This is a genomic window from Streptomyces sp. NPDC111656 (assembly GCF_055656965.1).
Genome location: NZ_JBVKCA010000025.1, coordinates 57,672 through 115,342, shown reverse-complemented (window position 1 = coordinate 115,342; position 57,671 = coordinate 57,672). Strand labels below are relative to the sequence as shown.

The window sequence follows — 57,671 nt, the reverse complement described above, 5'->3', positions numbered from 1 at the left end:
GACGAGGTCGACAAGCTGCTGCGGGCGGGCGAGGGCTGGCTGCCGGACCACCCCGAGCAGAGGCTGATCGCCGACCGGTACCTCTCGCGCCGGTGGTCGCTGACGCGGGAGGCGATGGAGCGGCTGGAGCTCGTACGGCTCGCGGAGGCCGACGACAGCGAGGTCGAGGAGATCGACAACGCGGTCGACGAGGAGGCGGACACGGAGGAGAAGCCGATCCCGCTGGCTGTCCAGCGCCGGGACGCGATCCTCACCGCGCTGCACGCGTCGGGCGCGGCCCGCGTGCTCGACCTCGGCTGCGGTCAGGGCCAGCTGGTGCAGGCGCTGCTCAAGGACGTGCGGTTCACCGAGATCGTCGGTGTCGATGTGTCGATACGCGCGCTCACCGTCGCCTCGCGGCGGCTCAAGCTGGAGCGGATGGGCGAGCGGCAGGCAGCTCGCGTGCGGCTCTTCCAGGGCTCGCTCGCGTACACCGACAACCGCCTCAAGGGGTACGACGCCGCCGTGCTCAGCGAGGTCGTCGAGCACCTCGACCTGCCCCGGCTGCCCGCCCTGGAGTACGCCGTCTTCGGCTCGGCCCGCCCCCGTACGGTCCTGGTGACGACGCCGAACGTCGAGTACAACGTCCGCTGGGAGACCCTCCCGGCCGGACACTCCCGCCATGGCGACCACCGGTTCGAGTGGACCCGGGAGGAGTTCCGGACCTGGGCCCACCAGGTGGCCGGGCGGCACGGATACGACGTGGAGTTCACGCCCGTCGGCCCCGACGACCCGGAGGTCGGTCCGCCGACCCAGATGGCCGTCTTCACCCTCGCCACCACGGGCACCCCGACCACCACCGCCACCCCGACCATCACGAAGGAGGAGAAGGCCGCATGACCGGCAACGACACCACCCAGGGGCGCACCCTGCCCGTCACCGACCTCTCCCTCGTCGTCCTGATCGGCGCGTCCGGCTCCGGCAAGTCCACCTTCGCCCGCAGGCACTTCAAGCCGACCGAGGTCATCTCCAGCGACTTCTGCCGCGGCCTGGTCGCCGACGACGAGAACGACCAGAGCGCCAGCGGCGACGCCTTCGACGTCCTCCACTACATCGCGGGCAAGCGGCTCGCGGCCGGCCGCCGTACCGTCGTGGACGCCACGAACGTCCAGCAGGAGAGCCGCCGCCAGCTGATCGAACTCGCCAAGAAGCACGACGTGCTGCCCATCGCGATCGTGCTCGACGTGCCGGAGGAGGTGTGCGCCGAACGCAACGCCTCGCGCACCGACCGCGCCGACATGCCGCGCCGCGTCATCCAGCGCCACATCCGCGAACTGCGCCGTTCGCTGCGGCACTTGGAGCGCGAGGGCTTCCGCAAGGTGCACGTCCTGCGGGGCGTGGCGGAGATCGAGAGCGCCGAGGTGCGGACGGAGAAGCGGTTCAACGACCTGACCCACCTCACCGGCCCCTTCGACATCATCGGTGACATCCACGGCTGCGCCTCGGAGCTGGAGACCCTGCTCGTCAAGCTCGGTTACGTCGACGGCGCGCACCCCGAGGGTCGTACGGCCGTCTTCGTCGGCGACCTCGTCGACCGCGGCCCGGACACGCCCCGAGTTCTGCGCCGCGTGATGTCCATGGTCACGGCCGGTGACGCGCTGTGCGTGCCGGGCAACCACGAGAACAAGCTCGGCCGCTACCTCAAGGGCCGCAAGGTCCAGCACTCCCACGGACTGGCCGAGACCATCGAGCAGCTGGACGGCGAGAGCGAGGAATTCCACGCGCGGGTGCGGGAGTTCGTCGACGGGCTGGTCAGCCACTACGTCCTGGACGGCGGGCGGCTCGTCGTCTGCCACGCCGGACTGCCCGAGAAGTACCACGGCCGTACGTCGGGCCGGGTGCGCTCGCACGCGCTGTACGGCGACACGACCGGAGAGACGGACGAGTTCGGCCTGCCGGTGCGCTATCCGTGGGCGGAGGACTACCGGGGCCGGGCGGCCGTCGTCTACGGTCACACCCCGGTCCCCACGGCCACCTGGCTGAACAACACCATCTGCCTCGACACCGGTGCCGTGTTCGGCGGCAAGCTCACCGCGCTGCGCTGGCCGGAGCGCGAGCTCGTCGACGTACCGGCCGAACGGGTCTGGTACGAGCCGACGAAGCCGCTGGCCTCCGAGGCTCCCGGCGGGCACGAAGGCCGTCCGCTGGACCTCGCCGACGTGCACGGACGGCGGGCCGTCGAGACGCGGTACGCCGGGCGGGTGGCGGTGCGCGAGGAGAACGCGGCGGCGGCCCTCGAGGTCATGAGCCGGTTCGCGGTCGACCCGCGCCTGCTGCCCTACCTCCCGCCGACGATGGCGCCCACGGCGACCTCCCAGGTGGAGGGCTACCTCGAACACCCCGCCGAGGCCTTCGCCCAGTACAAGGAGGACGGCGTCGCCCGCGTCGTGTGCGAGGAGAAGCACATGGGGTCGCGGGCGGTGGCGCTGGTCTGCCGGGACGCGGGGGTGGCGCGGGAGCGGTTCGGTGTCGCGGAGGGGCCCACGGGGGCGCTGTACACCCGTACCGGCCGGCCCTTCTTCGACGACTCCGCCGTCACCGAGGAGATCCTCGGGCGAGTGCGGGAAGCGGTGACGGCGGCCGGTCTGTGGGAGGAACTGGGTACGGACTGGCTGCTGCTCGACGCCGAGCTGATGCCGTGGTCGCTCAAGGCGTCCGGGTTGCTGCGCAGCCAGTACGCGGCGGTCGGCGCCGCGGCCGGGGCGGCGTTCCCGGGGGTGCTGGCCGCGCTCGAAGGGGCCGCGGAGCGTGGGGTCGACGTCCGGGAGCTGCTCGGCAAGCAGCGGGAGCGGGCCGCCGACGCGGCGGCGTTCACCGAGGCGTACCGGCGGTACTGCTGGCCGACGGAGGGGCTGGAGGGGGTGCGGCTCGCTCCCTTCCAGATCCTCGCGGTCCAGGGCCGCAGTCTCGCCGCGATGCCGCACGACGAGCAGCTCGTGCTCATCGACCGGCTGGTCGAGCACGACGGGAGTGGGCTGCTGCAGACGACTCGGCGGTTGTTCGTGGACACCGGGGACGCGGAGTCCGTGCGGGGCGGGGTGGACTGGTGGCTGGAGATGACCGGGCGTGGGGGTGAGGGCATGGTCGTCAAGCCGGTCGGGGCGGTGGTGCGGAGCGGGCAGGGGCGTCTTGTCCAGCCCGGCATCAAGTGCCGGGGCCGTGAGTATCTGCGGATCATCTACGGCCCGGAGTACACGCGTCCTGAGAACCTCTCCCGGCTGCGGGGGCGTTTCCTGAACCACAAGCGGTCGCTCGCGCTTCGGGAGTACGCGCTCGGGCTGGAGGCGTTGGATCGGCTGGCGGAGGGGGAGCCGTTGTGGCGGGTGCATGAGGCGGTGTTCGGGGTGCTGGCGCTGGAGTCGGAGCCGGTGGACCCACGTCTGTAGCCGTTCTTCGGCTGCGGGGCGGCGGGGGCTGCGCGGCAGTTCCCCGCGCCCCAGGGGCGCGGGCTTCGCCCCGCGCCCCTAAGGGATTCAGCTCACCAGGCGCAGCCTCACCCCCGCCACCCCCACCCGTACCGTCTGCCCCCACACCAGCTCCACCGCGTCGCTCTCCATGCCGTCGCCGAACGCGATGAGGCGGTCGGACTCGACGGTGAGGGAGAGGTGGGCGGAGGCGGTGAGGGAGCCGGCGACGAGGGACGTGCCGGTGGCCGGTGACGGCCAGGCCTCGCGGACGAACCAGAGAAGGCGTTCCTCCGCGGGCCCGGGCAGCGGCAGCTCACCGCCCCGCTCCTGCCACACCGAGCGGAGCCACCCGCTGGCGCCCGTCCCGGTACCCACCAGGACCCCGGAGGAGGCCTGGGGCTCGACGGCACCCCCGTACTCGTCGAGCCCCAGCCGATAGCGGGCCGTCTGATGGCTCGCGGTTCCGAGATAGATCTCGTTGAGTGCGAGGAGCCGCTGCGTGTCGTCCGCGACCGCCTCGACCATGGTCAGTTCGTCGACCCGGCCCCCGCGCGCCGAGGCGAGCAGCGCGCCCGCGTCGCGCGGCCGATGCCGCACGAGCACCCCCGGGTTCCGTCCGGGGTCGGTGTCGATCCCCACCACCGGCTGTCCGGTCAGGTACTTGGCCACGTTCGCCACCAGCCCGTCCTGCCCGACCACGACCACCACATCCTCCGGAGCGAACAGGAAGCGGTCGAGGTCGCCCCGCTCGACGCGCGCCTGACGCCAGGTCAGCGGCACCGCCGAGACCACCTCCGCCAGCGCCTCCCGCGCCCGCCGGTGCCGCTCGGCCACCTCCGCGATGTCCCGCCCCCGGGAGGACAGGAAGAACGCCGCCTGCCCGTGCGTCCCGTGCCGGGCCACCAACTCCTCGTACTCCGTGGTGCGATGGACGAGGACGACCCGGGGCGCGAGACTCACTGCTCCGGCCCCCCGGCGGCCCCGTGGCCCAGCCGTGCGAGCAGGCCCGTCAGGACGTCCGGCGACACCGTGACACTGTCGATGCGCGGCAGGTTCTCCGCGAGTCGTGTGCCCGTCAGGGCGTGCAGCGTGGCGACGTCCACGTCTCCGTGGACCCGCAGCCAGGCGGCCTGCGCCGCGGCCCGCGCCTCGCCGACCTCGCGCGCGGCCGTGGCCTCGGCCTTGGCGAGCTGTACCACCCGGCTGCCCTCCGCCTCCGCGAGCCGCACGGTCCGCGCCGCCTCCGCCCCGGCCCGCACCGCGTCCGCCGCCGCGTGCTCCTCCGCCTCACGCCGCGCGTTGGTACCGCGCTGGTCGACCAACTGCTCCTCGCGCCGGGCGAGTTCGATCTGGCTGGCGAGCTCGTTCTCGGCGATCGCGCGCTCCCGCTCGACGGCGACGGCCCGGCGTTCGTACGTCGCCTTGTCCGCCTCCTGCTGGATCAGCTCGCGGGCGGGGGTGCGCAGCGCCCGCTCCACCTCGGGTTCCGGGCGCAGCGCGACGACCCGTACGGCCACCACCTCGATCCCCGTCGCGGGCAGCCGGGGTTCGGCGGCGAGCCCGCCGGCGATCCGCTCGCGTACCGACGCGACGCCGTCCACCAGGGCCGCCGCCAGCGTCGTGCGCGCCAGTACGTCCAGTGCGTGCTGCTGGGCCGTCTCGGTCAGCAGCGAGCCCAGCTGTTCGAGGGGCGCGCCGCGCCAGGAGCCGGTGTCGGGGTCGATGGAGAAGTCGAGCCGCGTGGCCGCGACCCCGGGATCGACGATCCGGTAGGTGACGGTCGCCTGCACCGCGACGTCCTGGAAGTCGGACGTGCGGGCGTGGAAGGTCATCGCCAACTCGCGGTCGTCGACCGGGACTTCGGAGAGCGTGGCGGTCAGGGAGCGGTACCAGAAACTGAGTCCGGGGCCGTCGTGCGCCAGTCGGCCCGACCGGTGGTGCCGGACATGGGCGGTCGGCGCCCCGCGCAGATGGCGCCAGCCGAGACGCCGGGTGATGTCGGCCATGGGTACCCCCTCGCCGCCGGGCGATCCCGGCGGCCCGCTGTGATGCGCTTTTGTCGTCGCAGTGACGATAACGAAGGGGCGCCCTTATCGTCAAGGGGACGAAATCAACTCGCCCGTCTCCCGTCGATCCACGGGTGAACAGGCGTCCGGATGGTCAGGATGGAGGCATGGGATTCCACGTCGACTCCGAGGCCGGGCGGCTGCGCCGCGTCATCCTGCACAGACCCGACCTCGAGCTCAAGAGGCTCACCCCCAGCAACAAGGACGCCCTGCTCTTCGACGACGTGCTGTGGGTGCGCCGGGCCCGGGCGGAGCACGACGGGTTCGCGGACGTGTTGCGCGACCGCGGGGTCACTGTCCATCTCTTCGGCGACCTGCTCACCGAGGCCCTGGAGATCCCGGTGGCCAGATCGCTCGTCCTGGACCGGGTCTTCGACGAGAAGGAGTACGGGCCGCTCGCCACCGACCACCTCCGGGCGGCCTTCGAGAACCTGCCCGCCCCGGAACTGGCGGCCGCGCTGGTCGGCGGGATGACCAAACGGGAGTTCCTGGACGCGCACATGGAGCCGACCTCCGTGCGCTTCCATGTCATGGACCTCGACGACTTCCTCCTCGGCCCGCTCCCCAATCACCTCTTCACTCGGGACACCTCCGCCTGGATCTACGACGGGGTCTCCATCAACGCCATGCGCTGGCCCGCGCGGCAGCGGGAGACCGTGCACTTCGAGGCGATCTACCGCCACCATCCGCTCTTCCGTGACGAGCACTTCAATCTCTGGTCGCAGGGGCAGGCGGACTACCCGTCCACGATCGAGGGTGGTGACGTGCTCGTCATCGGCAACGGCGCGGTGCTCATCGGCATGAGCGAGCGGACGACCCCGCAGGCCGTCGAGATGCTCGCGCACAAGCTGTTCGCCGCCGGGTCGGCCCGTACGATCGTGGCGCTCGACATGCCCAAGCGGCGGGCCCTCATGCACCTCGACACCGTGATGACGATGGTCGACGGCGACACCTTCACCCAGTACGCGGGGCTCGGCATGCTCCGCTCGTACACCATCGAACCGGGCTCGGGGGACAAGGAGCTGAAGGTCACCGACCATCCGCCGGAGCACATGCACCGGGCGATCGCGGCGGCGCTGGGGTTGAGCGAGATCCGGGTGCTGACCGCGACGCAGGATGTGCACGCGGCGGAGCGGGAGCAGTGGGACGACGGGTGCAACGTCCTCGCGGTGGAGCCCGGGGTGGTCGTCGCCTATGAGCGGAATGTGACCACCAATACGCATCTGCGGAAGCAGGGTATTGAGGTGATCGAGATTCCGGGGAGTGAGCTGGGTCGGGGGCGGGGAGGGCCTCGGTGTATGAGCTGTCCGGTGGAGAGGGATGGGGTGGGGGTTTGATGCGGGGTGCGGGTGGAGTGTGGCTGGGCGCGCAGTTCCCCGCGCCCCTGAAGGGGCGCCGATCGCAAGGCCGCCCAGGAAGTCACGTATAGAAATGTCGACGATCGTATAGACTTGCATTCGTTCCCTTGTTCGCCCCCGTCCCCGTATCTCTGGAGCGCCCCCATGGCGACAGTCCCGACCGCCCTCGCCGGACGCCACTTCCTCAAGGAGCTGGACTTCACCGAGGAGGAGTTTCGCGGTCTGATCGAGCTGGCCGCCGAGCTCAAGGCGGCCAAGAAGGCCGGGGCCGAGACGCAGTACCTGCGGGGCAGGAACATCGCGCTGATCTTCGAGAAGACCTCGACCCGTACGCGCTGCGCGTTCGAGGTGGCCGCCGCGGACCAGGGCGCGTCGACGACGTATCTGGACCCGTCCGGTTCGCAGATAGGTCACAAGGAGTCCGTGAAGGACACCGCGCGTGTGCTCGGCCGGATGTTCGACGCGATCGAGTACCGGGGTGACAGCCAGGCCTCCGTCGAGGAGCTGGCCGCGTACGCCGGAGTGCCCGTCTACAACGGTCTGACCGACGACTGGCACCCCACCCAGATGCTCGCCGACGTGCTCACCATGACCGAGCACTGCGACAAGCCGCTCGGCGAGATCGCCTTCGCCTACCTGGGTGACGCCCGTTTCAACATGGGCAACTCCTACCTGATCACCGGTGCGCTCCTCGGCATGGACGTCCGGATCGTCGCCCCGGAGGCCTACTGGCCCGCCGAGGAGATCGTCGCCGAGGCCCGCAAGCTCGCCGAGAGCAACGGCGGGCGCGTCACCCTCACCGAGCACCTCGGCGAGGGCGTCCGCGGCGCCGACTTCGTCGCCACCGACGTCTGGGTCTCGATGGGCGAGCCCAAGGAGGTGTGGGACGAGCGCATCGCCGCGCTGTCCCCGTACGCCGTGACCATGGACGTGCTGCGCGCCACCGGCAACCCGGACACGAAGTTCCTGCACTGCCTGCCGGCCTTCCACGACCTGGGCACCAAGGTCGGCCGCGAGATCCACGAGACCCACGGCCTCGACTCGCTGGAGGTCACCGACGAGGTGTTCGAGTCGGCGCACTCGGTCGTCTTCGACGAGGCCGAGAACCGGCTGCACACCATCAAGGCGATCATGGTCGCCACCCTGGGCCGAGCGGGAATCCCCGAGGTCCTGGCCTGACGGAGGTCCCCGCAGGCCTTATCCTGACCGGCGGTCCGGAGCCACCCCTTCCGCGACCGCCGTGCGACCGACCCCGTCGCACCCCGCACCACCGGAAATGAGCACCACCCGCATGTCCGCTCCACGCATCAAGTCCCCCCAGCTGCTGATGGCCGAATCAGGCGCCGACCGCGAAGGCCATGGCCTCAAGCGGACCATGGGTCTCTTCCAGCTCATCTGCTTCGGCGTCGGCGCGATCGTCGGCACCGGAATCTTCGTCGGACTCTCCGACTCGGTCGCCCAGGCCGGACCCGCCGTGGTCGTGTCGTTCATCCTCGCGGCGATCACCTGCGTCTTCACCGCGTTCTCCTTCGCCGAGCTCGGCGGCGCGATCCCGGTCTCCGGATCCTCGTACTCCTTCGCCTACGCGGGACTGGGCGAGGGCACGGCCTTCCTCGTCGGCTGGTGTCTGCTCCTGGAGTACGGCGTCTCCGTGTCGGCCGTGGCGGTCGGCTGGAGCCAGTACGTCAACGAGCTGCTGCACAGCCTCACGGGCGTGCAGCTGCCCGCCGCGCTCTCGGCCGGCCCGTCCGACGGCGGGATCGTCAACCTTCCCGCGGTCATCGTGATCGCGCTGGCCTCGGTCCTGCTGATCCGCGGAGTGCGCGAGAGCGCCCGGGCGACCGCGGCCATGGCCGTGCTGAAGCTGGTCGTGCTCGTCGCCTTCTGCGCGATCGGGTTCAGCGCCTTCAAGCACGGCAACCTCACGCCGTTCTCCCCGGCCGGCCTTGGCGGTATCGGCGCGGGCACCACGGCGGCCTTCTTCTCGTACATCGGCTTCGACGCGATCACCACGGCCGGCGAGGAGGCCAAGGACCCCCGCCGCAACATCCCGATCGCCATCCTGGTCTGCATCGGTCTGGTCACCCTGCTGTACTGCGCGGTGGCCCTCGCGGCGATCGGCGCCGTCGGCGGCGACGCGGTCGCCGGGCGGCCCGCCGCGCTGTCGTACGTCGTCAACGTGGTCACCGGCTCCACGGTCGGCGCCGGGGTCGTCGCGTTCGGAGCGGTCGTCGCCATCGCCTCCGTCGTGCTCGCGGTGATGTACGGACAGACCCGCATCCTCATGTCCATGTCCCGCGACGGGCTCGTGCCGCGGGTCTTCGAGAAGATCTCGCCGAAGACCTCGACACCGGTCGCGGGGACCCTGATCGTCGCCATCGTCTTCGCCGTCCCGGCGGCCTTCGCCCCGCTCGACGCCGTCGTCAACCTGACGACGATCGGCACGCTCGCCACCATGGCCGCCGTGAACGTCGCGGTGATCGCGCTGCGGCGCCGCCAACCGGGTCTCGCCAGGACGTTCCGGGTGCCGCTCTACCCCGTGGTGCCGCTGCTCGGCATCGGCTTCTGTCTGTACCTGATGTACGAGACGGGCTGGACGACCTGGATCCAGTTCGTGTGCTTCCTGGCGGCCGGCTTCCTCGTGTACGTGCTCTACGGGCGCCGCAACTCCCGGCTGGCCGCGGCCGCGGCCGTTCCCGGAGCCGTTCCCGGCGCCGGGGTCACGCCGGACGCCGCTGAGCGGGCACCACAGGCAGTCTGAACCAGACCGCCTTGCCGGAGCCGGTGGGGCGGTGGCCGCAGGAGGAGCTGAGGGTGCGGATCAGGAGGAGGCCGCGCCCGTGCTCCTGCCAGGGGTCGGGCTCACCGGGCGGTTCCGGGACCGTGAGGTTGACGGGCGGCTCCGGGTCCGGGTCGTGCACCTCGACCTGACAGCCGGTCGGCATGAGCTCCACGACCAGCTCTATGGGACCGTCCCCCGCGGTGTGCTCCACGGCGTTGGCGACCAGCTCCGCGGTGAGCAGTTCCGCGGTGTCGCTGTCGGCCGCGTGCTTCAGCTCGGCCAGCGCGGTGCGGACCAGGGCGCGGGCGACCGGCACGGCCGCGGCGGTGTGCGGCAGCGCGATGCGCCAGGAGGCGGGGGCGGGGGTGTCGTGCAAGGCGGGTCCGTTCATGGAGCAGGCTGTCCTGCTTTCAACGTGAGGAATGGTACGGCGCGGCCGGACGGAGGCGTCGGGCGGGCGCTTTCCAGGACATTCGGTGGGCGCCCTCCCAGGACGTTCGGCTCGGCATGAGGCCCCGTACCCAGCTCGACACCCGGTCTCCCGCGAGGTGCTCCCGCCGTTACGGGGCTATCGAGAACCCGTGACTCGGTGACGGGAAACGGTCACTCCACGGTCGGGTTATTGCGTGGTCGTGACGACAGTCACAGACTGGTGATAACTTCGTGGAGTAACGACGACCGCTGTCCGGCGCCCTGGGGCGCGGACCGCCGCCCCCGTCCGAGGAGGCCGCCCGTCATGAGTCCCTTCACCGGCTCCGCCGCCCGTACCTCCGACTGGCAGCACCTGAGGTGCGCGGTCGCCGACGGGGTCGCCACGGTCACCCTGGCCCGCCCCGAGAAACTCAACGCCCTCACCTTCGGCGCCTACGCGGACCTGCGCGATCTGCTCGCCGAGCTCTCCCGTGAGCGGTCGGTGCGGGCGCTGGTGCTGGCGGGGGAGGGGCGCGGCTTCTGCTCCGGCGGCGACGTCGACGAGATCATCGGCGCGACCCTGTCCATGGACACCGCCCAGCTCCTCGACTTCAACCGGATGACCGGGCAGGTCGTGCGGGCCGTACGGGAGTGCCCGTTCCCGGTGATCGCGGCGGTGCACGGGGTCGCGGCGGGTGCCGGAGCCGTCCTCGCCCTGGCCGCCGACTTCCGGGTGGCCGACCCGAGCGCCCGGTTCGCCTTCCTCTTCACCCGCGTCGGACTGTCCGGCGGCGACATGGGCGCCGCCTATCTGCTGCCCCGGGTCGTCGGGCTCGGTCACGCGACCCGCCTGCTGATGCTCGGCGAACCGGTGCGCGCACCCGAGGCCGAGCGGATCGGCCTGATCAGCGAGCTGGCCGACGAGGGCGGTGCGGACGAGGCCGCCCAGCGGCTGGCCCGCCGCCTGGCCGAGGGCCCGGCTCTCGCGTACGCCCAGACCAAGGCCCTGCTCACCGCCGAACTGGACATGCCCCTCGCCGCCTCCGTCGAGCTCGACGCCTCGACCCAGGCCCTTTTGATGACCGGCGAGGACTACGCCGAGTTCCATGCGGCGTTCACGGAGAAGCGCGCGCCGAAGTGGCGGGGGCGATAACCGTGGCGACGCGGACGGGCGCGTCTGTGCGTGTCGCCGTCATCGGCGGCGGTCCCGGCGGGCTGTACGCCGCCGCGCTCCTCAAACGTCTCGACCCCGGCCGCGAGGTCACCGTCTGGGAGCGCAACGCCCCCGACGACACCTTCGGCTTCGGTGTCGTGCTCTCCGACGAGACGCTCGGCGGGATCGAGCACGCCGACCCGGTCGTGTACGCGGCGCTCCAGGACGAGTTCGTGCGCTGGGACGACATCGACATCGTGCACCGGGGCGTGCGCAACACCTCCGGAGGCCATGGCTTCGCGGCGCTCGGCCGGCGCCGACTCCTGGAGATCCTGCACGAGCGCTGCCGCTCGCTCGGCGTCGAGCTGCGCTTCCGGGCCGAGGCCCCGCCGGTCGCCGAGCTGATGACGGCGTACGACCTGGTCGTCGCCGCCGACGGGGTGCACAGCCCGACCCGGGCGGCGTACGCGGAGGTCTTCGGACCGTCGGTCGAGGAGCACCAGTGCCGTTACATCTGGCTCGCCGCCGACTTCGCCTTCGACTCCTTCCGCTTCGAGATCGCCGAGACCGAGCACGGCGTTATGCAGCTGCACGGCTATCCCTACGCGGCCGATGCCTCCACCGTCATCGTCGAGATGCGCGAAGAGGTGTGGCGGGCCGCCGGTTTCGCGGACCTCGACGAACAGGGGTCCGTCGAGCTCTGCGGCAAGATCTTCACGGACGCGCTCGGCGGGCGGCAGCTGCGGTCCAACAAGTCGACGTGGACCACCTTCCGCACGGTGGTCAACGACCGCTGGTCCCACGGCAATCTGGTCCTCCTCGGCGACGCCGCGCACACCGCGCACTTCTCCATCGGCTCCGGCACCAAGCTCGCCGTCGAGGACGCACTCACGCTGGCCGCCTGCCTGGAGGAGCGGCCCACCCTCGACGAGGCACTCGCCGCGTACGAGGAGGAGCGGCGCCCTGTCGTCGCGTCCACCCAGCGGGCGGCGCGGGCCAGCCTGGAGTGGTTCGAGAACCTGGGGCTGTATCTCCACCAGCCCGCCCGGCAGTTCGCCTTCAACCTCCTCACGCGCAGCCGCCGCGTCACGCACGACAACCTGCGGCTGCGGGACGCGCACTTCACGGCGGCGGTCGAGCGCGAGTTCGGCTGCCCGCCCGGCACACCGCCGATGTTCACCCCGTTCCGGCTGCGCGGTCTGACCCTGCGCAACCGGGTCGTGGTCTCACCTATGGACATGTACTCGGCCGTGGACGGCGTCCCCGGCGACTTCCACCTCGTCCACCTGGGCGCACGGGCGCTCGGCGGCGCGGGACTGGTGATGACCGAGATGGTGTGCGTGAGCGCCGAGGGCCGCATCACGCCCGGCTGCGCGGGCCTCTACACACACCGGCAGGCCGACTCCTGGCGGCGGATCATCCGCTTCGTGCACACCCAGTCACCCGGCACCGCGATCGGCGTCCAGCTCGGACACTCCGGCCGCAAGGGCTCCACGAAGCTGATGTGGGAGGGCATGGACGAGCCGCTCGAGGAAGGCAACTGGCCGCTCGTGGCCGCCTCCCCGATCCCGTACGGACCGCGCAGCCAGACCCCCCGGCAGCTGTGCCGCGCCCAACTCACGGACATCCGTGAGCAGTTCGCGGCAGCCGCCTGGCGTGCCGCCCGCTGCGGCTTCGACCTCCTCGAACTGCACTGCGCCCACGGCTACCTGCTGTCCGGCTTCCTCTCACCGCTCACCAACCGGCGCACCGACGTCTACGGCGGCTCGCTGGAACGCAGACTGCGCTTCCCGCTGGAGGTCTTCGACGCCGTACGGGCCGTGTGGCCGGAGGAGCGGCCCATGACCGTCCGCATCTCCGCCACCGACTGGGCCGAGGGCGGCAACACCGGGGACGAGGGCGTGGCGATCGCCCGGGCCTTCGCGGCGCACGGCGCCGACGCGGTCGACGTGTCGACCGGGCAGGTGGTCGCCGACGAACAGCCCGAGTACGGCCGCTCGTACCAGACCCCGTTCGCCGACCGGATCCGCCACGAGACCGGCCTCCCCGTGATCGCCGTCGGCGCGATCTCCTCCTGGGACGACGTCAACTCCCTGCTCCTGGCCGGGCGCACGGACCTGTGCGCACTCGCCCGGCCGCATCTCTACGACCCGCACTGGACGCTGCACGCGGCGGCCGAGCAGGGGTACGAGGGTCCGGGCGTCGCCTGGCCCAAGCCCTACCGCGCGGGCAGCCGCCGCCCGCAGACCGGACGCATCGACGCCCCCAAGCCCCGGCTCTCACTGGGGACTTGAGGACGCGGGGAGAGCGGTCCTAACGGGAGAGGTCGGCCATGCCCGCCGTCAGTGTCGAGCCGTCCGCCGGGTCGACGAGGAGGAACGCGCCGGTGCGGCGTACGTCCGCGTAGTCGTCGAGCGCGAGCGGCTCGGCGGTGCGCAGGGTGATGCGCCCGAGGTCACTCGCGGTCAGCTCGCCCGCCCCGCCCAGGTCCTTGACGATCGCCTTCACGGTCCGCGTGGTGTGCTTGACCAGTACCCGGTCGCCGACCCTGAGCGCCCGATCGGCCAGATGACAGACGGCCGCCCGGACGTCCTGCGGGAGCGCGGGCGCGTCCGCTCCGGCGGTGATCATGTCGCCGCGTGAGACATCGTGCCGGTCGGCCAGGCGCAGGGTCATCGACTGCGGCGCGTACGCGAGGCCGGCGTCCCTGCCGAGCACGTCGATGCCGGCGATCTCGGAGGTCTCACCGGAGGGGTGGACGGTGACCCGGTCCCCGACCCGCAGCGTTCCGGACACCAACTGCCCCGCGTAGCGGCGGACCTCGCCGTGCCGGATCACGTACTGGACCGGGAAACGCGCCGGAGCGGACGTGGGCTCGGAGCCCACCGGCACGGTCTCCAGGAACTCCAGGAGCGCCGGACCCTCGTACCAGTCCATGCGCGCCGAACGCTCCACCACGTTGTCCCCGCACAGCGCCGAGACCGGGATCGGTGTGAAGCCGGGCAGGTCCAGCTCGGCGGCGTGGCCCGCGAAGCCCTCGACGATCCGCTCGAAGTCCTTCTGCTCGTAGCCGACGAGGTCCATCTTGTTGACGGCGAGGACCACGTGCGGGACGCGCAGCAGTGCGGCGACGGCGGCGTGGCGGTGGGTCTGCTCGACCACCCCGTGCCGCGCGTCGACCAGGATGATCGCCAGTTCGGCCGTGGAGGCGCCGGTGACCATGTTGCGGGTGTACTGCACATGCCCGGGGGTGTCGGCGAGGATGAACCGGCGCCGGGGCGTGGCGAAGTAGCGGTAGGCGACGTCGATGGTGATGCCCTGCTCGCGCTCGGCGCGCAGGCCGTCGGTGAGGAGGGCGAGGTCGGGGGCGTCCTGGCCGCGGCTCGCCGAGACGCGCTCCGCGGCCTCCAGCTGGTCCGTCAGGACCGACTTGGAGTCGTGCAGCAGTCGTCCGACCAGCGTGGACTTGCCGTCGTCGACGGAACCGGCGGTCGCGAAGCGCAGTGTGTCGATGGTCGTCATGTCTAGAAGTACCCCTCGCGCTTGCGGTCTTCCATCGCGGCCTCGGACATCTTGTCGTCGGCGCGGGTGGCGCCCCGCTCGGTGAGCCGGGAGGCGGCGATCTCTGCGATGACCTGGTCGAGGGTCACCGCGTCGGAGTCGACGGCGCCCGTGCAGGACATGTCGCCGACGGTCCGGTAGCGGACGAGCCGCTTGTCCACGACCTCGTTCTCGCGAGCCCCGCCCCACTCGCCGCCGGTCAGCCACATCCCGCCGCGCCGGAACACCTCACGGCGATGCGCGAAGTACATCTCGGGCAGTTCGATGCCTTCGCGGGCGATGTACTGCCAGACGTCCAGTTCGGTCCAGTTGGACAGGGGGAAGACGCGGACGTGCTCGCCGGGGCGTGGCGGCCGTTGTAGAGCTGCCACAGTTCGGGGCGCTGGCGTCGGGGGTCCCACTGGGAGAACTCGTCGCGCAGTGAGAACACGCGTTCCTCGGCTCGTAGGGGTCGTCGACGCCGGTGAGCCCGGTGAGCCGGCCCGCGGCCTGCCGGGCGTACAGCCCCTTCACGTCGCGCTCGCTGCACACCTCGACGGGGGTGGCGACATGCACCTCGATGTACGGCGTCCCGCTCGCCTCGTGCCGCTCCCGGACGGCGTCGCGGCTGTCGGCGTACGGCGCGATGACGGGCACCACGGCGAGGACGCCGTTGCGTGCGAGCACCTCGGCGACCAGGCCGATGCGCTGCACGTTGGTGTTGCGGTCCTCGCGCGAGAAGCCGAGACCCGCGGAGAGGAACCGGCGGACCTCGTCGCCGTCGAGGACCTCCACCCGGTGCCCCTCCGCCTTCAGGCGGGTCCCGAGTATCCGGGCGATGGTCGTCTTGCCCGCGCTCGGCAGGCCCGTGAGCCAGACGGTGGCTCCCTGAGCCCTTGCCGTGGTGGTCATACGTGCGGTCCTCTTCCTGTCCTGGCGTGCGGCTCACGACGCTAGGTAAGAAGCATGAGAAGAGGGACGGAAGGGGCTGAGGGTTCCCTTAGCGCCTCATGATGTAACTGAGGTCACACATCGGTGGGTTCGGTGAAGCTCGCGCCCGTGTCCCGCAGCCGCTCGTGCAGCGCCCGGAACACGGCGGCCGAGCGGGCGCCCGGCCAGTCCTCGGGCAGCAGCGCGGCGGGCAGCCCCGGGTCGGCGTACGGGAGGTGGCGCCAGGTGTCCAGGGCGAGCAGATAGTCGCGGTACGCCTCCTCGGGCGGGGTGTCCGCGCGCCGCCGCCAGTCGCGCAGCACGGTCGCGTGCTGGTCGAGGAAGGCCTCGTGCTGCTTGGCGATCGCCGCCAGGTCCCACCAGCGGGCGACCGCGTCCGCCGTCGCCGCGAAACCCAGGTGCTCCCCGCGGAACAGCTCCACGTAAGGGTCGAGCCGCAGCCGCGCCAGGGTGTGCCGGGTCTCCTCGTAGAGCCGCGCGGGGGCGAGCCAGACGCCGGGGGCCGCCGTCCCGAAGCCGAGACCGGCGAGGCGCGAGCGCAGTACGTGCCGCTTCTGCCGCTCGGACTCCGGCACGGAGAAGACGGCGAGCACCCAGCCCTCGTCCTCGGGGGGCGCCGTCGCGTACACCCGCCGGTCGCCGTCCTCCAGCAGTTGGCGGGCGTCCGGCGACAGCGCGTACCCCGCGCCGCCCGCCGCCGTGCGGGCCGGTTCGAGCAGTCCGCGGCGCTTGAGCCGGGACACCGACGAGCGTACGGAGGGTGCGTCGACGCCGACCGCGGCGAGGAGCCGGATCAACTCGGCCACCGGCACGGGGCCGGGCATGAAACGGCCGTACGCGCCGTAGAACGTGACGATGAGGGACCGGGGGGCGTGCTGCTCTGACACGTTGATCACTCTAGTGCGCGAAGATCACTTGGGACCGCCGCCGGTGGACAACTCACCCTCCGGCGCGGGCGGCGACGGGTTCTCCCCGCTCGCCGGCGGAGCGTCCGCGCGCAGCCGGAAGCGTTGCAGCTTTCCGGTCGCCGTGCGCGGCAGCGAGTCCAGGAAGACGAACTCGCGAGGGCATTTGTACGGCGCCAGCTCGGACTTGAGGAAGGCGCGCAGCGCCGCGGTGTCCTTGCGTGCCCCCTCTCTGAGGACCGTGTACGCCACCACCACCTGCCCGCGTGCCTCGTCGGGCCGCCCCACGACCGCCGTCTCGACCACGTCCGGGTGGCGCAGCAGGGCGTCCTCGACCTCGGGCCCGGCGATGTTGTACCCCGCCGAGACGATCATGTCGTCGGCGCGGGCGACATAGCGGAAGTAGCCGTCGGGGTCGCGCACATAGGTGTCGCCGGTGATGTTCCAGCCGCCGCGCACGTACTCCCGCTGCCGTGGGTCGGCGAGATAGCGGCAGCCGACCGGGCCGCGCACCGCGAGCAGTCCGGGCTCGCCGTCCGGCACCGGCGTCCCCTCGGCGTCGACCACCCGCGCCTGCCAGCCCGGTACGGGGACGCCCGTCGTCCCGGGGCGGATGTGCTCGTCGGCCGCGGAGATGAAGATGTGCAGCAGCTCGGTGGCGCCGATGCCGTTGATGATGCGCAGTCCAGTGCGGTGGTGCCAGGCCTGCCAGGTCGCGGCGGGCAGGTTCTCGCCCGCGGACACACAGCGCCGCAGCGAGGTCGTGTCGTGCTCGTCCAGCTCCGCCAGCATCGCCCGGTAGGCGGTGGGTGCGGTGAACAGCACCGAGACGCGGTGCTCGGTGATCGCGGGCAACAGCTGCTTGGGGCCCGCCTGTTCGAGCAGCAGGGAGCAGGCGCCGGCGCGCATCGGGAAGACGACGAGGCCGCCGAGCCCGAACGTGAAGCCCAGCGGGGGACTGCCGGTGAAGACGTCGTCCTCGTGCGGCCGCAGCACGTGCTTCGAGAAGGTGTCCGCTATGGCCAGCACATCGCGGTGGAAGTGCACACAGCCCTTGGGACGGCCGGTGGTGCCGGAGGTGAACGCGATCAGCGCGACGTCGTCGGCGGCCGTGTCGACCGCCGTGAACGGCTCGTCCGGGGCGCCCGTGATGCGCAGCAGCAGGTCGTCGGGGGCGTCCCCGCCGTACGTCGTGATCCGCAGCCCCGGGATCTCCGCCTTCGCCAGGTCGTCGACCGACCGTACGTCGCACAGCGCGTGGGTGACGTGGGCGATGGCGCACACGGTGGTCAGCTCGTGCGGGCGCTGCTGGGCGAGCACCGTGACGGCGACCCCGCCCGCCTTCAGGACCGCCAGCCAGCACGCGGCGAGCCAGGGTGTGGTGGGCCCGCGCAGCAGCACCCGGTTGCCGGGCACGACGCCCAGTTCGGTGGTCAGGACATGGGCGATCCGGTCCACCCGGGCGAGGAGGTGCCCGTACGTCCACAGGTCGCCGGACGGCGTGCGGAAGGCGGGGCGCTGCGGTGGCTTGCCGCCGAGGAGTTCGGCGGCGCAGTTCAGCCGTTCGGGGTAGTGCAGCTCGGGCAGGTCGAAGGGGAGTTCGGGCCACTGCTCGGGGGGCGGGAGGTGGTCGCGGGCGAAGGTGTCGACGTGGGCCGAGGTCGTCGGCTCCAGGGTGTCGCCGTCCATGGAGGTTCGCCCCCTTGTCGTGGTGGGCTCGCAGCGCTCGGCTCGTGACTCTCGGTGCTCAGCTCTCGGTGCTCTGGGCTCGCGTCTCGCACAAGGAGCGTATCGTGTTGGTGACGACAGTCAACGTCTCGCGATAGCCTGGGGTCCCGCAGTCCGACGGCGGAGAGGGAACCGGCAATGACCGCATTCTCGCTCGATCCGGCACAGACCGCCTGGTGTGCCGAGCTGCGCGCGCTGGCCGAGGAGCGGTTGCGCCCGCTGGCGGAGAAGGGCGAGCCGGGTCACGTCAACCGTGCCCTTGTCGCCGAGTTGGGCCGGCTCGGGCTGCTCGCCCGCCTGTTCACCTCGGGCGCGCTCGATCTGTGCCTGATGCGGGAGTCCTTGGCGCACGGTTGCACCGAGGCCGAGACGGCGCTCGCCCTGCAGGGCCTCGGTGCGCATCCGGTGCACGCGTACGGCACCCGGGCGCAGCGCGAGCGCTGGCTGCCCCGGGTCGCGGACGGCAGTGCGGTGGCCGCGTTCGCGCTGAGCGAGCCGGGCGCGGGCTCGGACGCGGCAGCGCTGGCGCTCCGCGCGGACCGGGACGCCTCACGGGCGCCCACTTCCGCACCGACGCCCGGCGAAGCCGCACCCGCGGCCCGCGGGGCCTCATCTGCGGCCTCTGGAGTCGTGCCTGCGGCCCTCGGAGGCTTGCCCGCGGAGCCCGGGCCGTCCGTCGCCGAGGGGCAGGGGCCGCCCGTTGCCGAGCGTGACGGCTGGGGGAGCTGGCGGCTCAGTGGGGAGAAGTGCTGGATCTCGAACGCGCCCGAGGCCGACTTCTACACCGTCTTCGCGCGGACCACCCCGGGCGCCGGAGCCCGGGGTGTCACCGCCTTCCTGGTGCCCGCCGACCGTCCGGGCCTCACCGGCACCCCGCTCGACATGCTCTCCCCGCACCCCATCGGCGCCCTCGCCTTCGACGCCGTACCGGTGACCGCGGACGACGTGCTCGGCGAGCCCGACCGCGGTTTCCGGGTCGCGATGCACACCCTCAACCTCTTCCGCCCGAGCGTGGGCGCCTTCGCGGTCGGCATGGCGGAGGCGGCCCTCGCGGCGACGCTCACGCACACGGCCGGGCGTGAGGCGTTCGGCGGCAGGCTGAAGGACCTGCAGACGGTGGCGCACCAGGTCGCCGAGATGGCGCTGCGTACGGAGGCGGCCCGCCTGATGGTCTACGCGGCGGCGGCGGCGTACGACGAAGGGGCCCCGGACGTGCCCCGGCGCGCGGCGATGGCGAAGCTGCTGGCGACCGAGACGGCCCAGTACGTGGTCGACGCGGCCGTCCAACTGCACGGCGCCCGTGCCCTGCGCCGCGGCCATCTCCTCGAACACCTCTACCGGGAGGTCCGCGCGCCCCGTATCTACGAAGGCGCCAGCGAGGTCCAGCGGGCGGTCATCGCCAAGGAGCTGTACGCGTCGGTGGAGGCCCCGTGAGCGTCGAGAGCCTGGAGGTTCCGTGAGCACCGAGCGCGTCAACCCGCCCGAGCTCTCCCCGCCCACCGGCTTCTCGCACGCCGTCGTCGCCACCGGCACCCGCGTGGTCTTCCTGGCTGGCCAGACCGCGCTGGACACGGACGGGAAGGTGGTCGGCGCGACCCTCCCGGAGCAATTCGAGAAGGCGCTGACCAATCTGCTGACGGCGTTGCGGGCCGCGGGCGGCACCCCGGCCGACCTCGCGCGGGTCACGGTCTACGCCACCGATGTCGCGGACTACCGTGCGCGAGCCCCCGAACTCGGCCGCGTCTGGCGGCGGTTGGCGGGACGGGACTATCCCGCGATGGCCGTCGTCGGCGCCGCCCGCCTCTGGGACGAACAGGCCCTGGTCGAACTCGACGGTTTCGCGGTACTGCCGTAGCACCCCGCCCCCGGAACTTCCGGAATTCCCGGAGGGACTAGGCGGCGACGGCCAGCCGTTCGGCGAACACCCGGTGCGGAGCGACCACGCTGCCGTCGGGGAGCAGTTCACCGCTGTCGTCGAAGACGATCGCGCCGTTGCACAGCAGGCTCCAGCCCTGCTCGGGGTGGGCCGACACGATGTGCGGAGCGTTGGAGTCCGCGGACGGGCACAGAGTTTGGTGGGAACACATGACGCACCTCCACGTCGGATGCGATGAGTGTCGACGACGCCGTCGCCGCCTCGCATACGTAAGACCATGCTCCCGCGGCGAACTCATCGGAACCGCCGGTCGAGAAGCGTGACAACACGCGGACAACTCTCGAACGTTCCCATGACGCACGGACTCGACCCCCGACGGACCGGACCCGCCATGTACCGGACCCGCCGTGCACCGGACTCGCCACCAAAGGGGTGAGGGTCACCGCCGCGGGCCCGTGCGCCCGGTACCTGTGGAGCCCCCCACGTTCCAGGAGGTACCTCATGCCCTTGCGCCAGGTCTTCGGCGCGGCCACCGGCGCCGTGCTCCTGCTGCTGTTCGCCCCGTCCGCCGTCGCCGTGTCCGTCGGCGCCCTGTCGGCCCCGTCCGAGACGGTCACCGTCGACCCGACCGGTCACCTCGCCGCCGACGGAACCGTCACCCTCTCCGGCACCTACCGCTGTCTGAGCGGCACGGGGCCGGTGCTCGTCTCCTCGTCGGTGTCGCAGGGCGACCCCCGGATCCGCCACGGCATCGGCGGCAGCGCGGCGGTCTGCGACGGCGCGGAGCACCGCTGGACCAACTCGGAGAAGCGCACACCCGACACCCTCGCACCGGGCGCCGCCCATGTCGAGGCCACCCTGATGGAACTGAGCCCGGCCCTGGGCGGTCTGCCGCTGCCGCTGTTCCACGCGCTGCAGCAGCAGGACATCACCCTCATGGAGGGCTGAGCCGGCGCACGGGCGGGACGGGACGGCACACGGCGGGCTCGCCGGAGGACGACGCGAAGTCGTCCCCCCGGCGAGCCCCACCACCTTCCGGTCGCCCTAGATGTCCCGGAACGTATCGATCTGTGCCCCGATCGAGTTGAGCCGCTCGGCCAAGTCCTCGTAGCCGCGGTTGATGACGTACACATTGCGCAGCACGGACGTGCCGTCGGCCGCCATCATCGCCAGCAGCACGACCACGGCCGGGCGCAGCGCGGGCGGGCACATCATCTCGGCGGCGCGCCAGCGGGTCGGGCCCTCGACCAGCACGCGGTGCGGGTCGAGGAGCTGCAGTCGGCCGCCGAGCCGGTTGAGGTCGGTCAGGTAGATGGCCCGGTTGTCGTAGACCCAGTCGTGGATGAGGGTCTTGCCCTGGGCGGAGGCCGCGATGGCCGCGAAGAACGGCACGTTGTCGATGTTCAGGCCCGGGAACGGCATCGGGTGGATCTTGTCGATCGGCGCCTCGAGCTTGGAGGGCCGTACGGTCAGGTCCACCAGCCGCGTACGGCCGTTGTCGGCGAAGTACTCCGGCGTGCGGTCGTGGTCGAGGCCCATCTCCTCCAGTACCGCGAGCTCGATCTCCAGGAACTCGATCGGCACCCGGCGCACGGTCAGCTCCGACTCGGTGACCACAGCGGCGGCGAGCAGGCTCATCGCCTCGACCGGGTCCTCGGAGGGCGAGTAGTCCACGTCCACGTCGATGTTCGGCACGCCGTGGACGGTGAGCGTGGTCGTGCCGATGCCCTCCACCCGTACCCCGAGTGCCTCCAGGAAGAAGCACAGGTCCTGGACCATGTAGTTGGAGGAGGCGTTGCGGATGACGGTCGTGCCGTCGTGGCGGGCGGCGGCGAGCAGCGCGTTCTCGGTGACGGTGTCCCCGCGCTCGGTCAGCACGATGGGCCGGCTGGGGGAGACGGCCCGGTCGACCTGGGCGTGGTAGAGCCCCTCGGTGGCGGCGATGTCGAGCCCGAACCGCCGCAGCGCGATCATGTGCGGCTCGATGGTCCTGGTGCCGAGGTCGCAACCGCCCGCGTACGGCAGCTTGAAGGTGTCCATACGGTGCAGCAGCGGGCCGAGGAACATGATGATCGACCGCGTCCGGCGGGCGGCCTCGGCGTCGATCGCCTCCATGTCCAGCTCACTCGGGGGCGCGATCTCGAGGTCGACCCCGTCGTTGATCCAGCGGGTGCGGACGCCGATCGAGCCGAGCACCTCCAGAAGGCGGTAGACCTCTTCGATCCGGGCCACCCGGCGCAGCACCGTGCGCCCCTTGTTCAGGAGCGTCGCGCACAGCAGCGCGACACACGCGTTCTTACTGGTCTTGACATCGATCGAGCCGGACAGACGACGTCCGCCGACCACGCGCAGATGCATCGGACCCGCGTAGCCCAGAGAGACGATTTCGCTGTCCAGGGCTTCACCGATTCGAGCGATCATCTCAAGGCTGATGTTTTGGTTGCCGCGCTCGATGCGATTGACGGCGCTCTGACTTGTGCCGAGTGCCTCGGCGAGCTGCGACTGTGTCCAGCCCCGGTGTTGCCGGGCGTCACGGATGAGCTTGCCGATGCGTACGAGGTAGTCGTCTGCCATGGCGCGACCGTATATCTGATGTGAGATAAAGAGAAACGGAGCGCACCCGTCCGAGTAGTGGGCTACGGCACACCGCACCCACAGGGGAGTTCGGGTGCGGCGCCGTGGCGGCACGGCGACTTCGGTCAGCGCTCCCGCCGACGCGTCGTGCGCCGCCAGCCGAAGGGACCCGGCAGATCCTCCCCCACTCTCGACTTCGCTCGAGCGGGGGCACCCCCATCGTGGTGCGGCGCCCGTTGCTGCTGCGGGTGTGGTGCGGTCCGTGCCGGCCGCCCGTGGTGATCGACCACGAGCGCCGGTTGATGTTCAGCCGCACCCCGGGAAGGATGCGGAAGCTCTTGCGGAACGTGAGAGGCATGGTCGGTCCCCCTTGGGGCAGTTCGCGGCATTCCTGTCGTTTCGCGGCGCCGACTGTGGCGCGTCCCGTTCCGAGTACCCCGAAGCGGGCGATGGTTGCCTGTGAACTCCCGGCGCGTTCAGCCTCGTTCGGCCGCCCCGTGCTCCACGAGTGTCTGGGTGCCGATGACCCGGAGGAGGGCGACCTTTTCGGCGTCCCGCGTTCCCGGCTCGGCCGTGTAGACCATGATGCGCAGATCGCTGCCCCCGACGTTGAGTACGTCGCAGTCGAGTGTCAGGGGACCCAGCTGCGGATGGTCGATGGTCTTGCGCGAGGCCTCGTGGTGGCCCACGGCCTCGGACTCCCACAACTCGGCGAACCGGTCGCTGTGCGCGCGCAACTCCTCGACCAGGCGCCGCAGTCGCTGGTCCGCCGGGTACCGGCGAGCGGTCGCGCGCAGGTCGGCGACGACGGTGGTCTCGAACTCGCGTCGGGCCTCGGGGGTGTGGCGGACGTGGGTGCCCGGGCCCACGAGGTTGCGCCACACCGCGTTGCGCTCGTTGCCGCGCCATCCGGACGGGTCACCCATCAGGGCCGCGTACAGCGGGTTGGCCAGCAGCAGGTTCCACGCCGCGTCGAAGACCGCGACGGGCGTTCCGGTCAGCCGGTCCAGCATCCGGTGCACGCCGGGGGTGATGTGGGCGGGCACGGTGCCGCGTCCCGGCGGGACCAGTCCGGCGAGATGGAAGAGATGTTCGCGCTCGGTGCCGGACAGGCGCAGCGCCCGGCCGAGCGCCTCGACGATCTGCTCCGAGGGGTTGCTCGCCCGCCCCTGTTCGAGACGGGTCACATAGTCGACCGAGATCCCGGCCAGCAGGGCCAACTCCTCGCGGCGCAGTCCGGCCGCGCGCCGGTGCCCACCGACGGGGAGCCCGGCCGCCTCGGGGGAGACCCGGTCCCGCCAGCGCCGGACCGTCCGCCCGAACTCCGTACTCGCCATCCCCCCACTGTGCACCGGTCCGCCCGTCTGTGCCTGGCACTGCCAGTACCAGGCACAGACGGGCGGACCCGTGACCGCCCGCCCCGCCCCGAGTGCTGTGTTCCCCGCTCCGGGCGCCGTCGACAGGGTGTCGCCGTGCCCGCGTATCCGCCGATGCCGTCACGCCTCGAGACCGCCCGGCTGACGCTGCGGCCGTGGTCCGACTCCGATGCCGGGAGTCACAGCGCGCTCTTCGCGGAACGGGGCGACGGGCCGCTCCCGGTCGAACGGAGCCGCGAGATCATCGCGACCCAGCTCGCCGCGGCGGCGTCGACCGGCATCGCTCTGCTGCCCGTCGACCGCCGCGACACGGGCGCCTTCATCGGCCACTGCGGGCTCCTCGTCGGCCGGGCCTCCCTCGACGAACCCGAGATCGCGTACGAGTTGTTCCGCGGCGCGCACGGGCACGGCTGTGCGACCGAGGCGGCCTCCGCGGTGCTCGCCGCCGCGAGCACGACCGGGCGCGGGCGGGTCTGGGCGACCGTGCGCACCTGGAACGCTCCGTCGTTCCGTGTCCTCGAAAAGCTCGGGTTCGAGCGCGACCACGTCTCGGCCGACGACCGCGGCGAGCTGGTGTGGCTCACGCGCGCGCTGCCCCGGGCACGCCGGAGTGACTGACGGCAGCTCGACAGCATGCCGGGCATGACCCGGGGGCGCCCATGTACTAGAGTTATCTCGACATCGAGATATCTGCCGAGGTGCACCGCAGCCGCACGTTGTCATCAGGTCTGGCGGTAAGGCTTACCTAACTTAGCCTTACCTTAGCGGATCGGCCAAGACGTCGTGGCGGCAGGATGCGGTGGGAACGCGCACATCAATGAAGGAGACTGTCGTGTCGGCGAACAGCTTCGACGCCCGCAGCACGCTGCAGGTGGGCGACGAGTCGTACGAGATCTTCCGGCTGGACAAGGTGGAAGGCTCGGCTCGCCTTCCGTACAGCCTGAAGGTGCTGCTGGAGAACCTGCTCCGCACCGAGGACGGCGCGAACATCACCGCCGACCACATCCGGTCCATCGGAAACTGGGACTCCCAGGCGCAGCCCAGCCAGGAGATCCAGTTCACGCCCGCCCGCGTGATCATGCAGGACTTCACCGGCGTGCCCTGTGTCGTCGACCTCGCCACCATGCGTGAGGCCGTCAAGGAGCTCGGCGGCGACCCGGCGAAGATCAACCCGCTGGCTCCGGCCGAGCTGGTCATCGACCACTCCGTCATCGCCGACAAGTTCGGCACCAACGACGCGTTCGCGCAGAACGTCGAGCTGGAGTACGGCCGCAACAAGGAGCGCTACCAGTTCCTGCGCTGGGGCCAGACCGCCTTCGACGAGTTCAAGGTCGTCCCGCCGGGCACCGGCATCGTCCACCAGGTGAACATCGAGCACCTGGCGCGCACGGTCATGATCCGTAACGGCCAGGCCTACCCCGACACGCTCGTCGGCACCGACTCGCACACCACCATGGTCAACGGCCTCGGTGTGCTCGGCTGGGGCGTCGGCGGCATCGAGGCCGAGGCCGCGATGCTCGGCCAGCCGGTCTCCATGCTCATCCCGCGCGTCGTCGGCTTCAAGCTGACCGGTGAGCTCACCCCGGGCACCACCGCCACCGACCTCGTGCTCACGATCACCGAGATGCTCCGCAAGCACGGTGTCGTCGGCAAGTTCGTCGAGTTCTACGGTGAGGGCGTCGCCGCCACCTCCCTCGCGAACCGCGCCACCATCGGCAACATGTCGCCGGAGTTCGGCTCGACGGCCGCGATCTTCCCGATCGACGCAGAAACGATCAAGTACCTCAAGCTGACCGGCCGCAGCGAGCAGCAGCTCGCGCTCGTCGAGGCGTACGCCAAGGAGCAGGGCCTCTGGCTCGACCCGGCCGCCGAGCCCGACTTCTCCGAGAAGCTGGAGCTGGACCTCTCGACGGTCGTCCCGTCGATCGCCGGCCCGAAGCGCCCGCAGGACCGCATCGTCCTGGCAGGCGCCGCGCAGCAGTTCGCGCAGGACGTGCGCAACTACGTGGACGAGGACGACGAGGCGGGCAAGGAGTCCTTCCCGGCCTCCGACTCCCCGGCCGCCACCAACGGCGTACCGACCCGTCCGACCACGGTCACCGCCCCCGACGGCTCGACCTACGAGATCGACCACGGCGCGGTGACGGTCGCGGCCATCACCTCCTGCACCAACACCTCGAACCCGTACGTCATGGTCGCCGCCGCGCTCGTCGCGAAGAAGGCCGTGGAGAAGGGCCTGACCCGCAAGCCGTGGGTCAAGACCACCCTCGCCCCGGGCTCCAAGGTCGTCACCGACTACTTCGACAAGGCGGGGCTCACCCCCTACCTCGACAAGGTCGGCTTCAACCTCGTCGGCTACGGCTGCACCACCTGCATCGGCAACTCCGGCCCGCTGCCGGAGGAGGTCTCCAAGGCCGTCAACGACCACGACCTCGCCGTCACCTCGGTCCTCTCCGGCAACCGGAACTTCGAGGGCCGCATCAACCCCGACGTCAAGATGAACTACCTGGCCTCCCCGCCGCTGGTCGTCGCGTACGCGCTCGCGGGCTCCATGAAGGTGGACATCACCAAGGACGCGCTGGGCATCGACCAGGACGGCAAGCCCGTCTACCTGGCCGACATCTGGCCCTCCGAGGCCGAGGTCAACGACGTCGTGGCGAACGCCATCGGCGAGGACATGTTCAACAAGTCCTACCAGGACGTCTTCGCGGGCGATGCCCAGTGGCAGGCGCTGCCGATCCCGACCGGCAACACCTTCGAGTGGGACCCGCAGTCCACCTACGTCCGCAAGCCCCCGTACTTCGAGGGCATGGCGCACGAGCCGTCCCCGGTCACCGACATCGCCGGTGCCCGTGTACTCGCCAAGCTCGGCGACTCGGTCACCACCGACCACATCTCCCCGGCCGGCGCCATCAAGGCCGACACCCCGGCCGGCAAGTACCTCACCGAGCACGGTGTGGAGCGTCGTGACTTCAACTCCTACGGCTCGCGCCGAGGCAACCACGAGGTCATGATCCGCGGCACGTTCGCCAACATCCGCCTGCGCAACCAGATCGCGCCGGGCACGGAGGGCGGCTACACCCGCGACTTCACCGTCGAGGGCGCGCCCGTCGCGTTCATCTACGACGCCTCGCGCAACTACATCGAGCAGGGCACCCCGCTGGTCATCCTGGCCGGCAAGGAGTACGGCTCCGGCTCGTCCCGCGACTGGGCCGCCAAGGGCACCGCGCTCCTCGGCGTCAAGGCCGTCATCGCCGAGTCGTACGAGCGCATCCACCGCTCGAACCTCATCGGCATGGGCGTCCTGCCGCTCCAGTTCCCGGAGGGCGCCACCGCCGAGACCCTCGGCCTCACCGGCGAGGAGACCTTCTCCTTCACCGGCGTCGAGGAGCTCAACAACGGCACCACCCCGCGCACGGTGAAGGTCACCACCGACACCGGCGTCGAGTTCGACGCGGTCGTCCGCATCGACACCCCCGGCGAGGCGGACTACTACCGCAACGGTGGCATCATGCAGTACGTGCTGCGCAACCTGATCCGCAAGTAGGCGATCCGGTACGGCGGCCGGGCCGCACTCCTCCTCGAAAGGGGTGCGGCCCTTCGCATGCGACGGCACGTCCGCGTGCCTACACCCAGCCGCGCTGAGCCGCCCGCATCCCCAGCTGGAAACGGCTCGCCGCGCCCAGCCGCTCCTGCAGATCGCTCACCCGGCGACGCAGTGTCCGCAGGCTCACCCCCAGGTGACGGGCGACCGCCTCGTCCTTCATCCCGGCGGCCAGCAGCCGGGTCAACGTCCGCTCCCCCTCGGTGAGTTCACCGTCGGCGACCGGCTGGCCGAGCGGCGTCGCCTGCTGCCAGGCCAGCTCGAAGAGCTTCTGCAAGGCCTCGGTGACCGCCGAGTGCCACACCACGACGGCACAGTAGCCACCGGCCACGGAGGCGGTCAGCGGCAGCAGCGCCCGGCATCCGTCGACCACCAGCAGCTTGAGCGGCACGGTCGGCAACACCCGGGCCTGCTCGCCGAGTTCGACCATGCTCAGGGCGCGGGACAGGACCTTCGGATCCTCCAGGCCGGTCGCCGCGTATATCCCCCGAGAGACGATTCCGCGGCTGAGCAGATCGGCCTGGAGATCCACCTGCGGAGCGGGCGGGGCGAGATACGGCGGTGTGTCGAAAAGGCACACCTCGTGCTCGGCGCGCGCGTACATCTCCTCCAGGCGTGCCGCGATGGCGCCCTCGCCGGAGGCCACCTCGACCAGCCGGGACGGCTCCTCGCGAAGCAGCCCCGCCTCGTACGCGGTCGCCATCTCCTCGGCGGTGGCGGCCAGCAGTTCGGACTCCGTCTCGCGTCGCCGGATCAGCGCGCGGATCGCCACCCGGGGGTCGACCGCCCGTAACCCGCCCATGGAGTCCGGTGGTTGCAGCAGCCCGAGCGTGAGCAGCCGGTTGCAGGCCTCGCGGACCCGGGCCGGGGAGACACCGGTCAGCAGCGCCCAGCCGGCCGCGCCGGCGTCGGGCTGGTTGAGGATTGCCTGGTACAACAGCTCGTCGAACGCGGAGACCCCCACCGCGGCCCAGGGGCTCGCGGCAGGGGTCTCCCTTGCCGTGTCGTATGCCGTGTTCACCATGGCCCGGCACGGTAGACGATCTTTGTTAAGAATCTTCGCAACGTTTGGCTGCGGTCGTCTACTTCAGGCCGAACGCCCGTACGACCGTCTGGTCGACGATGTTGCCGTCCCGGTCGCCGGCCCGTACGCGCAGCGACACGAACCGGGCGTCCTTCTTCGGGTGCTTCAGCTCCGCCCTGCCGTGCTTGACCTGCACTTCCTTCCACGAGGTGCCGTCGTCGTACGAGACCCAGGCCTTCAGGGAACTGGCGGTGACGTCGCCCGACTGGTTCCGGACGGAGAGGCCGAGCTTCGACGTGTGTCCGGCCTCAGCACTGTTGAGAAGGTTGAGCCCGGCCACGTCGTAGTCGATCGAGAGCAGCCCGAGCGCCGTCTGCTGGTCCGTGTGTGCCGAGGCGAAGGACCATTCGGTGTGGGTGGCGGTGGAGTACGCCGCCCAGTCGGCCGTGCGCTGCGTGTCGACCACGAGGCGGTACGAGGACTTCGCCGCCGGCGCGGTGAACGTGCCGTAGCCGCCGAGTGCGGTGTCGCCGACCAGTTGCCCGTCCGCGTACAGCTTGCCCTTCGCGGTGTCCAGAACGTTGTCCGCGTATCCGTAGTGGCCCGGTGTGGCATCGCTCAACTCCGGGATACGGAAGGTGAGTTTGTCACCGGTGCGTTGGGAGAGGCCGGACCGCTGAGCGGTCGCCGGGCGGACGACCTGGCCCAGCCAGTCCTCGGTGGGCTGCTTGCCCGCCTTGTCGAAGGTCCGCACGGGACCCCACTGAGGCTGGTTCGCCTCCCAGTTGGGATAGACGGCGTGCCAGATCCGGTTGTCGGAGACGTTGTAGTACTCGGTGCGCTCCGTGCCGAGTCGCACGTTGGTGGTGGTCGCGATGTCGGCACTCTGCCAGGGGCGGTACCGGTACACGGCGTCCTTGCCGACATCCCCGGCGCCAGCCCCGCGGTAACGAACCGTCTGCTTCACCGTGTTGGAGCTGTTCAGGTTGTACGTCTGGTTCGCCGAGACGGCTCCCACCTGCGGGAACATCACGTTGTACACATACGGACTGACCGGAGTGCCGACCAGCTTCAGCTTGACCTTCTTCCCGCTCTTCAGCAGGGCGCCGAGCTTCGCGCCGTCCTCGCCGGTGGCGAGCATCAGCGGGACAGTCATGCTCTGCACGGAGCCGAGCCAGTATCCGGGCGTCTCGCGGTAGGCGAGGACGTAACCGGCCCCGGCCGCGGTCGCGTTGGCCAGCGCCTCGTCCGCCGTCGCACCGGCGCCCACCCGGACGACCGCCACCTTGCCCTTGACGTCGAGTCCCTTGAAGTCGGCCGCGGTTCCGGCGCCCGCGTCCACCGCCCGCACCGTGTGATCACCGCTGACCTTCACGGGGAGGCCGCTGTACGTCTGCGCGTAGTCGAGGGGCAGCGCGTACTTCTCCGGGCCGGTGACGCTCGCCGTCAGCTCCTTGGCGTACAGCCGGAACTTCGAGGAGAACTCGAACATGCCCTGGGTGACCTTCTCGGTGGGCGCCACATAGATGTGGTCGGTCCACCAGCCCTGGCTGTAGGTCACCCCGAAGGCGGTGCCCGGGCCTTCCCGGTGCCAGTTCGTGCTGAAGCCCTGGAACTCGGAGTCCTCCTTGGTCTTCGGCTTGATCTCGACCGCCTTGCGGGCGTCGAGGACGACCTCGGTGTCACGGTCGACCTTGATCTCCGGATCGCCGACGACCGAGGTGTTGACCTCCAGTCCGGCCGCGTCCCGCTGCGAGATCCAGGACGCCGTGGAGTACGTACCGGCCGGCACCTTGAAGGTGTAGCCGCTGCCGATGAACCCGTAGGTGTCGGGATACGCGCCGTTCAGCTCCTGCAGCATGAAGATCGACGAAGACTTGGTCGGCTTGCCGTCACGGCCCAGCAGCGACACCTTCAGGTCGTAGGTCTTCGGCAGTTTCTCGAAGCCGATGGCCGTGGTGACGAGGACACCGTCGGCGCTCGCGGTGATGTGGCCCGTGTACCGGCCCGTCGCCTCCTTCGCCGGGTCGACCGTGACCGCGACGGTGGCGGTGCCCTTCGCCGGGACGGTCACCGTGTCCGCGTTCGGTGTGGCGTCGCGAAGTGACGAGGACACCTTCAACTCCACCGCTTTGTCCGTGGTGTTGGTGTACGTGATGTCCTTGTAGGCGGCCTCGGTGTCGGTCTCCTCGTACTTGCCGAAGCTCAGCGTCGGCGTCGCGAAGACGCCCTGGTTGACGGCCCGTACGGCGTCGACCCGGCCGTCGCCCTGCTCGAAGACGTCGGCGTCCGGCATGGTCTTCGCCGTGGCCGCCAGCGCCTGCTTGATCTGCCGGCCCGTCCAGTCGGGGTGGGCCTGGGCGACCAGCGCCGCGGCGCCCGCGACATGCGGGGTGGCCATCGACGTACCGCTCGCCGTCGTGTAGTAGTCGTCGACCGGCGTACCACCAGGCATGCTGGTGCCCGCGGCGCGGGCCGCGGTGATGGCCACGCCGGGCGCGGTGATCTCCGGCTTGACCGCGTAGTCACCGGCGCGCGGACCGCGGCTGGAGAACGAGGCCAGCTTGTCGGACTTGTCCACGGCGCCCACTGTCAGCGCGGAGTCGGCGATGCCCGGGGTGCCGACGGTCTGCTCGGACGGGCCGGAGTTGCCCGCCGCGATCACGAAGAGGGTGCCGGTGGACTCGGACAGCTTGTCGACGGTCTCGCTCAGGATGTCGGAGGGGCCGGTGGCGTCACCGCCCAGCGACATCGACACGATCTTCGCGCCGGATTTGGCCGCCCACTCCATGCCCGCGATGATCCAGGAGTCCTGGCCGTGGCCGGTGTTGTCGAGCACCTTGCCGACGCGCAGTTCCGCGCCCGGTGCCACGCCCTTGCGCTTGCCGTCCGAGGCCGCGCCCGAGCCGACGATCGTGGACGCCACATGGGTGCCGTGACCGTGACCGTCCTGCACCGTCTCGCCCGGTACGAAGCTCTGCGTCTCGGCGATCTTCCCCGCTAAGTCCGGGTGCCCGGTGTCCACGCCGGTGTCCAGGACCGCGACGTCGACGCCCTTGCCGTCGTAGCCCGACTTCCACACCTCGGGTGCGCCGATCTGCGGCACGCTGACGTCGAGGGACGCCTGCACCTTGCCGTCGAGCCAGATCTTGTCGATGCCCTCGCCGAGTTGCTTGGCGGCCTTGGTGGTCGGTTCGGTGCCGAGAGCGGGGGCGATGTCGGCCCAGAAGGAGGTCGACTTCCTCGCGCTCAGCGCGGCCCCGTCGATCGCGGGCAGCTTGAGCGTCCGGCGTGCGCCGTCGGGGGTCGCGCTGCCGCTCTTGTACGTCGCGATCACCGGGGTGGTGCCGGTGTTCGCGTCCGCGTATCCCTGCTTCACCAGCTGGGTGACGTTGAACAGGGCCGGGTCGACACGGCCCGCCTTCACCAGCGGGATCGCGTCCGCCGGCAGGACACTGATCTCGCCGTCGCGCTCGCTCGACAGGAAAGTGGCGGCCTCGCGGCCCTTGCCGCGCTGGACGTCGACGGCGTACTTCCCGTCCGGTCCGGCGGTGAGCGACACGATGTCGCCGGTGATGAGGGTGACGGTCCGGGTGCTGCCCTGCGCCGTGCCCGGTGGGGCGTCGGGCGAGGGCGTCGGGGCCGCTGCCGAGGGGGCGATCGCACCCGCGAGCAGAGCGGCGGCGCCTGCCATGGCCCAGAGGGCGTGGAGTCTTCGCATCTGTGGGCTTTTCCTTCCCTTGAAAGACCTGTTGAGGTCTGGACCACTGTGCGGGCCGAGCACGAAGGGGCTCAAGGGATTCCTGTGGCCGGGCCGTGCCAATGCCCCCTTCGGTCACCGGGGTTGACGACCGCCGGGTCCTCCCGCGAGGCCCTTCGCACGGCTGCGGCAAAGTCGGAACACAGGGTTCTCCCAGCGAACCGGGACAGGATCGTCATATGTCTGGCACCCGAAGCGAACGTCTCCACGCCACGCGCGCCCCCGGCGACCCCGCCGGTGGCCACCGCGTCCCCGGCGAGCGCGCCTTCGGCGACGACGCCCGCGTGCGCGGCGAGCGTGATGGCGGCGACCGCCCCCGTGTCGGACATGACGGCGGCGACCGCCCCCGTGTCGGACATGACGGCGGCGAGTACCTCCGTGGCGACCGCCTCCGCGGCGAGCGCCCCCGTGTCCGCGTGCTGATCGTCGACGACGAACCCGCACTCACCGAACTGCTGTCCGTGGCCGTCACCGAGGCGGGCTGGCGGCCCTACCCGGTCGCCGACGGGCACAGCGCCCTGCGCGCCGCCCGCGGCTGCGCCCCGCACGCGGTCGTGCTCGACGGGATGCTGCCCGACCTCGACGGAATCCAGGTGCTGCGCAGGCTGCGGTACGAGAACCCGAGACTGCCCGTCCTCATGCTGACCGCGCGCGACGCGCTGGAGCACCGCATCGACGGCCTGTCCTCGGGCGCCGACGACTACGTGACCAAGCCCTTCTCCCTGGAGGAGGTCGTCCTGCGACTGCGCGGACTGCTGCGCAGGGCCGGCGCCGAACCGCTCCGGGCCGACGACTCCGTCCTGGTGCTCGGTGATCTCGTCCTGAGCGAGGAGACCCGCGAAGTGCGCCGCGACGGTACGCCGATCCAGCTCACCGCCAAGGAGTTCGACCTGCTCGGCCTGCTGCTCGGCCACCCGCGGCAGGTGCTGAGCAAGGCTCAGATCCTCGACCACGTGTGGAGCAGCTCCTTCGACGGCGGCGGCAACCTCGTCGAGGTCTACATTTCCAGCCTGCGCCGGAAGATCGACAAGGGGCGGGCGCCGATGATCCACACCGTGCGCGGGGTGGGGTACGCGATCCGCCCGGTGGAGGACGGGAGATGAACCTCCGACGGACCCGGCTCCCCGGACGCTCCCGAACCACGGCGCGGGCCGGACGTTCGCTGCGCACGCGGCTGCTGCTCTTCATCAGCGCCACCCTCGTCGCCGTCTGCGCCGCGATGGCCATCACCACCGTCTTCGCTCAACGCTCCTATCTGCTCGGCAACCTGGACCAGCGCGTCACCGACGCCGCCGAGCGCAGCCAGGGCGGCCTCCAGCGCCGCAGCGGCGACGACACGGACCTGGGGTTCCTCAACGAACGGGGACAGGCCGTCGGCACGCTCGCCGCCCGGTTCGACGAGCACGGGGACATCCTCGCCGCCGAGGTCGTCACCCACGACGGCGGCCGGCAGACCCTCACCGCCGTCCAGCGCGCCGCCCTCGACGGCATCACCACCGACGGTTCCCTGCACACCCGTACCGTCCCGGGCCTCGGCGGCTACCGTGTGACCGCCCTCGGCGGCGACGGCGTCCCCGTGCTCACCGGGCTCCCCATGGGCGACGTACAGGACATGATCGGCCGACTGGTCGCGGTCGAGGGCGTGGTGGCCGCCGTCGGCCTCACCGCCGCGGGCTGCGTCTGCGCGGTCGTCATCCGGCGCCAACTGCGTCCCCTGGGACGGGTCGCCGCCACCGCCGTCGAGGTCTCCCGCTCCCCGCTGGGCCACGGCGAGGTCACCGCCCTGACCCGCGTCCCCGAACGCGACACCGACCCCGGCAGCGAGGCCGGCCAGGTCGGTGCCGCCCTCAACCGCATGATCGACCACGTGGAGTCCTCGCTCGCCGAACGCCAGCGCGGCGAGGAGGAGATGCGCCGCAGCGAGGAACGCATGCGCCGCTTCCTCGCCGACGCCAGCCATGAACTCCGTACACCTCTCGCCTCCATCGCCGGATACGCGGAACTGATGAACCGCGGCACCGAGCGGATCGAACCGACCCTGGCCTGGCGCCGGGTCTCCGCCGAGTCGGCCCGGATGACCGGCCTCGTAGAGGACCTGCTGCTGCTCGCCCGGCTGGACGAGGGCCGGCCGCTGCACGCGGCCGAGGTGGACCTCGCGGCACTGGTCGCCGAGGCGGTGTGGGACGCGCGGGCCGCCGGGGACACCCACAACTGGCAGCTGGCGCTGCTGCTGGACACCCCGGCCCTGGTCGTCGGCGACGAGGCACGGCTGCACCAGGTGGTGGCCAACCTGTTGGCCAACGCCCGTGTGCACACACCCGTCGGCACGACCGTGATCGCCTCGGTGGAGGCCACGGAAGCGGCCTGCGTGATCCGTGTCCGCGACGACGGCCCAGGCATCCCGCAGCACCTGCTCCCGTCGGTCTTCGAACGCTTCACACGCGGCGATGTCTCGCGCGCCCGCGGCGGCCCCACGGAGGGCGGCTCCGGCCTCGGACTCGCCATCGTCGAGGCGGTCACCGTCGCCCACGGCGGTCGCATCCGCGTGGAGAGCGCCCCGGGCCGTACGGAGTTCACACTCGAACTGCCCCCGCCCGAAGGCGCCAGGACCCCGGGCCCGGCAGCCACTCCGGCACCCGCGTCGGCCTGATCCCCAGCACCTTCTTCAGCGCCTTCTTCCCCGCCCCTGTGTGCCCACCATGAAGGTCAACGGAATTGTTGACACTTTCTTCGGCGGCGACATACGTTCACGGGCGTCAGATCGAGGTGCGCGCCATGCGCGGGTGACGCGACAGCGGCCCGCCCCGGCGCCCGGAAGGGAGCGGTTCGTTGTCCTCGCGCCGGCCCTTTCCCCGCCGCACTTGCCGGACCCTTCCCCGCCCCACTTCAGGTTGGCCTCAGGTTGCTCCCCCAGAGTCGTGCGCGCCCGGCCGTCCGCCACGGACGTGCCCACGACGAAGGGATCCAGCGACGATGACCGAGCTCGACACCGGAGAGCACGCGGCGCAGTCCGGGACGCCTCCGCAGTCCGGGACGGACTCCCGCGCCCACTCGGACCGGCGCAACTTCATGCGGAGGGTCTTCTTCGCGAGCGGCGCCGCGGCCGTCGCCACGATGGGCGGCGCCGGAGCCTGGACCGCGCTCGCCGACGACACCGCCACCCCCACCGCCGACGCCTCCGCCGCACCGAGCGCCACACCGAGCGGCGCGCCCAGTGGCGGCCCCGGCGGCGGTCCCGGTGGCGGCGCGGGCGGCCCCGGCAACCAGACCATCACGGAGGACTTCTTCGGCCTCACGACCGACGGCAAGCGGATCGACGACCTCTACGCGATCCACTCCACGGGAGTCGCCACCGCTCCCGTGATCGCCGCCGCGAACGCCTTCCTCGCCGGGCTCACCGACACCCAGAAGACGGCGACGCAGTTCACGGTCCACTCCACCGAGTGGCGCCTGTGGAGCAACGTCGACTCGTACGCACGTCAGGGCGTCACCCTCGCCGACCTGACGGACGCTCAGAAGGCGCTGGGTACGTCTCTGCTGAAGTCGGCGCTCAGCGCGGACGGCCTGGAGACCACCGAGAAGATCCGCAGGATCAACCAGGCGGCCGGCGAGGCGATCGGCAACACCGCCTCCTTCAACGAGGACGCGTACTACTGGACCCTGATGGGCACCCCGTCGGCCGCCGAGCCCTGGGGCTTCCAGTTCGACGGCCACCACCTGGTGATCAACTACTTCGTGCTCGGCGACCAGGTCGTCATGAGCCCCTGTTTCTGGGGCTCCGAGCCGACCTCGATGGAGATCGACGGCGAGACCGTGACGGTCTGCCACGAGGAGGTCGTGGCGAGCCTCGCCTTCGTCAACTCCCTCACGCAGGCGCAGCAGGCGGTCGCCATCGAGTCCTCGACCAAGTCGAACGAGTCGATGAAGGCGGGCGCCTTCTCCGACAACGCCGTGCAGACGTACACCGGCCTGCGTGCCGACGTCCTGAACGGGGCGCAGAAGAAGAAGCTTCTCGGCATCGTCGAGGCCTTCGTCGGCCGTGGGAAGGCCGATGCCGCGAAGGTGCGGATGGCCGAGGTCCGGAGGCACCTCGACCACACGTATGTGACCTGGGCGGGCGGCACGGCCGACGACTCCGCCTTCTACGTCCGGGTGCACAGCCCGGTCGTCTGGGTCGAGGTCGACTGCCAGGCCCCGGGCCCGCTCGCGGGCGCGTACGGGGCCACGCAGGGCAGCGGCGCGACCCAGAAGCACGTCCACTCCATCATCCGCACGCCCAACGGCAACGACTACGGGAAGGAGCTTCTTCGACAGCACTATCTGACGTCACCCCACCATCGGTGACGTGACCGACTCAGGTGGTTTCTCAGTCATAGGAAAATCAGTACCTGAGTGGTTTCTCCGTCATGGCGAGGGCCGCACCCGTTGTCAGGGGGTGCGGCCCTCGCGCGTGAAGCGTTTACAGAGGTGGTCGTGCGCGCTAACGTCCGAATGAGGTGGGAGCGCTCCCATGTGGCGGACCGGAACCCGCCGGGAGTTGCTCCCGCCTCACCTCATCACTCCCGCGACATCGAGCGCCTCTGGAACGGCAACGCGACCTACAGCGGCCAGGACGTGATGGTGCACAACGCCGACTGGAACGGTGGGTTGGATCCCGGGAAGAGCGCGACCTTCGGGTACGTCGTCTCGGGCTCCGGCGGTGATCCCGCGACCACGCTTCCCTGTCAGGTCGGTTGACGGGCTCTGGGCGGACCGGGTGGGTGGTGTGGAACTCACCCGGTCCGCGAGCCCGGGCGGGCGAGGGGGGTTGCCGCCCGGGTTGGGGGTCCCCCTGCTCGAAGCGAGGCCGAGAGCTCGGGGGCGCGTGGCTTGTGACGACCGAGGTGTGCGACAACGTTGTCTGATGGTCTGTACATGACTCTACCGCCTCAACCGACAACGATGTCAAGCAAGTTGAGGGGATGGTGAGGGGCGCGTTGCGCCATGGGGGTGTGCGCCGAGCGTGCCTGTGGGGTCGCACGCGGTCTTCCGTGGTACCCGTGGCGCACGTTACTGTCCCTGCGGCTTGTGCGACCTGTGGTGCGCGACCCGTCCGAAGGAGGAGGGGCCGCGTCATGCGTTTCCGTCCGTCATCCGTCCTGCTCGCCGTCGCCCTGGCGGCCGCCGGGATCACCCCCGCCGTCACCCCCGCGGCGGCCGCCGCATCACCGGACCTCGTCCGGGACCCCACCACCTACGTCGACCCGCTCATCGGCACCAAGAACGGCGGCAACGTCTTCCCCGGCGCCGTCGTCCCCTTCGGCATGCTCTCCTGGAGCCCCGAGAACACCCGCGGCGACGCCACCCGTACGGCCGCGCCCGGCGGTTACCAGTACGACGCCACCCGCATCAGGGGCTTCAGCCTCACCCACATGTCCGGCACGGGCTGCGCGGGCGGCAGCGGCGACATCCCCTTCTTCCCGTACGCCGGTGAGGTCACGTCCTCCCCGGCGAGCGACACCAAGGACGCGGTGTACGCGGCCGACTTCGCGCACACCGACGAGACCGCCGAGCCGGGCCACTACAAGGTCGGCCTCGCCTCCGGTGTCACCGCCGACCTCACCGCGACCGCGCGCACCGGCTCGGGCCGCTTCACCTTCCCCGCCGACAAGTCCGCCTCGCTGCTGGTCCGCAGTGCCAACTCCGAGGTCGGGTCGACCGATTCGACCCTGAAGATCGACCCGGCGACCCGTACGGTCTCCGGGTCCGTCACCTCCGGGAACTTCTGCGGCTACCTCGACCCCGAGGGCCAACGCGCCTACTACACGCTCTACTTCACCGCCCGCTTCGACCGCGACTTCAAGTCGACCGGCACCTGGCAGGACGACAAGCTGAGCCCGGGGTCCACGGAGGCGAGCGGCGGTACCGGCGGCTTCGCGAGCGGCGGCCGTCCCGTCGCGGGCAAGGGCGCGGGCGGCTATGTGGAGTTCGAGCCCGGCGCCGACCCCGTGAACGTCAAGGTCGGCATCTCGTACGTCAGCCAGGCCGGCGCGGCCGCCAACCTCGCGGCCGAGAACCCGCCGTCCCGCTCCTTCGCCTCGGTCCAGGACGCCGCCCACCGGGCCTGGCGCGACCAGCTCGGCGCGATCAGGGTCGGCGGCGGCAGCGACAGCGACCGCACCACCTTCTACACCGCGCTCTACCACGCCCTCCTGCACCCGAACGTCATCAGTGACGCCGACCGCAGATACCGGGGCCCCGACGACAAGGTCCATGTCGTCGGCCGCGGCCACCGGGCCCAGTACGGCACCTTCTCCGGCTGGGACGTCTATCGCTCCCAGGTCCAGCTGCTGACCCTGCTCAGCCCGGACACCGGCTCCGACATCGCGCAGTCGCTGCTCGAACTCGCCCGGCAGAACGGCGGCGTCTGGGACCGCTGGCTGCACGGCGCGAGCGGCACCCACGTCATGAACGGCGACCCGTCCCCGACCGCGCTCGCCGGTATCCGGGCCTTCGGCGGCACCGACTTCGACCTGCGCGGCGCGCTGGACTCGCTGGTCAAGGCGGCGACCGTGCCGACCGAGGGCGACCTCTCCTCCTCGGGCAAGCCGGTCCTGTCCGTCGGGCAGCGGCCGTCGCTCGACAAGTACCTCGAGCAGCACTACATGCCGTCCGTGTCCAACGCCTGGGGCGGCGCCGCCGAGACCCTCGAGATGTCCGGCGCGGACTTCGCGCTTTCCCAGCTCGCCACGGCGGCGGGGAAGAAGCGGACGGCCGCCGACTTCGCCCGGCGCTCCCAGTGGTGGCAGAACAACTTCAACATCGCGGCCGACCCGAGCGGCGGCTACATCGCGAACCGCAAGGCGGACGGCAGCTGGGTCACCGGCTTCACCCCGGCGACCGGCAACGGATTCGTGGAGGGTACGGCCGCCCAGTACACCTGGATGGTGCAGCACAACCCGGCCGGGCTCTTCGCGGCGATGGGCGGCCGGGACAAGGCACTCGACCGCCTCGACACCTTCTTCCACAACGCCGACGGCAGCTGGGCCTTCTCGGGCAGCGGTGGCGACAAGTCGGAGCTGGACAACGAGCCCTCGATCAACGTGCCCTACCTGTACGCCTACGCGGGCGCGCCGTACAAGACGCAGGAGACCGTCCGCGCCGCGATGACGGGGTTGTGGTCGACCCAGCCGGGCGGCATCCCCGGGAACGACGACCTGGGGGAGATGTCGTCCTGGTACGTCTTCTCCGCGCTCGGCATGTATCCGCAGGTCCCCTCGCGCGCCGAACTCGTCCTCGCCTCCCCGCTGTTCACGCGGGTGGAGATCAACCGGCCCGGCGGCAACGACATCGAGATCCGCGCGAACGGCGCCACCGCCGACGCCCCGTACGTGCAGTCGCTGAAGGTCGACGGCCGTACCAGCGACCGCCCGTGGCTTCCCGCCTCCTTCGTCCGCGACGGCGGCACGCTCGACTACACCCTCTCCGGTACCCCGAACCGCACCTGGGGCAGTGACCCGGCGGCCGCCCCGCCGTCCTTCCGTGAGGGCGAGCAGCCGTACCAGATCGGTGTCGGCCCGACCACGGCGACGCTCGCACCCGGCGGCAGCACGAAGCTCGACATCCGTGCCCTCGCGCTGAGCGGCGGCACCGGCCCCGAGGTCCGCTTCAAGGTGGACACCCCGGCCGGCGTGACCGCGACCCCCGCCGAGGGCACCGTGACCGACGGCTCCCAGGAGATCACCCTGTCCGCCGGTGACACCGCCCAGCAGGGCTTCTACGACGTCAAGGTCACCGTGACGTCGGCCGCCACCTCCTACGAGCAGCCGGTGGCCCTGACCGTCGCGGCGCCCGGCTCCCTCCTGGCCGCCTACAACAACACCGGTGTCTCCGACGACACCGGCGACCACGACGAGGCCGACTACGACGGCGGCGGCTGGAGCTACTCCCGTCAGGCCCTCGCCGCCGTCGGCCTGACCCCCGGCACCCAGGGCACCGTGGACGGCCTCACCTACACCTGGCCCGACTCGCCCACCGGCCGTCCCGACAACGCCTCGGCGACCGCCCAGACCATCGAACTGGCCCACCCGGCCGACCGGTTGTCCTTCATCGGCAGCGCGGTCAACGGCAACCAGCAGACCCACGCGACCCTCACCTACACCGACGGCAGCACGGACTCCGTCGACCTCTCCCTCACCGACTGGACCGTCGGCGGCGGAGGCGGCACCGTCCAGTACGGCAACGAGACCGTCGCCAGGACCGCGTACCGCAACGTCGCGGGCGCCGACAAGGACCCGGTGGCCACGTACGTCTTCGCCACCAAGCCCTTCCAGGCCCCGTCCGGCAAGACCGTCAAGAGCGTGAAGCTGCCGGACAACGCGGATCTGCACGTGTTCACCCTCGCGGTGAACTGAGACCCCGGCCGCACAGCAGGGCGGGCGCGGAGAGTGATCTCCGCGCCCGCCCCGCCCGTGGAGGGTGTCAGCCCAGCAGTTCCACCTCCGCGAGCGTCGCCTCGCTGTCGAGGACCAGGCGGTAGTGCGCGTACGAGCCCGGACGCGCGACCGAGAACACCCGGGTCTGCTTGTCCCAGGTGAAGGACTCGCCGGAGCGCCTGTCGAGGTCGGTCCACGTGGTGCCGTCGGAGGAGCCCTGCAGGACCCAGCCCCCCGGGGCCTTGGTGTGGTCCGCGGACGAGGTCAGGGTGTACTGAACCCCCTTGGCCGCGGCGGACGTCGGCAGGTCGACCGAGGTGACCGTGGCGTCCGTCGCCGAGGTGTTGTCGAAGAGCGCGCCGTCACCCTTGAGGACGTCCGCGCGGGGCGCGGGCACCTTGTCGTCCTGGGTGATCGACACGGGCGCCGCATCCTTGCCCGTGCCCCACGACGACGGCTTGGAGCCCATGTCGAACTCCAGCACGCCACCACGGGAGATGAGCGAGTGGGGGAGCGAAGTCGACGTCCAGCGCTTGCCGTTGAACTTCACACCCTGCACGTACACGTTCTTCGCGCTGTTCTTCGGCGCCTTGACGACCAGGTCCTTGCCGTTCTCCAGGTGGACGGTCGCCTTGGTGAACAGCGGGGAGCCGATGGCGTATTCGCCGCTGCCCATCACCAGCGGGTAGAAGCCGAGCGAGGAGAAGAGGTACCAGGCGGACTGCTCGCCGTTGTCCTCGTCGCCGTGGTAACCCTGCCCGATCTCGCTGCCGGTGTAGAGGCGGGAGAGGACCTCGCGGACGTTCTTCTGCGTCTTCCAGGGCTGACCCGCCGCGTCGTACATGTAGTTCACGTGGTGGGCCACCTGGTTGGAGTGCCCGTACATGCCCAGCCGTACGTCACGGGCCTCGGTCATCTCATGGATGACCCCGCCGTAGGAGCCCACGAAGTCAGGCGAGGCCGTCTCGGGGGTGGCGAAGTACGTGTCGAGCTTCTGGGCCAGCCCGCTCCGGCCGCCGTACAGGTTGGCGAGGCCCCGTGAGTCCTGCGGCGCGGTGAAGGCGTACCCCCAGCCGTTCGTCTCGGTGTAGTCGTAGCCCCACACACGCGGGTCGTACTTCGAGGAGTCGAGGCGCCAGTTGCCCTGCGCGTCGCGGCCCTGGAAGAACCCGGCCTTCGAGTCGAAGAGGTTCACATAGTCCTGGGCCCGGTTGAGGAAGTACGCGGACTCCTCCTTGTAGCGCTTCTTGCCGGTCTTCTTGTAGAGGGCCTGGCCCATCTCGGCGATGCCGTAGTCGTTGACGTATCCCTCCATCGCCCACGAGAGGCCCTCACCGGTGGCGGTGCTGGTGTAGCCGAGGAAGGGAGACGTCGACATGCCCTTGCGGCCCACGCCGGAGGCCGGCGGGACGACGGTCGCGTTCTTCAGGGCGGCGTCGTAGGCCGCCTCCGCGTCGAAGTTCACGCCCTTGACGTACGCGTCCGCGAACGCCACGTCCGAGGAGGTGCCGGTCATCAGGTCCGCGTATCCGGGGGAGGACCAGCGCGAGGTCCAGCCGCCGTCCTTGTACTGCTGCACGAACCCGTCGACCATCTCACCCGCCTGAGAGGGCGTCAGGAAGGAGTACGCCGGCCAGGTCGTCCGATAGGTGTCCCAGAAGCCGTTGTTGACGTACACCTTGCCGTCGACGATCTTCGCGCCGGTGTGGGTGGGGGTGTCGGGGCCGGGCATCGCGGAGAACGGCGAGGCGTACTGGTACTTCGGACCGACCTTCTCGAAGCCGGAGTTGGGGTACAGGTACAGCCGGTACATGCTGGAGTACAGCGTGGTCAGCTGGTCCGGCGTCGCGCCCTCGACCTCGACCTTGCCGAACAACTTGTCCCACGCCTTGCGCGCCCGCTCCTTGACCGTCCCGAACGACGTGCCGTCGGGGATCTCCTGGCGCAGGTTGTCCTTGGCCTGGTCGATGCTGATGAGGGAGGTCGCCAGGCGCAGGGTGACCGTGTGGTCGGCGCCGGGCTTGAACTTCAGGTACCCCTTGACGCCGGACGAGCCGCCGTCCGTCACCGGCGCGTCGAACACCCCGTAGACGAAGAGCCGGGTCGCACCCGTCGACAACCCGGACTTGACGTCCGAGTAGCCGGTGACGATCCCGTTGTCCTTGTCCAGCGTGAGGCCCGCCTGCTCGGTCACGTTGTCGAAGAGCACGCTCGCGTCCTCACCCGGATAGGTGAAGCGCAGGGCCGCGGCATGGTCGGTGGGCGCCATCTCCGCCTTGAGACCGTTCTCGAAGGTCACGCCGTAGTAGTACGGGCGCGCGGTCTCGTTCTCGTGCCGGAAGGCGAGCGCGCGGGCGGTGCGGCCGGTGTCGGGGGTGCCCGAGGCGGCCGAGGGCATCACCTGGAAGGTCTGCCGGTCACCCATCCAGGGGCTCGGCTCGTGGCTCGCGCTGAACGCCTCGATGGTCGGCAGGTTGTCCGCGTTGTTGGCGCGCGCGTAGTCGTACAGCCAGCTCAGCGAGCCCGCGTTGGTCACCGGCGTCCAGAAGTTGAAGCCGTGGGGGACGGCCGTCGCCGGGAAGTTGTTGCCGCGTGAGAAGCCCCCGCTGGAGTTGGTGCCGCGGGTCGTCAGCGCGTAGTCGGCCAGATGCGCCTTGGGCTTCTCGGGAGCCACGGTCTTCAGCGCCACGTCGTCCAGCCAGCCGCGGAACTTCGCCGGGCCCTGGGGGGAGTCGTACGCGAGGAGTATCCGGTCGACGGTCTTCCCGGTCGCGACCGAACCGATCCGTGAGGCGACGTTGTTCCACTGGTTGACGTACAGCACCTTGGCCGCGCCCTGGCCCTGCGGCGTCAGCGCGAACCCGTGCTGGTCGACCGCGTTCAGGTCACTCAGATAGGTGCCGTCCGTGAACGCCAGGTCCACCGACACGTTCGTCGCGTCGTAGTCCCGGTCGCCGTCCGCCATCGAGGGGAAGATCCGGTACGACAGCTCGGTGTCGCGCCTGACGCCCACGTTCACGTCGAAGACCTTGTTGTACGAGTACGCCCGGCCGTCCGCCTTGTGCGTACCGGCGTAGCGCAGGGCCCGCTTGCCCGTGAAGCCCGCGCCGGCCTTCGCGGTGGGGGAGCCGCTCGGGCCCCGATCCACCAGCGAGAGCATGTCCTTGGGCGTCGGGTCGTCGCTCTGTCCCGTGGAGAACTGGACGTCGGCGAGCTGGAGGATGTCACCGCCGTTGTTCTTGGTGACGTCGAGCCGGAAGTGCTGGTACTCGACGGGGCTCGCGATGTCGTACGACTTCGTCTGGAACCGCTCGCCGAAGGACTCGCCGGAACGGGTGTCGAGGGTCTTCCAGTCCTTGCCGTCCGTGGAGCCCTGGAGCGTCCAGTCCTGAGGGTCGCGCTCGTCGTGGTCGTTGGCCGACGTCAGCGCGTACGTGACCACCTTCACCGGGGTGTCGAAGTCGAACTCCGCCCAGCCGGTCGGCTCGAAGGTCAGCCACTTGGTGCTCGACTCGTCGTCGACGAGGTTCTCCTTCACCTCGCCCCCGCCGGTGTTCTCGCCGCTCGCGCTGACGTCCGTGACGTGGTCGGTGACATTGCCGGGGATGCCGCTGCTGTAGCCGCCGTCGACACCCGACGCGCGCTTTGCGCCGTCTGCTCCGGTGTCCACCGTGTTGAGCCAGGTCGGTGCCGGATCGCCTGATTCGAACGAGGAGGCGAACTCGCGGTCGGTGGACGCCGTTTGGGCCGGAAGGGCAATCGCGGTGCCCTGCGAGGCCACTACCAGAGAAAGCGCTACCACCCCCATTATCGTTGAGGAACCCCATCTGAGCCGAACCGAAGAACTCCGTCTGTACCGAGCTCTGTGCTGCATGCGCGAGCACCCTCCCTGGCTTTGGACAACGTTGTCAAATTTGCTGCGCAAGGACCAGTAGGGAGTCAAGTTGTCAGTGGTGTCAAGGGTGTTGGATGTGGCGCCCGGGATGAATATCGTGCGACGAGCTGCGCATTACTCCCATGGTGGGAGATTGGTGCCCTGTCGATCTTCCCCCGGGGAAGTCGCGGACGCGCCATATTTCCGCGAGGTCTCAACTCGGAAAAGACCCGCGGGTAAACCCGCTTTCGATCTTGCTCCGCTGACGGGAAGTGGACTATACCTGTCGGCACCCGCCCAGCCGTTCGACGGCCGCGGGCAGGCACGTCCCGGGGGGAATCGGGCGTCGGCGGCCAGTGTGACGGGCAGGGATCGCCGCGTTGACCGACTGAATCCCTCACGCACGACCCCAGCTTGACCTAACCGCGGTGCCGGGGAGGATCCGGTTCACCGCCTGAGTCCTGGAGAAGGCGAGGACTTGAGCATGGGATCCACTTCCGCCGAGAACAGCAACACCGAGGGTGTCGGCCGCCGTGACCTGATCAAGCGGTCCGCGGCACTCGGCCTGATTTCCGTACCGACGATGAGCTTTTTGTCCGCTTGTGCGAGCAGCGACAGCGGTTCCGGTGACAAGGCCAAGGCCGGCAAGAAGACCACGAAGAACCCGCTGGGCGTCAACGAGACGGCTCCGCTCGCCGTCGTCATCTTTGACGGCGGATTCGGTACGAAGTACGCGACCGACGCCAACGCCCAGTACAAGACGGCCTACCCGAAGGCCAAGGTCAACTTCCATGCGACCCAGAAGATCCAGTCCGAACTGCAGCCCAAGTTCAACGGCGGCACCCCGCCGGACCTGATCGACAACTCCGGCGCCCAGCAGATGGACATGGGCGTGCTCGTCGGCAAGAAGCAGCTCACCGACCTGACCCCGCTCCTCGACGCGCCGTCCATCGACGACCCGTCGAAGAAGGTCCGCGACACGCTGCGTCCCGGCATCGTGGAGATGGGCCAGTTCGACGGCGCGCCGGTCTGGATCATGTACTACGCGTACACCGTCTACGGCGTCTGGTACTCGCAGACCGCCCTCGACAAGCTCGACGCGACGTACCCCGAGACCTGGGACGCGATGCTCGCGCTGTGCGAGAAGGCGAAGAAGAAGGGCGTGGCCGGCTGGACGTACGCGGGCAAGTACCCGTACTACCTGCCGTTCTCGCTCTACCCCTTCATCGCCAAGATCGGTGGCCGGGAGGTTCTCGACAAGATCGACAACCTGGAGCCCAACGCCTGGAAGGACCCGGCCGTCAAGTCGGCGTTCGAGGCGTACTACGAGCTCTACAAGAAGGGTTACATCCTTCAGGGCACCCCGGGCATCGACCACATCCAGTCGCAGACCGCCTGGGCCAAGGGCAAGGCGCTCTTCATCCCGAACGGCTCCTGGGTGGAGAACGAGTCCGCGAACGTCATCCCGAAGGACTTCAACCTGGCCGTCAGCGGTCCGACCGGTCTGGACAGCTCCGACAAGATGCCGTTCGGCACCATCTGGGCCTCCGGCGGCGAGCCCTTCATTGTGCCGGCCAAGGCGAACAACGCCGAGGGAGGCATGGAGCAACTGCGCATCATGCTCAGCGAGGCCTCGTCGAAGAACTTCACCAGCCAGGTGAAGTCGCTGACCGCCTACAACGGCGGTACCGACGGCATCACGCTGACCCCGGGCCTCAAGTCCGGTGTCGCGGCCCTGGAGAAGGCCGGGACCAACGTGGTCAACCCGCGGCTCCAGGACTGGTACGTGAAGCTTCAGAAGGAGCAGATCGGTGTCGCCGGTCTCGGCGAGATGATGGCAGGACGGCTGACCCCGGCCGAGGCCATCAAGAAGATCCAGGGCTACGCGGACGCGGCGGCCAAGGACCAGTCCATCAAGCACTACAAGCACCAGTAGCGGCGCGTGTCCACGCGTCGCCGGCGGTGGCATCCGCGATTCGATCGGGGTCGGTAACCATGCAACACGGCAAGTACCGGTTCATTGTGGGGTTCTTGGTGGCCCCCTTGGCGTTGTACGCGATCTTCGTGATCTGGCCCTTCGTCCAGGCCATCTACTACTCGTTCACGGACTGGACCGGTCTGAGCCCCGACTTCAAGATGGTCGGTTTCGCCAACTACACCAGAATGCTGCACGACGACATCTTCTGGAAGTCGTTGCAGCACAGTCTGCTGTTCGCGTTGCTGCTGCCGCTGGTGACGCTGGGCCTCGCGCTCTTCTTCGCCTTCATGCTCAATGTCGGTGGGCGGCGCCGAAAGGGCGCCGCCATCACCGGAGTGCGCGGTTCGGGTTTCTACAAAATCGCCTACTTCTTCCCGCAGGTGCTGTCGATCGCGATCGTCTCCCTGCTTTTCCAATTCGCCTACAACCCCAACGACGGGGTGATCAACGGGACGTTGAAGGCCATCGGCCTCGGCAGTGTCCAGCCGGACTGGCTGGGCGACCCGAACCTCGCCCTGTGGTGTGTGATGGCGGTGCTGCTGTGGAGCACGGTCGGGTTCTTCGTCGTGCTGTTCTCGGCGGGCATGGCCTCGATTCCGAAGGACTTCTACGAGGCCGCGCTGCTCGACGGCGCGAGCCGCGCCACCACCTTCTTCAAGATCACCCTTCCGCTGCTCTGGGACACCGTGCAGTCGGGATGGGTGTACATGGGGATCCTGGCGCTCGGCGCCGAGGCGTTCGCCGCCGTACAGATCATGACCGTGGGTCCCGGCGGCCCCGACTACTCGACCACGGTCCTTCCGCTGTACGTGTACCAATCGGCGTTCCGTGACGCGAACGCCGCCTACGCCACCACGATCGGTGTCGCGCTGCTCATCGTCACGCTGCTGTTCGCGGCGATCGTGATGCGACTGGGCCGGCGCGAGCGGTTGGAGTTCTAGCATGAAGACCACTGACACCCCGCCGCCCGTGGAACCGGTCGAGGACCGTCCTCAGGTGGTGAAGGAGAAGGCGCCGCCGGAAAAGGCGAAAAGCAGTGAGGGCGGCATCCTCAACGCCTTCTCGCACGGCATTCTCATCATCTGGGCGATCATGGTCGTACTGCCCCTGCTGTGGGCGGTGATGACGTCTTTCAAGGACGACGACTCCATTTTCAGCTCGCCCTGGTCGCTGCCGGACAAACTGCACTTCGACAACTGGTCGCGCGCGTGGTCGCAGGCCCACATGAGCGACTACTTCGGCAATACGCTCATCGTGGTGGGATTCTCGCTGGTCGGTACGCTCGTGCTCGGCTCGATGGCGGCGTACGTCCTCGCTCGATTCGAGTTCCCGGGCAACCGTTTCATTTACTTCCTCTTCGTCGGAGGAATGAGTTTCCCGATCATGCTGGCCCTGGTGCCGTTGTTCTACGTCCTGAACAACATGAGTCTGCTGAACACGCTGCCGGGTCTGATCCTCGTCTACATCGCCTACTCGCTGCCGTTCACGGTCTTCTTCCTGACCTCGTTCTTCAGGACGCTGCCGACCTCGATCGCCGAGGCGGCGTTCGTCGACGGTGCCTCGCACACCAGGACCTTCTTCCAGATCATGCTGCCGATGGCCAAGCCGGGTCTGGTCAGCGTCGGGATCTTCAACTTCCTGGGCCAGTGGAACCAGTACATGCTCCCCACCGTGCTGAACACCGACCCCGACAAGAAGGTCCTCTCCCAGGGCCTCGTCGAACTGGCGACCAGCCAGGGCTACAAGGGCGACTGGTCGGGCCTCTTCGCGGGCCTGGTGATGGCGATGCTCCCGGTGCTGGCCGCGTACATCATCTTCCAGCGACAGGTGGTCCAGGGGCTGACGGCGGGGGCTCTCAAGTAGGCCGAGCGAGGCAACGGCCGCCGAATCCGACGAACACCGAGACTTCCCGGAGTGCGTAATCCCTTCCGAATGCACGGAGGGGATTACGCGTATCCGGTCCCGCGCATTGGGCCCCGCCTCATCAGTCCCGCACATTCAGTCCCGCACATTCGGTCCCACGTATTCGATCCGGCCCACTCGCTCCCGCACATTCGGTTCCACGTATTCGATCCCGCCTGCTCGGTCGCGTCCTCCAGGTCCCCTCCACTGGATCCCGTCCACCGGGTCCCGCATTCCCCGGTCCCCCGAAAAAGGCTCCACCCGCCCGGAGGGGTTCCGCGGGAGCCCACGCCCGGCGGGGCGGCGTCGTGGTCTTGATCTTGTACGGCGGAGACGGCGACAACTTGTAATCAGTCGGGGTGTGACCTGGGCCATAGAAGGATCTACGGCCCAGTCTGTCCCGCACATGTGTGCTCATCCGCGCCGGATGCAGCTCAACCTCTTGACGGGAGGTAACCCAAACAGCTCAGCTTAGAGTTCACTAGTTGGACATAGGCGGGGCCTCATCGTGGCGGCCTCGTACGCGGGAGGTCGTCGTGGAGACTCCGGGGTCGCAGTCGTCGCTGCACCGAGCCAATCTGGAGCGCGTCGTACGTGCGGTGCGCCTTGCCGGTTCGCTCACGCAAGCGGAGATCGCGAGGACGACGGGCCTCTCCGCCGCGACCGTTTCCAATATCGTCCGGGAGCTCAAGGACGGCGGAACGGTCGAGGTCACCCCCACTTCGGCGGGTGGCCGCAGGGCCCGCAGCGTGTCCCTGAGCGGCGACGCCGGCATCGTCATCGGCGTCGACTTCGGCCATACGCATCTGCGCGTCGCGGTCGGGAACCTCGCCCACCAGGTGCTGGCCGAGGAATCCGAGCCGCTGGACGTGGACGCGAGCGCCGCACAGGGCTTCGACCGGGCGGAAGAGCTGGTCAGCCGCCTGATCGCGGCGACCGGGGTGGACCGGTCCAAGATCGCGGGCGTGGGGCTCGGCGTGCCCGGTCCCATCGACGTGGAGTCGGGGACCCTGGGGTCCACCGCGATCCTGCCGGGCTGGTCCGGCGCGAAGCCCGCCGAGGAGCTGCGGGGGCGGCTCGGCGTGCCCGTGTACGTGGACAACGACGCCAACCTGGGCGCGCTCGGCGAGCTCGTCTGGGGCAGTGGGCGCGGGGTCAAGGACCTGGCCTACATCAAGGTCGCGAGCGGTGTCGGCGCCGGGCTGGTGATCGACGGCAAGATCTACCGCGGGCCTGGCGGCACTGCGGGCGAAATCGGGCATATTACTCTTGATGAATCCGGCCCCGTCTGTCGCTGTGGCAATCGGGGCTGCCTGGAGACCTTCGCGGCGGCGCGCTATGTGCTGCCGCTGCTGCAGTCCAGCCATGGCACGGACCTGACCATGGAAGGCGTCGTCAGGCTGGCCCGGGAGGGCGATCCGGGTTGTCGTCGGGTGATCGCCGATGTCGGACGTCACATCGGAAGCGGGGTGGCGAATCTCTGCAACCTCCTCAACCCGAGTCGGGTGGTCCTCGGCGGCGATCTCGCCGAGGCCGGTGAGCTCGTTCTCGGGCCCATCAGGGAGTCGGTCGGCCGGTACGCGATCCCCAGTGCCGCACGTCAACTCTCGGTGCTGCCAGGGGCACTTGGCGGCCGTGCGGAGGTGCTCGGAGCCCTTGCTCTCGCGCTCAGCGAGATGGGCGATTCGACCCTTTTGGACGGATCGCTGTCCGCGGGTGCCCCTGCCTTCACTTAGAGAACGCATGGCACCGTTGCCATCTCGTTAAGTATTTACTTCTTGACGTCGCACGCGTGGCCGAGTTGACTTCCAGCCACCTCGGCCGCAACGACGCGGCCTCGTCAGGGAGGTTTCAAGAGTGAACACGCGTATGCGTCGTGCCGCGTTTGCCGTTGCCGCTGGTGCGATGGCCGTTTCGCTGGCTGCTTGTGGCAGTGCCAAGGAGTCCGGGGACAAGAGCGACAGCTCGAGCTCCGCCAAGAAGGGCGACGCGATCAAGGTCGGTCTGCTCCTTCCCGAGAACCAGACCGCGCGTTACGAGAAGTTCGACAGGCCCTTGATCGAGAAGAAGGTCAAGGAGCTCACGAACGGCAAGGGCACGCTCCAGTACGCCAACGCCAAGCAGGACGCCACCACGCAGGCGCAGCAGGTCGAGACGATGATCACCGACAAGGTGGACGTCCTGATCGTCGACGCTGTGGACTCCGCGGCCATCAAGAACTCGGTCCAGAAGGCCAAGGACGCCGGCATCCCCGTCGTCGCCTACGACCGTCTCGCGCAGGGCCCGATCAGCGGCTACACCTCGTTCGACAACACGACCGTCGGCAAGACGCAGGGTGAGGCCCTCCTCACCGCGCTCGGCTCCAAGGCCAAGTCCGGCAAGATCGTGATGATGAACGGGTCGTCGACCGACCCGAACGCCGCCCAGTTCAAGGCCGGTGCCCACTCCGTCCTCGACGGCAAGGTGAACATCGGCAAGGAGTACGACACCAAGGACTGGAAGCCGGAGAACGCCAACGCCAACATGGAGGGCGCCATCTCCGCCCTCGGCAAGAAGAACGTCGTCGGCGTCTACTCCGCCAACGACGGCATGGCCGGCGGTATCATCACGGCCCTGAAGGCCGCGGGCATCTCCGTCCCGGTCACCGGCCAGGACGCCGAGCTCGCGGGTGTGCAGCGCATCATCGCCGGTGAGCAGTTCATGAGCGTCTACAAGCCGTACGCCCCCGAGGCCGACGCCGCCGCCGAGATGGCCGTCGCGCTCGCCCAGGGCAAGTCGCTCGACACCGTCGCCAAGGACAAGGTCGACAGCCCGACCGACAAGGCGATCCCCTCGGTCATCGTCGCGGTCGTCTCGCTGACCAAGGACAACATCAAGGACACCGTCCTCAAGGACGGCGTCTACACGGTGACCGACATCTGCACGAGCGCCTACAAGGCCAAGTGCGACGCGCTCGGCATCAAGTAGTCCGAGCAACTGAAGTAGCCGCCGCAAGTCTCTATCCACGTACGGGAATTCGTTCTTGAATTTCCGTACGGGACTTGCGTCATAGAAGCCCCTCCGGCGCCCCGCATCCATCAGCCCCGCAAAGCTAGGGCGGGGCGCCGGACGGAACACCCCCTCCACAAACTTCTGCACAACCTCCCGCCGGGTCAGGCGGCGAAGGAGATGGTTCACGTGTCCGCTACGCCTGTCCTGGCGTTGCGCGGGGTCTCCAAGCGATTCGGTGCCGTCCAGGCGCTCACCGATGTCGAGCTTGAGGTCCACGCCGGTGAAGTGGTCGCCCTGGTGGGCGACAACGGCGCCGGAAAGTCCACGCTGGTGAAGACGATCGCCGGCGTGCACCCCATCGATGAGGGCGCCATCGAGTGGGACGGCAAGGCCGTCCACATCAACAAGCCGCAAGACGCCCAGGGCCTCGGTATCGCGACCGTGTACCAGGACCTGTCGCTGTGCGACAACATCGACGTCGTCGGCAACCTCTACCTGGGCCGGGAGCTGAAGAAGCGCGGCATCCTGGACGAGGTCGAGATGGAGCGCCGCTCCCGTGAGCTGCTGGACACGCTGTCCATCCGTATCCCCAGCGTCCGCATCCCGATCGCCTCGCTCTCCGGCGGTCAGCGCCAGACCGTGGCGATCGCCCGTTCGATGCTCGGCGAGCCCAAGCTCGTCATCCTCGACGAGCCCACCGCGGCCCTCGGTGTCGAGCAGACCGCCCAGGTGCTCGACCTCGTCGAGCGGCTGCGTGAGCGCGGTCACGCGGTCATCCTCATCAGCCACAACATGGCGGATGTGAAGGCCGTGGCCGACAAGGTCGCCGTCCTGCGCCTGGGGCGCAACAACGGCATCTTCGAGGTCAAGTCGACCTCGCAGGAAGAGATCATCTCCGCCATCACGGGCGCCACGGAGAACGCCGTGACCCGTCGTGCGGCGCGCAGCAATGGGGAGGCTCAGAAGTGAGCATCGACAAGACCTCTGAGACCCCCGAGGACCACGTCGTGGAGAACCCCGAGGCGGCCGCCGCGGCGGTCACCGCGGTCGACCCCCGGCTCCTCGTGCGCGAGCAGGGCCTCGCGGGCTATGCCTCCGAGTTCAAGCGCAAGATGAAGGCCGGTGACCTGGGCTCCATCCCGGTCGTCCTCGGCCTGGTCATCATCTGGATCATCTTCCAGAGCCTGAACTCCAACTTCCTCACCGCGGGCAACCTGTCCGACATCTCCGTCGCCATGGTCGGCACGGGCATGATCGCCGTCGGTATCGTCTTCGTACTGCTGCTCGGTGAGATCGACCTGTCGGTCGGTTCGGTCTCCGGTGTCGCGGGCGCCGCGTTCGCGGTGCTGAACGTCACACACGGCATGAACGAGTATCTGGCCTTCGTGCTGGCCATCCTCACGGGCACGGTCGCGGGCGCGATCCACGGCTTCGTGTTCGCGCGCATCGGTGTGCCGGCCTTCGCCGTCACCCTGGCCGGTCTGCTCTTCTGGAACGGCTTCATGCTCCGGATCCTGGGCGACAACGGCACCATCAACCTGGACAGCAACGGCCTCGTCGCCAAGCTGACCAGCTACTACTTCACCGATGTCGCCGCCGCCTACGCGCTCGCCATCGGCGTCACCGCCGTGTTCTTCCTCAGCTCGTTCTACGGCAACAAGCGCCGCGAGGCCGCGGGTGTGCCGTCCCGGCCGCTGAGCGAGACCATCCTGCGCACCGCGCTGCTGGCGATCGTCTCCTTCGCCGTGGCGATCACCTACAACCAGTACAAGGGCCTGCCGCTGGCCGTGGTGATCTTCATCGCGGTGCTGCTGATCACGGACTTCGTGCTGCGCCGTACCGCGTACGGTCGGAAGATCTTCGCGCTCGGTGGCAGCGTCGAGGCCTCCCGGCGTGCCGGTATCAACGTGGAGATGGTGCGGATCTCGGTCTTCGCGATCTCCGGTACGTTCGCCGCCATCGGTGGTCTGTTCATCGCCTCGAAGATCGCCTCCGCCAACCAGGGCGCGGGCGCGGGTGACCTCCTGATGAACGCGATCGCCGCGGCGGTCATCGGTGGCACCAGCCTCTTCGGTGGTCGCGGTCGTACGTGGAACGCCCTGCTGGGTGTGCTGGTGATCGTGTCCATCCAGTACGGTCTGGCGCTGCAGGGCATCGCGTCGCCGATCCAGTACATGATCACCGGTGGTGTGCTTCTCGCCACGGTCGTCATCGACGCCGTCACCCGCAAGACGCAGAAGACGGCGGGGCGCGCGTAGCGGTCGTCGGGGCACTGCCCCACGCCCTTTGAACCTGTGCCCGGCGCCAATGGCGGTGCCGGGCACAGTCATGTCCTGGCGGAACATTAGACTCGACAGGCCCGGCAAAGCTCGAACAGCTCTACTGCAAGGAGGCACGGGTGCCGCTGCTGACCCGCATCAGGGGACCGCGCGATCTGGACCGGCTCAGCCTGGAGCAGCTGGACCAGCTGGCCGGCGAGATCAGGACCTTTCTCGTCGACGCGGTCTCCAAGACAGGCGGCCACCTCGGCCCCAATCTCGGTGTCGTGGAGCTCACCATCGCCCTGCACCGCGTCTTCGAGTCGCCGAAGGACAGGGTGCTGTGGGACACCGGTCACCAGTCCTACGTCCACAAGCTGCTCACCGGCCGTCAGGACTTCTCGAAGCTGAAGATGAAGGGCGGCCTGTCCGGCTATCCCTCGCAGGCCGAGTCCGAGCACGACGTGATCGAGAACTCGCACGCCTCCACGGTCCTCGGCTGGGCCGACGGTCTGGCGAAGGCCAACGAGGTGCTCGACAAGGACGACCACGTGGTCGCCGTCATCGGTGACGGCGCTCTCACCGGAGGCATGGCCTGGGAGGCGCTCAACAACATCGCGGACGCCAAGGACCGCCACCTGGTCATCGTCGTCAACGACAACGAGCGTTCGTACGCCCCCACGATCGGTGGCCTCGCGAACCACCTGGCGACCCTGCGCACCACGGACGGCTACGAGCGCTTCCTCGCCCGGGGGAAGGACCTCCTGGAGCGCACGCCGGTCGTCGGCAGGCCGCTCTACGAGACCCTGCACGGCGCGAAGAAGGGGCTCAAGGACTTCATCGCCCCGCAGGGCATGTTCGAGGACCTGGGCCTGAAGTACGTCGGCCCGATCGACGGCCACGACATCGAGGCCCTGGAGTCGGCGCTGGCCCGCGCCAAGCGCTTCGGCGGCCCGGTCATCGTGCACTGCCTCACCGAGAAGGGCCGCGGCTACCAGCCCGCCCTGCAGGACGAGGCGGACCGCTTCCACGCCGTCGGCAAGATCCACCCCGACACGGGCCTGCCGATCGCCTCCTCCGGCGCCGACTGGACCTCCGTCTTCGGCGAGGAGATGGTCAAGCTCGGCCAGGAGCGCAAGGACGTGGTCGCCATCACGGCCGCGATGCTCCAGCCGGTCGGCCTCGACAAGTTCGCCAAGGTCTTCCCCAAACGGGTGTACGACGTCGGCATCGCGGAGCAGCATGGCGCCGTGTCCGCGGCGGGCCTGGCGACCGGCGGACTGCACCCCGTCTTCGCGGTCTACGCGACCTTCCTCAACCGCGCCTTCGACCAGGTACTGATGGACGTGGCCCTGCACAAGTGCGGCGTGACGTTCGTGCTGGACCGCGCGGGTGTCACCGGTACGGACGGCGCCTCGCACAACGGCATGTGGGACATGTCGATCCTTCAGGTCGTGCCGGGTCTCAGGCTCGCCGCGCCGCGTGACGCCGACCAGGTCCGCGCCCAACTGCGCGAGGCCGTCGACGTGACCGACGCGCCGACCGTGGTCCGCTTCTCCAAGGGCGCGGTCGGTCCGGCGGTGCCCGCGGTGGGTCGGATCGGCGGCATGGACGTGCTGCGTGAGCCGGGTACCGACGCGCCCGACGTGCTCCTCGTCTCCGTCGGCGCCCTCGCGCCGATGTGCCTGGAGATCGCCGGCCTCCTCGACCAGCAGGGCATCTCCACGACCGTCGTCGACCCGCGCTGGGTGAAGCCGGTCGACGAGGCCATGGCCCCGCTCGCCGAGCAGCACCGCGTGGTCGTCACCGTCGAGGACAACTCCCGGGTGGGCGGCGTGGGCTCGACGATCGCGCAGGCCCTGCGCGACGCGGGCGTCGACGTCCCGCTGCGCGACTTCGGCATCCCCCCGCGCTTCCTCGACCACGCCTCGCGCGCCGAGGTCATGGTGGAGATCGGCCTGACCGCACCCGACATCGCCCGTCAGGTCACCGGTCTCGTCTCCAAGCTCGACGGCCGCTTCCCGGGGGCCGCCGCGCAGGCGGTGGACTCGGTGGAGCCCGTCCGCGACTGACGTACCACGATCGAACGCAGGTCCATTGGGCCGGTTTGGCCACCCCGCACGGGTGGCGAAACCGGCCCATTTGCGTGAATCCGACCGCACCGGGGCATGCGCGGTACACGCCCCCTCGATCATGTCGAGGACACCGAGCGTGGAGGTAGGCCCGTGAGCAGCACCCTCTTCAGGACTAAGAAGGTCGAACAATCGATCTTGGACACTGAGGAGCCGGAGCACGCACTCAAGAAGTCGCTGTCGGCTCTGGATCTCACCGTCTTCGGCGTCGGTGTCATCATCGGAACCGGCATCTTCGTCCTCACCGGCAAGGTCGCCAAGGAGAACGCGGGCCCCGCGGTCTCGCTGGCGTTCGTCGTCGCGGGTGTCGTCTGTGCCCTGGCGGCGCTGTGCTACGCGGAGTTCGCCTCCACGGTCCCGGTGGCGGGGTCCGCATACACGTTCGCGTACGCCTCGCTCGGTGAGCTGCCCGCCTGGATCATCGGCTGGGACCTGGTGCTGGAGTTCGCGCTCGGTACGGCGGTGGTGGCCGTCGGATGGTCGGGGTACGTGCGCTCGCTCCTGGACAACGCGGGCTGGCATCTGCCGGACTATCTCAGCGGGCGCGAGGGGTCCTCCGGGTTCGGCTTCGACATCCTCGCCGCCGCGCTGGTGCTGGTGCTCACGGCGATCCTGGTCATCGGCGTGAAGCTCTCCGCCCGCGTCACCACGGTCGTCGTCGCCATCAAGGTCACCGTCGTGATGATCGTGATCATCGCGGGCGCCTACTTCATCGTGGGCGACAACTACACGCCCTTCATCCCCAAGGCGCAGGCCCAGGAGGCGGGCAGCAGTCTCAACGCCCCGCTCGTCCAGCTCATCTTCGGCTACACACCCACGAACTTCGGCGTGATGGGCATCTTCACCGCCGCCTCCGTCGTCTTCTTCGCCTTCATCGGCTTCGACGTGGTGGCGACGGCCGCCGAGGAGACCAAGAACCCGCAGCGGGACATGCCGCGCGGCATCCTGGGCTCGCTCTTCATCTGCACCGCTCTCTACGTGGCCGTGTCCATCGTCGTCACCGGCATGCAGAGGTACGACCGGCTGTCCATCGACGCCCCGCTCGCCGACGCCTTCAAGGCGACCGGGCACCCCTGGTACGCGGGCGTCATCAGCTTCGGCGCCGCCGTCGGTCTGACCACGGTCTGCATGATCCTGCTGCTCGGCCAGACCCGGGTCTTCTTCGCGATGAGCCGCGACGGACTGCTGCCGCGGTTCTTCTCCCGGGTCCACCCCAGGTTCCGCACCCCGCACCGGCCGACCATCCTGCTCGGCGTGATCATCGCGATCCTGGCGGGCTTCACCAGCCTCAGCGAACTGGCCGAACTGGTCAACATCGGTACGCTCTTCGCCTTCGTCGTGGTCGCGATCGGCGTCGTCATCCTCCGCCACACCCGCCCCGACCTGCCCCGCTCCTTCCGCACCCCGCTCGTCCCGCTCGTCCCGATCGTCTCCGTCCTCGCCTCGCTCTGGCTGATGCTCAACCTGCCGGCCGAGACCTGGCTGCGGTTCGCGGTCTGGATGGTGATCGGCTTCGGCGTCTACTTCCTGTACGGCCGCTCGCACAGCCGTCTCGGGCGGCACGAGGA

37 protein-coding genes and 4 pseudogenes (2 of these 41 cut by a window edge) are annotated in these 57,671 nt (G+C 69.8%); 26 read left to right on the top strand and 15 right to left on the bottom strand.

All coding sequences use genetic code 11. The features are described from left to right. Window positions 1–879, top strand: partial view of a 3' terminal RNA ribose 2'-O-methyltransferase Hen1 gene (locus ACZ7M3_RS44750; RefSeq protein WP_472071556.1) — the 3' portion only. It extends 621 nt beyond the left edge of the window; the window shows 879 of its 1,500 coding nt (coding positions 622–1,500); its start codon lies off the left edge, out of view; the stop codon is at window positions 877–879. Then, entirely contained in the window at window positions 876–3,425 is a 2,550-nt protein-coding gene (locus ACZ7M3_RS44745; protein ID WP_472071554.1) for a polynucleotide kinase-phosphatase, read from the top strand. Before ACZ7M3_RS44750 ends, ACZ7M3_RS44745 begins: the two co-directional genes overlap by 4 nt. 87 nt (window positions 3,426–3,512) lie before the next feature. Here ACZ7M3_RS44745 and ACZ7M3_RS44740 read toward each other — a convergent pair whose 3' ends face one another. Both ACZ7M3_RS44740 and ACZ7M3_RS44735 read right to left on the bottom strand, forming a co-directional pair. Further along, the gene (locus ACZ7M3_RS44740; RefSeq protein ID WP_452969876.1) at window positions 3,513–4,406 is read right to left on the bottom strand and encodes a hypothetical protein; all 894 of its coding nucleotides are present in this window, start codon (window positions 4,404–4,406) and stop codon (window positions 3,513–3,515) included. Further along, entirely contained in the window at window positions 4,403–5,452 is a 1,050-nt protein-coding gene (locus ACZ7M3_RS44735) for an SPFH domain-containing protein (protein WP_452969878.1), read from the bottom strand. Before ACZ7M3_RS44735 ends, ACZ7M3_RS44740 begins: the two co-directional genes overlap by 4 nt. A gap of 167 nt (window positions 5,453–5,619) precedes the next feature. Here ACZ7M3_RS44735 and ACZ7M3_RS44730 point away from each other — a divergent pair, with 167 nt between their 5' ends. The 3 genes from ACZ7M3_RS44730 to ACZ7M3_RS44720 all read left to right on the top strand — a co-directional run bounded on the left by ACZ7M3_RS44730 (window position 5,620) and on the right by ACZ7M3_RS44720 (window position 9,631). Next, a complete protein-coding gene (locus tag ACZ7M3_RS44730) occupies window positions 5,620–6,849 on the top strand; it encodes an arginine deiminase (RefSeq protein ID WP_472071551.1) in 1,230 nt (409 codons plus the stop codon). 165 nt (window positions 6,850–7,014) lie between these two features. Continuing rightward, window positions 7,015–8,049 carry an ornithine carbamoyltransferase gene (argF, locus tag ACZ7M3_RS44725; protein ID WP_472071549.1) on the top strand — a complete coding sequence of 345 codons (1,035 nt, stop codon included), beginning with the start codon at window positions 7,015–7,017 and terminating at the stop codon, window positions 8,047–8,049. 112 nt (window positions 8,050–8,161) lie between these two features. Then, window positions 8,162–9,631, top strand: coding sequence for an amino acid permease (locus tag ACZ7M3_RS44720; protein WP_472071547.1), 1,470 nt, complete (start codon window positions 8,162–8,164; stop codon window positions 9,629–9,631). On the opposite strand, the gene ACZ7M3_RS44715 is transcribed toward ACZ7M3_RS44720, so the two are convergent. Then, the gene (locus tag ACZ7M3_RS44715; RefSeq protein WP_388516769.1) at window positions 9,591–10,043 is read right to left on the bottom strand and encodes an ATP-binding protein; all 453 of its coding nucleotides are present in this window, start codon (window positions 10,041–10,043) and stop codon (window positions 9,591–9,593) included. The genes ACZ7M3_RS44720 and ACZ7M3_RS44715 overlap by 41 nt on opposite strands. A 345-nt stretch (window positions 10,044–10,388) precedes the next feature. Here ACZ7M3_RS44715 and ACZ7M3_RS44710 point away from each other — a divergent pair, with 345 nt between their 5' ends. Together ACZ7M3_RS44710 and ACZ7M3_RS44705 are read left to right on the top strand one after the other, a co-directional pair. Continuing rightward, window positions 10,389–11,216: an enoyl-CoA hydratase family protein gene (locus tag ACZ7M3_RS44710; RefSeq protein WP_351705324.1), complete on the top strand. Its 828-nt coding sequence runs from the start codon at window positions 10,389–10,391 to the stop codon at window positions 11,214–11,216. Beyond that, on the top strand, window positions 11,201–13,510 hold the full coding sequence (locus ACZ7M3_RS44705; protein ID WP_472071544.1) for a bifunctional salicylyl-CoA 5-hydroxylase/oxidoreductase: 2,310 nt from the start codon (window positions 11,201–11,203) through the stop codon (window positions 13,508–13,510). The genes ACZ7M3_RS44710 and ACZ7M3_RS44705 overlap by 16 nt, the downstream gene beginning before the upstream one ends. 19 nt (window positions 13,511–13,529) lie before the next feature. Here ACZ7M3_RS44705 and ACZ7M3_RS44700 read toward each other — a convergent pair whose 3' ends face one another. The 5 genes and pseudogenes from ACZ7M3_RS44700 to ACZ7M3_RS44680 all read right to left on the bottom strand — a co-directional run bounded on the left by ACZ7M3_RS44700 (window position 13,530) and on the right by ACZ7M3_RS44680 (window position 18,301). Further along, complete coding sequence (locus tag ACZ7M3_RS44700; protein WP_472071542.1) at window positions 13,530–14,738, bottom strand: sulfate adenylyltransferase subunit 1; 1,209 nt, start codon at window positions 14,736–14,738, stop codon at window positions 13,530–13,532. 2 nt (window positions 14,739–14,740) lie between these two features. Beyond that, window positions 14,741–15,222, bottom strand: a pseudogene (gene cysD / locus ACZ7M3_RS44695) (sulfate adenylyltransferase subunit CysD); the annotation flags it as partial. After that, window positions 15,156–15,668: pseudogene (cysC, locus tag ACZ7M3_RS44690) on the bottom strand (adenylyl-sulfate kinase); the annotation flags it as partial. The pseudogenes cysC and cysD, both read right to left, overlap by 67 nt. Window positions 15,669–15,781: 113 nt before the next feature. Continuing rightward, the gene (locus ACZ7M3_RS44685; protein ID WP_217566164.1) at window positions 15,782–16,603 is read right to left on the bottom strand and encodes a PaaX family transcriptional regulator; all 822 of its coding nucleotides are present in this window, start codon (window positions 16,601–16,603) and stop codon (window positions 15,782–15,784) included. A 15-nt stretch (window positions 16,604–16,618) separates the two neighbouring features. Beyond that, a complete protein-coding gene (locus ACZ7M3_RS44680) occupies window positions 16,619–18,301 on the bottom strand; it encodes an AMP-binding protein (RefSeq protein ID WP_472071540.1) in 1,683 nt (560 codons plus the stop codon). A 177-nt stretch (window positions 18,302–18,478) separates the two neighbouring features. Between ACZ7M3_RS44680 and ACZ7M3_RS44675 the strand changes: the two genes are divergently transcribed. Both ACZ7M3_RS44675 and ACZ7M3_RS44670 read left to right on the top strand, forming a co-directional pair. Continuing rightward, the gene (locus tag ACZ7M3_RS44675; protein ID WP_472071538.1) at window positions 18,479–19,774 is read left to right on the top strand and encodes an acyl-CoA dehydrogenase family protein; all 1,296 of its coding nucleotides are present in this window, start codon (window positions 18,479–18,481) and stop codon (window positions 19,772–19,774) included. Window positions 19,775–19,796: 22 nt separating this feature from the next. Further along, window positions 19,797–20,195 carry a RidA family protein gene (locus ACZ7M3_RS44670; protein ID WP_054234033.1) on the top strand — a complete coding sequence of 133 codons (399 nt, stop codon included), beginning with the start codon at window positions 19,797–19,799 and terminating at the stop codon, window positions 20,193–20,195. A 37-nt stretch (window positions 20,196–20,232) separates the two neighbouring features. Here the strand turns inward: ACZ7M3_RS44670 and ACZ7M3_RS44665 are convergent, their stop codons facing one another. Beyond that, the gene (locus tag ACZ7M3_RS44665; protein WP_095852133.1) at window positions 20,233–20,427 is read right to left on the bottom strand and encodes a DUF5999 family protein; all 195 of its coding nucleotides are present in this window, start codon (window positions 20,425–20,427) and stop codon (window positions 20,233–20,235) included. A 290-nt stretch (window positions 20,428–20,717) separates the two neighbouring features. Between ACZ7M3_RS44665 and ACZ7M3_RS44660 the strand changes: the two genes are divergently transcribed. Further along, entirely contained in the window at window positions 20,718–21,164 is a 447-nt protein-coding gene (locus ACZ7M3_RS44660; protein WP_472071535.1) for a DUF6299 family protein, read from the top strand. Between the two features lie 96 nt (window positions 21,165–21,260). On the opposite strand, the gene ACZ7M3_RS44655 is transcribed toward ACZ7M3_RS44660, so the two are convergent. The 3 genes and pseudogenes from ACZ7M3_RS44655 to ACZ7M3_RS44645 all read right to left on the bottom strand — a co-directional run bounded on the left by ACZ7M3_RS44655 (window position 21,261) and on the right by ACZ7M3_RS44645 (window position 24,127). Beyond that, the gene (locus ACZ7M3_RS44655) at window positions 21,261–22,790 is read right to left on the bottom strand and encodes a helix-turn-helix domain-containing protein (RefSeq protein WP_472071533.1); all 1,530 of its coding nucleotides are present in this window, start codon (window positions 22,788–22,790) and stop codon (window positions 21,261–21,263) included. 125 nt (window positions 22,791–22,915) lie between these two features. After that, window positions 22,916–23,148 (bottom strand): annotated as a pseudogene (locus ACZ7M3_RS44650) (DUF4236 domain-containing protein). A gap of 118 nt (window positions 23,149–23,266) precedes the next feature. After that, window positions 23,267–24,127, bottom strand: coding sequence for a helix-turn-helix transcriptional regulator (locus tag ACZ7M3_RS44645; protein WP_472071531.1), 861 nt, complete (start codon window positions 24,125–24,127; stop codon window positions 23,267–23,269). A gap of 153 nt (window positions 24,128–24,280) precedes the next feature. Here ACZ7M3_RS44645 and ACZ7M3_RS44640 point away from each other — a divergent pair, with 153 nt between their 5' ends. Together ACZ7M3_RS44640 and acnA are read left to right on the top strand one after the other, a co-directional pair. Then, entirely contained in the window at window positions 24,281–24,784 is a 504-nt protein-coding gene (locus ACZ7M3_RS44640; protein ID WP_472071567.1) for a GNAT family N-acetyltransferase, read from the top strand. 214 nt (window positions 24,785–24,998) lie between these two features. Continuing rightward, a complete protein-coding gene (acnA, locus tag ACZ7M3_RS44635) occupies window positions 24,999–27,713 on the top strand; it encodes an aconitate hydratase AcnA (RefSeq protein ID WP_472071529.1) in 2,715 nt (904 codons plus the stop codon). A 79-nt stretch (window positions 27,714–27,792) separates the two neighbouring features. Here acnA and ACZ7M3_RS44630 read toward each other — a convergent pair whose 3' ends face one another. Beyond that, window positions 27,793–28,794 carry a helix-turn-helix transcriptional regulator gene (locus tag ACZ7M3_RS44630; protein ID WP_472071527.1) on the bottom strand — a complete coding sequence of 334 codons (1,002 nt, stop codon included), beginning with the start codon at window positions 28,792–28,794 and terminating at the stop codon, window positions 27,793–27,795. 58 nt (window positions 28,795–28,852) lie between these two features. Further along, window positions 28,853–32,515 carry a S8 family peptidase gene (locus ACZ7M3_RS44625; protein ID WP_472071525.1) on the bottom strand — a complete coding sequence of 1,221 codons (3,663 nt, stop codon included), beginning with the start codon at window positions 32,513–32,515 and terminating at the stop codon, window positions 28,853–28,855. Between the two features lie 455 nt (window positions 32,516–32,970). On the opposite strand from ACZ7M3_RS44625, the gene ACZ7M3_RS44620 reads away from it, so the two are divergent. The 5 genes and pseudogenes from ACZ7M3_RS44620 (at window position 32,971) to ACZ7M3_RS44600 (ending at window position 40,947) form a co-directional block, all read left to right on the top strand. Continuing rightward, window positions 32,971–33,657, top strand: coding sequence for a response regulator transcription factor (locus ACZ7M3_RS44620; protein ID WP_097289255.1), 687 nt, complete (start codon window positions 32,971–32,973; stop codon window positions 33,655–33,657). Further along, complete coding sequence (locus ACZ7M3_RS44615) at window positions 33,654–35,204, top strand: sensor histidine kinase (protein ID WP_472071523.1); 1,551 nt, start codon at window positions 33,654–33,656, stop codon at window positions 35,202–35,204. Before ACZ7M3_RS44620 ends, ACZ7M3_RS44615 begins: the two co-directional genes overlap by 4 nt. A 323-nt stretch (window positions 35,205–35,527) precedes the next feature. Then, window positions 35,528–36,898 (top strand): DUF3500 domain-containing protein, encoded by a 1,371-nt coding sequence (locus ACZ7M3_RS44610; RefSeq protein WP_472071521.1) that lies wholly within the window; start codon window positions 35,528–35,530, stop codon window positions 36,896–36,898. Window positions 36,899–37,123: 225 nt separating this feature from the next. Continuing rightward, window positions 37,124–37,291 (top strand): annotated as a pseudogene (locus ACZ7M3_RS44605) (cellulose binding domain-containing protein); the annotation flags it as partial. A 377-nt stretch (window positions 37,292–37,668) separates the two neighbouring features. After that, entirely contained in the window at window positions 37,669–40,947 is a 3,279-nt protein-coding gene (locus ACZ7M3_RS44600; protein ID WP_472071519.1) for a GH92 family glycosyl hydrolase, read from the top strand. Between the two features lie 67 nt (window positions 40,948–41,014). Here ACZ7M3_RS44600 and ACZ7M3_RS44595 read toward each other — a convergent pair whose 3' ends face one another. Further along, window positions 41,015–44,842 (bottom strand): GH92 family glycosyl hydrolase, encoded by a 3,828-nt coding sequence (locus ACZ7M3_RS44595; RefSeq protein WP_472071517.1) that lies wholly within the window; start codon window positions 44,840–44,842, stop codon window positions 41,015–41,017. A 484-nt stretch (window positions 44,843–45,326) separates the two neighbouring features. Here ACZ7M3_RS44595 and ngcE point away from each other — a divergent pair, with 484 nt between their 5' ends. The 9 genes from ngcE to ACZ7M3_RS44550 form a co-directional block, all read left to right on the top strand. After that, on the top strand, window positions 45,327–46,778 hold the full coding sequence (gene ngcE / locus ACZ7M3_RS44590; RefSeq protein WP_472071515.1) for an N-acetylglucosamine/diacetylchitobiose ABC transporter substrate-binding protein: 1,452 nt from the start codon (window positions 45,327–45,329) through the stop codon (window positions 46,776–46,778). Window positions 46,779–46,837: 59 nt separating this feature from the next. Further along, complete coding sequence (locus ACZ7M3_RS44585; protein ID WP_067375431.1) at window positions 46,838–47,761, top strand: carbohydrate ABC transporter permease; 924 nt, start codon at window positions 46,838–46,840, stop codon at window positions 47,759–47,761. 1 nt (window position 47,762) lies between these two features. Further along, complete coding sequence (locus ACZ7M3_RS44580; protein WP_095852122.1) at window positions 47,763–48,683, top strand: carbohydrate ABC transporter permease; 921 nt, start codon at window positions 47,763–47,765, stop codon at window positions 48,681–48,683. A 575-nt stretch (window positions 48,684–49,258) separates the two neighbouring features. Further along, entirely contained in the window at window positions 49,259–50,458 is a 1,200-nt protein-coding gene (locus ACZ7M3_RS44575; RefSeq protein WP_472071513.1) for an ROK family transcriptional regulator, read from the top strand. A 133-nt stretch (window positions 50,459–50,591) separates the two neighbouring features. Beyond that, on the top strand, window positions 50,592–51,689 hold the full coding sequence (locus ACZ7M3_RS44570; RefSeq protein WP_355487135.1) for a sugar ABC transporter substrate-binding protein: 1,098 nt from the start codon (window positions 50,592–50,594) through the stop codon (window positions 51,687–51,689). Window positions 51,690–51,890: 201 nt separating this feature from the next. Then, window positions 51,891–52,682, top strand: a complete 792-nt coding sequence (locus ACZ7M3_RS44565; RefSeq protein ID WP_179436410.1) for an ATP-binding cassette domain-containing protein — start codon at window positions 51,891–51,893, stop codon at window positions 52,680–52,682. After that, entirely contained in the window at window positions 52,679–53,971 is a 1,293-nt protein-coding gene (locus ACZ7M3_RS44560; protein WP_351304579.1) for a sugar ABC transporter permease, read from the top strand. The genes ACZ7M3_RS44565 and ACZ7M3_RS44560 overlap by 4 nt, the downstream gene beginning before the upstream one ends. 140 nt (window positions 53,972–54,111) lie before the next feature. Further along, window positions 54,112–56,043 (top strand): 1-deoxy-D-xylulose-5-phosphate synthase, encoded by a 1,932-nt coding sequence (gene dxs, locus ACZ7M3_RS44555; RefSeq protein WP_472071511.1) that lies wholly within the window; start codon window positions 54,112–54,114, stop codon window positions 56,041–56,043. Between the two features lie 153 nt (window positions 56,044–56,196). Beyond that, a protein-coding gene (locus ACZ7M3_RS44550) for an amino acid permease (RefSeq protein WP_472071509.1) crosses the window boundary here: on the top strand, window positions 56,197–57,671 show its 5' portion. 46 nt of this gene lie beyond the right edge of the window; 1,475 of the gene's 1,521 nt are visible here — the first part of the coding sequence; its start codon is at window positions 56,197–56,199; its stop codon lies beyond the right edge, outside the window.

Excerpts from the sequence above, each read along its gene's own strand:
- ACZ7M3_RS44745 (WP_472071554.1), top strand. The coding sequence starts at position 876 with ATGACCGGCAACGACACCACCCAGGGGCGCACCCTGCCCGTCACCGAC.
- ACZ7M3_RS44735 (WP_452969878.1), bottom strand. The coding sequence starts at position 5,452 with ATGGCCGACATCACCCGGCGTCTCGGCTGGCGCCATCTGCGCGGGGCG.
- ACZ7M3_RS44730 (WP_472071551.1), top strand. The coding sequence starts at position 5,620 with ATGGGATTCCACGTCGACTCCGAGGCCGGGCGGCTGCGCCGCGTCATC.
- argF (WP_472071549.1), top strand. The coding sequence starts at position 7,015 with ATGGCGACAGTCCCGACCGCCCTCGCCGGACGCCACTTCCTCAAGGAG.
- ACZ7M3_RS44720 (WP_472071547.1), top strand. The coding sequence starts at position 8,162 with ATGTCCGCTCCACGCATCAAGTCCCCCCAGCTGCTGATGGCCGAATCA.
- ACZ7M3_RS44715 (WP_388516769.1), bottom strand. The coding sequence starts at position 10,043 with ATGAACGGACCCGCCTTGCACGACACCCCCGCCCCCGCCTCCTGGCGC.
- ACZ7M3_RS44710 (WP_351705324.1), top strand. The coding sequence starts at position 10,389 with ATGAGTCCCTTCACCGGCTCCGCCGCCCGTACCTCCGACTGGCAGCAC.
- ACZ7M3_RS44700 (WP_472071542.1), bottom strand. The coding sequence starts at position 14,738 with ATGACGACCATCGACACACTGCGCTTCGCGACCGCCGGTTCCGTCGAC.
- ACZ7M3_RS44680 (WP_472071540.1), bottom strand. The coding sequence starts at position 18,301 with ATGGACGGCGACACCCTGGAGCCGACGACCTCGGCCCACGTCGACACC.
- ACZ7M3_RS44675 (WP_472071538.1), top strand. The coding sequence starts at position 18,479 with ATGACCGCATTCTCGCTCGATCCGGCACAGACCGCCTGGTGTGCCGAG.
- ACZ7M3_RS44665 (WP_095852133.1), bottom strand. The coding sequence starts at position 20,427 with ATGTGTTCCCACCAAACTCTGTGCCCGTCCGCGGACTCCAACGCTCCG.
- ACZ7M3_RS44660 (WP_472071535.1), top strand. The coding sequence starts at position 20,718 with ATGCCCTTGCGCCAGGTCTTCGGCGCGGCCACCGGCGCCGTGCTCCTG.
- ACZ7M3_RS44655 (WP_472071533.1), bottom strand. The coding sequence starts at position 22,790 with ATGGCAGACGACTACCTCGTACGCATCGGCAAGCTCATCCGTGACGCC.
- ACZ7M3_RS44645 (WP_472071531.1), bottom strand. The coding sequence starts at position 24,127 with ATGGCGAGTACGGAGTTCGGGCGGACGGTCCGGCGCTGGCGGGACCGG.
- ACZ7M3_RS44640 (WP_472071567.1), top strand. The coding sequence starts at position 24,281 with ATGCCGTCACGCCTCGAGACCGCCCGGCTGACGCTGCGGCCGTGGTCC.
- ACZ7M3_RS44630 (WP_472071527.1), bottom strand. The coding sequence starts at position 28,794 with ATGGTGAACACGGCATACGACACGGCAAGGGAGACCCCTGCCGCGAGC.
- ACZ7M3_RS44625 (WP_472071525.1), bottom strand. The coding sequence starts at position 32,515 with ATGCGAAGACTCCACGCCCTCTGGGCCATGGCAGGCGCCGCCGCTCTG.
- ACZ7M3_RS44615 (WP_472071523.1), top strand. The coding sequence starts at position 33,654 with ATGAACCTCCGACGGACCCGGCTCCCCGGACGCTCCCGAACCACGGCG.
- ACZ7M3_RS44610 (WP_472071521.1), top strand. The coding sequence starts at position 35,528 with ATGACCGAGCTCGACACCGGAGAGCACGCGGCGCAGTCCGGGACGCCT.
- ACZ7M3_RS44600 (WP_472071519.1), top strand. The coding sequence starts at position 37,669 with ATGCGTTTCCGTCCGTCATCCGTCCTGCTCGCCGTCGCCCTGGCGGCC.
- ACZ7M3_RS44595 (WP_472071517.1), bottom strand. The coding sequence starts at position 44,842 with ATGCAGCACAGAGCTCGGTACAGACGGAGTTCTTCGGTTCGGCTCAGA.
- ngcE (WP_472071515.1), top strand. The coding sequence starts at position 45,327 with ATGGGATCCACTTCCGCCGAGAACAGCAACACCGAGGGTGTCGGCCGC.
- ACZ7M3_RS44585 (WP_067375431.1), top strand. The coding sequence starts at position 46,838 with ATGCAACACGGCAAGTACCGGTTCATTGTGGGGTTCTTGGTGGCCCCC.
- ACZ7M3_RS44580 (WP_095852122.1), top strand. The coding sequence starts at position 47,763 with ATGAAGACCACTGACACCCCGCCGCCCGTGGAACCGGTCGAGGACCGT.
- ACZ7M3_RS44570 (WP_355487135.1), top strand. The coding sequence starts at position 50,592 with ATGCGTCGTGCCGCGTTTGCCGTTGCCGCTGGTGCGATGGCCGTTTCG.
- ACZ7M3_RS44565 (WP_179436410.1), top strand. The coding sequence starts at position 51,891 with ATGGTTCACGTGTCCGCTACGCCTGTCCTGGCGTTGCGCGGGGTCTCC.